Annotated in this window: 54 protein-coding genes, 5 tRNA genes and 1 pseudogene (1 of these 60 cut by a window edge); 38 read left to right on the forward strand and 22 right to left on the reverse strand. The window is 72.9% G+C overall.

Annotated features, from left to right (window positions below):
- Positions 1–440 precede the first annotated feature (440 nt).
- A complete protein-coding gene (locus tag ACWCP2_RS20825; RefSeq protein WP_450910077.1) occupies positions 441–1,778 on the forward strand; it encodes a transcriptional regulator in 1,338 nt (445 codons plus the stop codon).
- Positions 1,779–1,888: 110 nt separating this feature from the next.
- Positions 1,889–2,410, forward strand: coding sequence for an NUDIX hydrolase (locus tag ACWCP2_RS20830; RefSeq protein ID WP_450910078.1), 522 nt, complete (start codon positions 1,889–1,891; stop codon positions 2,408–2,410).
- A gap of 80 nt (positions 2,411–2,490) precedes the next feature.
- On the opposite strand, the gene ACWCP2_RS20835 is transcribed toward ACWCP2_RS20830, so the two are convergent.
- Positions 2,491–3,387, reverse strand: coding sequence for a 3-hydroxybutyryl-CoA dehydrogenase (locus tag ACWCP2_RS20835; RefSeq protein WP_383944898.1), 897 nt, complete (start codon positions 3,385–3,387; stop codon positions 2,491–2,493).
- 151 nt (positions 3,388–3,538) lie between these two features.
- On the opposite strand from ACWCP2_RS20835, the gene ACWCP2_RS20840 reads away from it, so the two are divergent.
- A complete protein-coding gene (locus ACWCP2_RS20840; protein ID WP_450910079.1) occupies positions 3,539–4,834 on the forward strand; it encodes a glycoside hydrolase family 10 protein in 1,296 nt (431 codons plus the stop codon).
- Positions 4,835–4,888: 54 nt separating this feature from the next.
- On the opposite strand, the gene ACWCP2_RS20845 is transcribed toward ACWCP2_RS20840, so the two are convergent.
- Both ACWCP2_RS20845 and ACWCP2_RS20850 read right to left on the reverse strand, forming a co-directional pair.
- Complete coding sequence (locus ACWCP2_RS20845) at positions 4,889–5,086, reverse strand: DUF1918 domain-containing protein (protein WP_250744647.1); 198 nt, start codon at positions 5,084–5,086, stop codon at positions 4,889–4,891.
- Between the two features lie 40 nt (positions 5,087–5,126).
- Positions 5,127–6,071, reverse strand: coding sequence for a DMT family transporter (locus tag ACWCP2_RS20850; protein WP_450910080.1), 945 nt, complete (start codon positions 6,069–6,071; stop codon positions 5,127–5,129).
- Between ACWCP2_RS20850 and ACWCP2_RS20855 the strand changes: the two genes are divergently transcribed.
- Both ACWCP2_RS20855 and ACWCP2_RS20860 read left to right on the forward strand, forming a co-directional pair.
- Positions 6,070–7,509 carry an aminotransferase-like domain-containing protein gene (locus ACWCP2_RS20855; RefSeq protein WP_450910081.1) on the forward strand — a complete coding sequence of 480 codons (1,440 nt, stop codon included), beginning with the start codon at positions 6,070–6,072 and terminating at the stop codon, positions 7,507–7,509. The genes ACWCP2_RS20850 and ACWCP2_RS20855 overlap by 2 nt on opposite strands.
- A gap of 61 nt (positions 7,510–7,570) precedes the next feature.
- Positions 7,571–8,380, forward strand: a complete 810-nt coding sequence (locus ACWCP2_RS20860) for an N-acetyltransferase (protein WP_450910082.1) — start codon at positions 7,571–7,573, stop codon at positions 8,378–8,380.
- Here the strand turns inward: ACWCP2_RS20860 and ACWCP2_RS20865 are convergent.
- Together ACWCP2_RS20865 and ACWCP2_RS20870 are read right to left on the reverse strand one after the other, a co-directional pair.
- Positions 8,377–8,952, reverse strand: a complete 576-nt coding sequence (locus tag ACWCP2_RS20865; protein WP_450910083.1) for a carbohydrate-binding module family 14 protein — start codon at positions 8,950–8,952, stop codon at positions 8,377–8,379. The genes ACWCP2_RS20860 and ACWCP2_RS20865 overlap by 4 nt on opposite strands.
- Positions 8,953–9,088: 136 nt before the next feature.
- Positions 9,089–9,868, reverse strand: coding sequence for a LysR family substrate-binding domain-containing protein (locus ACWCP2_RS20870; RefSeq protein ID WP_450910084.1), 780 nt, complete (start codon positions 9,866–9,868; stop codon positions 9,089–9,091).
- Positions 9,869–9,905: 37 nt separating this feature from the next.
- On the opposite strand from ACWCP2_RS20870, the gene ACWCP2_RS20875 reads away from it, so the two are divergent.
- The 3 genes from ACWCP2_RS20875 to ACWCP2_RS20885 are packed head-to-tail and all read left to right on the forward strand — an operon-like array spanning position 9,906 to position 11,261.
- Positions 9,906–10,349 (forward strand): DUF5997 family protein, encoded by a 444-nt coding sequence (locus tag ACWCP2_RS20875; protein ID WP_450910085.1) that lies wholly within the window; start codon positions 9,906–9,908, stop codon positions 10,347–10,349.
- Positions 10,350–10,403: 54 nt separating this feature from the next.
- Positions 10,404–10,835, forward strand: a complete 432-nt coding sequence (locus tag ACWCP2_RS20880; RefSeq protein ID WP_450910086.1) for a helix-turn-helix transcriptional regulator — start codon at positions 10,404–10,406, stop codon at positions 10,833–10,835.
- Between the two features lie 9 nt (positions 10,836–10,844).
- Positions 10,845–11,261: a VOC family protein gene (locus tag ACWCP2_RS20885; RefSeq protein WP_450910087.1), complete on the forward strand. Its 417-nt coding sequence runs from the start codon at positions 10,845–10,847 to the stop codon at positions 11,259–11,261.
- Between the two features lie 69 nt (positions 11,262–11,330).
- On the opposite strand, the gene ACWCP2_RS20890 is transcribed toward ACWCP2_RS20885, so the two are convergent.
- On the reverse strand, positions 11,331–12,041 hold the full coding sequence (locus ACWCP2_RS20890) for a DUF6215 domain-containing protein (protein WP_450910088.1): 711 nt from the start codon (positions 12,039–12,041) through the stop codon (positions 11,331–11,333).
- Between the two features lie 156 nt (positions 12,042–12,197).
- Between ACWCP2_RS20890 and argC the strand changes: the two genes are divergently transcribed.
- The 5 genes from argC (at position 12,198) to ACWCP2_RS20915 (ending at position 17,204) form a co-directional block, all read left to right on the forward strand.
- Positions 12,198–13,226 (forward strand): N-acetyl-gamma-glutamyl-phosphate reductase, encoded by a 1,029-nt coding sequence (gene argC, locus ACWCP2_RS20895; RefSeq protein WP_450910089.1) that lies wholly within the window; start codon positions 12,198–12,200, stop codon positions 13,224–13,226.
- A gap of 115 nt (positions 13,227–13,341) precedes the next feature.
- A complete protein-coding gene (argJ, locus tag ACWCP2_RS20900) occupies positions 13,342–14,514 on the forward strand; it encodes a bifunctional glutamate N-acetyltransferase/amino-acid acetyltransferase ArgJ (RefSeq protein WP_450910090.1) in 1,173 nt (390 codons plus the stop codon).
- Positions 14,511–15,434: an acetylglutamate kinase gene (argB, locus tag ACWCP2_RS20905; RefSeq protein WP_450910091.1), complete on the forward strand. Its 924-nt coding sequence runs from the start codon at positions 14,511–14,513 to the stop codon at positions 15,432–15,434. The genes argJ and argB overlap by 4 nt, the downstream gene beginning before the upstream one ends.
- Positions 15,431–16,645, forward strand: a complete 1,215-nt coding sequence (locus tag ACWCP2_RS20910; protein WP_450910092.1) for an acetylornithine transaminase — start codon at positions 15,431–15,433, stop codon at positions 16,643–16,645. Before argB ends, ACWCP2_RS20910 begins: the two co-directional genes overlap by 4 nt.
- A gap of 22 nt (positions 16,646–16,667) precedes the next feature.
- Entirely contained in the window at positions 16,668–17,204 is a 537-nt protein-coding gene (locus ACWCP2_RS20915) for an arginine repressor (protein WP_356880141.1), read from the forward strand.
- Positions 17,205–17,296: 92 nt separating this feature from the next.
- Here the strand turns inward: ACWCP2_RS20915 and ACWCP2_RS20920 are convergent, their stop codons facing one another.
- From ACWCP2_RS20920 to ACWCP2_RS20930, 3 genes are read right to left on the reverse strand one after another with little or no spacing between them, the layout of a single operon-like run.
- Positions 17,297–17,941, reverse strand: coding sequence for a L,D-transpeptidase family protein (locus tag ACWCP2_RS20920; protein WP_450910166.1), 645 nt, complete (start codon positions 17,939–17,941; stop codon positions 17,297–17,299).
- Between the two features lie 57 nt (positions 17,942–17,998).
- Positions 17,999–18,580 carry a pyridoxamine 5'-phosphate oxidase family protein gene (locus ACWCP2_RS20925; RefSeq protein ID WP_450910093.1) on the reverse strand — a complete coding sequence of 194 codons (582 nt, stop codon included), beginning with the start codon at positions 18,578–18,580 and terminating at the stop codon, positions 17,999–18,001.
- 43 nt (positions 18,581–18,623) lie between these two features.
- On the reverse strand, positions 18,624–20,123 hold the full coding sequence (locus ACWCP2_RS20930; protein ID WP_450910094.1) for a hypothetical protein: 1,500 nt from the start codon (positions 20,121–20,123) through the stop codon (positions 18,624–18,626).
- A 175-nt stretch (positions 20,124–20,298) separates the two neighbouring features.
- Between ACWCP2_RS20930 and ACWCP2_RS20935 the strand changes: the two genes are divergently transcribed.
- Positions 20,299–21,492 (forward strand): argininosuccinate synthase, encoded by a 1,194-nt coding sequence (locus tag ACWCP2_RS20935; RefSeq protein ID WP_450910095.1) that lies wholly within the window; start codon positions 20,299–20,301, stop codon positions 21,490–21,492.
- A gap of 121 nt (positions 21,493–21,613) precedes the next feature.
- On the forward strand, positions 21,614–23,044 hold the full coding sequence (gene argH / locus ACWCP2_RS20940; protein ID WP_450910096.1) for an argininosuccinate lyase: 1,431 nt from the start codon (positions 21,614–21,616) through the stop codon (positions 23,042–23,044).
- A 64-nt stretch (positions 23,045–23,108) separates the two neighbouring features.
- Here argH and ACWCP2_RS20945 read toward each other — a convergent pair.
- Positions 23,109–23,631: pseudogene (locus tag ACWCP2_RS20945) on the reverse strand (HAD domain-containing protein).
- Between the two features lie 98 nt (positions 23,632–23,729).
- On the opposite strand from ACWCP2_RS20945, the gene ACWCP2_RS20950 reads away from it, so the two are divergent.
- The 3 genes from ACWCP2_RS20950 (at position 23,730) to ACWCP2_RS20960 (ending at position 27,364) form a co-directional block, all read left to right on the forward strand.
- Positions 23,730–24,281, forward strand: a complete 552-nt coding sequence (locus tag ACWCP2_RS20950) for a TetR/AcrR family transcriptional regulator (protein WP_327251845.1) — start codon at positions 23,730–23,732, stop codon at positions 24,279–24,281.
- On the forward strand, positions 24,278–25,822 hold the full coding sequence (locus ACWCP2_RS20955) for an MFS transporter (protein ID WP_450910097.1): 1,545 nt from the start codon (positions 24,278–24,280) through the stop codon (positions 25,820–25,822). The genes ACWCP2_RS20950 and ACWCP2_RS20955 overlap by 4 nt, the downstream gene beginning before the upstream one ends.
- A 69-nt stretch (positions 25,823–25,891) precedes the next feature.
- Positions 25,892–27,364 (forward strand): membrane-associated oxidoreductase, encoded by a 1,473-nt coding sequence (locus ACWCP2_RS20960; protein ID WP_450910098.1) that lies wholly within the window; start codon positions 25,892–25,894, stop codon positions 27,362–27,364.
- A 6-nt stretch (positions 27,365–27,370) separates the two neighbouring features.
- On the opposite strand, the gene ACWCP2_RS20965 is transcribed toward ACWCP2_RS20960, so the two are convergent.
- Positions 27,371–27,991 carry a lysophospholipid acyltransferase family protein gene (locus tag ACWCP2_RS20965; RefSeq protein ID WP_267756847.1) on the reverse strand — a complete coding sequence of 207 codons (621 nt, stop codon included), beginning with the start codon at positions 27,989–27,991 and terminating at the stop codon, positions 27,371–27,373.
- A gap of 315 nt (positions 27,992–28,306) precedes the next feature.
- Between ACWCP2_RS20965 and ACWCP2_RS20970 the strand changes: the two genes are divergently transcribed.
- From ACWCP2_RS20970 to ACWCP2_RS20980, 3 genes are all read left to right on the forward strand, one after another.
- The gene (locus ACWCP2_RS20970; RefSeq protein ID WP_450910099.1) at positions 28,307–29,482 is read left to right on the forward strand and encodes a glycerophosphodiester phosphodiesterase; all 1,176 of its coding nucleotides are present in this window, start codon (positions 28,307–28,309) and stop codon (positions 29,480–29,482) included.
- 73 nt (positions 29,483–29,555) lie between these two features.
- Positions 29,556–30,209: an RNA polymerase sigma factor gene (locus ACWCP2_RS20975; RefSeq protein WP_450910167.1), complete on the forward strand. Its 654-nt coding sequence runs from the start codon at positions 29,556–29,558 to the stop codon at positions 30,207–30,209.
- Between the two features lie 37 nt (positions 30,210–30,246).
- A complete protein-coding gene (locus ACWCP2_RS20980; protein ID WP_450910100.1) occupies positions 30,247–30,753 on the forward strand; it encodes a GNAT family N-acetyltransferase in 507 nt (168 codons plus the stop codon).
- Positions 30,754–30,781: 28 nt separating this feature from the next.
- Here the strand turns inward: ACWCP2_RS20980 and ACWCP2_RS20985 are convergent, their stop codons facing one another.
- On the reverse strand, positions 30,782–31,225 hold the full coding sequence (locus ACWCP2_RS20985; protein WP_450910101.1) for a hypothetical protein: 444 nt from the start codon (positions 31,223–31,225) through the stop codon (positions 30,782–30,784).
- On the reverse strand, positions 31,218–31,586 hold the full coding sequence (locus ACWCP2_RS20990) for a hypothetical protein (RefSeq protein ID WP_450910102.1): 369 nt from the start codon (positions 31,584–31,586) through the stop codon (positions 31,218–31,220). The genes ACWCP2_RS20985 and ACWCP2_RS20990 overlap by 8 nt, the downstream gene beginning before the upstream one ends.
- A gap of 68 nt (positions 31,587–31,654) precedes the next feature.
- Between ACWCP2_RS20990 and ACWCP2_RS20995 the strand changes: the two genes are divergently transcribed.
- The 9 genes from ACWCP2_RS20995 to ACWCP2_RS21035 all read left to right on the forward strand — a co-directional run bounded on the left by ACWCP2_RS20995 (position 31,655) and on the right by ACWCP2_RS21035 (position 43,927).
- Entirely contained in the window at positions 31,655–32,329 is a 675-nt protein-coding gene (locus tag ACWCP2_RS20995; protein ID WP_450910103.1) for an HAD family hydrolase, read from the forward strand.
- 381 nt (positions 32,330–32,710) lie between these two features.
- Entirely contained in the window at positions 32,711–33,772 is a 1,062-nt protein-coding gene (locus tag ACWCP2_RS21000) for a methionine ABC transporter ATP-binding protein (protein ID WP_450910104.1), read from the forward strand.
- The gene (locus tag ACWCP2_RS21005; protein ID WP_382974455.1) at positions 33,769–34,437 is read left to right on the forward strand and encodes a methionine ABC transporter permease; all 669 of its coding nucleotides are present in this window, start codon (positions 33,769–33,771) and stop codon (positions 34,435–34,437) included. Before ACWCP2_RS21000 ends, ACWCP2_RS21005 begins: the two co-directional genes overlap by 4 nt.
- Positions 34,438–34,539: 102 nt before the next feature.
- Positions 34,540–35,403, forward strand: coding sequence for a MetQ/NlpA family ABC transporter substrate-binding protein (locus tag ACWCP2_RS21010; RefSeq protein ID WP_450910105.1), 864 nt, complete (start codon positions 34,540–34,542; stop codon positions 35,401–35,403).
- A 247-nt stretch (positions 35,404–35,650) separates the two neighbouring features.
- On the forward strand, positions 35,651–36,403 hold the full coding sequence (locus ACWCP2_RS21015) for a GNAT family N-acetyltransferase (RefSeq protein ID WP_450910106.1): 753 nt from the start codon (positions 35,651–35,653) through the stop codon (positions 36,401–36,403).
- Positions 36,404–36,509: 106 nt separating this feature from the next.
- On the forward strand, positions 36,510–37,727 hold the full coding sequence (gene cbiE, locus ACWCP2_RS21020) for a precorrin-6y C5,15-methyltransferase (decarboxylating) subunit CbiE (RefSeq protein ID WP_450910107.1): 1,218 nt from the start codon (positions 36,510–36,512) through the stop codon (positions 37,725–37,727).
- 228 nt (positions 37,728–37,955) lie between these two features.
- On the forward strand, positions 37,956–41,270 hold the full coding sequence (cobT, locus tag ACWCP2_RS21025) for a nicotinate-nucleotide--dimethylbenzimidazole phosphoribosyltransferase (protein ID WP_450910108.1): 3,315 nt from the start codon (positions 37,956–37,958) through the stop codon (positions 41,268–41,270).
- Between the two features lie 565 nt (positions 41,271–41,835).
- A complete protein-coding gene (cobA, locus tag ACWCP2_RS21030; protein ID WP_450910109.1) occupies positions 41,836–43,047 on the forward strand; it encodes a uroporphyrinogen-III C-methyltransferase in 1,212 nt (403 codons plus the stop codon).
- 67 nt (positions 43,048–43,114) lie between these two features.
- Positions 43,115–43,927 (forward strand): TrmH family RNA methyltransferase, encoded by an 813-nt coding sequence (locus ACWCP2_RS21035; protein ID WP_450910110.1) that lies wholly within the window; start codon positions 43,115–43,117, stop codon positions 43,925–43,927.
- Positions 43,928–43,993: 66 nt separating this feature from the next.
- On the opposite strand, the gene ACWCP2_RS21040 is transcribed toward ACWCP2_RS21035, so the two are convergent.
- On the reverse strand, positions 43,994–45,250 hold the full coding sequence (locus ACWCP2_RS21040) for a protein kinase domain-containing protein (RefSeq protein ID WP_450910111.1): 1,257 nt from the start codon (positions 45,248–45,250) through the stop codon (positions 43,994–43,996).
- A 547-nt stretch (positions 45,251–45,797) separates the two neighbouring features.
- Here ACWCP2_RS21040 and ACWCP2_RS21045 point away from each other — a divergent pair.
- The 3 genes from ACWCP2_RS21045 to ACWCP2_RS21055 all read left to right on the forward strand — a co-directional run bounded on the left by ACWCP2_RS21045 (position 45,798) and on the right by ACWCP2_RS21055 (position 47,822).
- Positions 45,798–45,983, forward strand: coding sequence for a hypothetical protein (locus ACWCP2_RS21045; RefSeq protein WP_266876567.1), 186 nt, complete (start codon positions 45,798–45,800; stop codon positions 45,981–45,983).
- 292 nt (positions 45,984–46,275) lie between these two features.
- Positions 46,276–47,436: a phosphotransferase family protein gene (locus tag ACWCP2_RS21050; RefSeq protein WP_450910112.1), complete on the forward strand. Its 1,161-nt coding sequence runs from the start codon at positions 46,276–46,278 to the stop codon at positions 47,434–47,436.
- 65 nt (positions 47,437–47,501) lie between these two features.
- On the forward strand, positions 47,502–47,822 hold the full coding sequence (locus ACWCP2_RS21055; RefSeq protein WP_450910113.1) for a TFIIB-type zinc ribbon-containing protein: 321 nt from the start codon (positions 47,502–47,504) through the stop codon (positions 47,820–47,822).
- A gap of 122 nt (positions 47,823–47,944) precedes the next feature.
- On the opposite strand, the gene ACWCP2_RS21060 is transcribed toward ACWCP2_RS21055, so the two are convergent.
- The 5 genes from ACWCP2_RS21060 to ACWCP2_RS21080 form a co-directional block, all read right to left on the reverse strand.
- A tRNA-Val gene (locus ACWCP2_RS21060) sits at positions 47,945–48,019 on the reverse strand.
- 54 nt (positions 48,020–48,073) lie between these two features.
- Positions 48,074–48,145 (reverse strand) — tRNA-Val (locus ACWCP2_RS21065).
- A gap of 19 nt (positions 48,146–48,164) precedes the next feature.
- A tRNA-Val gene (locus ACWCP2_RS21070) sits at positions 48,165–48,236 on the reverse strand.
- A gap of 1 nt (position 48,237) precedes the next feature.
- A tRNA-Cys gene (locus ACWCP2_RS21075) sits at positions 48,238–48,311 on the reverse strand.
- 46 nt (positions 48,312–48,357) lie between these two features.
- Positions 48,358–48,430, reverse strand: a tRNA-Gly gene (locus ACWCP2_RS21080).
- Positions 48,431–48,610: 180 nt separating this feature from the next.
- On the opposite strand from ACWCP2_RS21080, the gene ACWCP2_RS21085 reads away from it, so the two are divergent.
- The 3 genes from ACWCP2_RS21085 to ACWCP2_RS21095 all read left to right on the forward strand — a co-directional run bounded on the left by ACWCP2_RS21085 (position 48,611) and on the right by ACWCP2_RS21095 (position 51,491).
- The gene (locus tag ACWCP2_RS21085) at positions 48,611–49,684 is read left to right on the forward strand and encodes a chorismate-binding protein (protein WP_450910114.1); all 1,074 of its coding nucleotides are present in this window, start codon (positions 48,611–48,613) and stop codon (positions 49,682–49,684) included.
- A gap of 97 nt (positions 49,685–49,781) precedes the next feature.
- Positions 49,782–50,609: an aminotransferase class IV gene (locus ACWCP2_RS21090; RefSeq protein ID WP_450910115.1), complete on the forward strand. Its 828-nt coding sequence runs from the start codon at positions 49,782–49,784 to the stop codon at positions 50,607–50,609.
- 57 nt (positions 50,610–50,666) lie between these two features.
- Positions 50,667–51,491, forward strand: a complete 825-nt coding sequence (locus ACWCP2_RS21095) for a GNAT family N-acetyltransferase (RefSeq protein WP_450910116.1) — start codon at positions 50,667–50,669, stop codon at positions 51,489–51,491.
- Between the two features lie 13 nt (positions 51,492–51,504).
- Here ACWCP2_RS21095 and ACWCP2_RS21100 read toward each other — a convergent pair whose 3' ends face one another.
- Complete coding sequence (locus ACWCP2_RS21100; protein WP_450910117.1) at positions 51,505–52,005, reverse strand: DsbA family protein; 501 nt, start codon at positions 52,003–52,005, stop codon at positions 51,505–51,507.
- A gap of 210 nt (positions 52,006–52,215) precedes the next feature.
- Here ACWCP2_RS21100 and ACWCP2_RS21105 point away from each other — a divergent pair, with 210 nt between their 5' ends.
- Positions 52,216–52,665 carry a hypothetical protein gene (locus tag ACWCP2_RS21105; protein ID WP_450910118.1) on the forward strand — a complete coding sequence of 150 codons (450 nt, stop codon included), beginning with the start codon at positions 52,216–52,218 and terminating at the stop codon, positions 52,663–52,665.
- Positions 52,666–52,857: 192 nt separating this feature from the next.
- Here ACWCP2_RS21105 and ACWCP2_RS21110 read toward each other — a convergent pair whose 3' ends face one another.
- Together ACWCP2_RS21110 and ACWCP2_RS21115 are read right to left on the reverse strand one after the other, a co-directional pair.
- The gene (locus ACWCP2_RS21110; RefSeq protein ID WP_450910119.1) at positions 52,858–53,496 is read right to left on the reverse strand and encodes a CGNR zinc finger domain-containing protein; all 639 of its coding nucleotides are present in this window, start codon (positions 53,494–53,496) and stop codon (positions 52,858–52,860) included.
- 230 nt (positions 53,497–53,726) lie between these two features.
- Positions 53,727–54,140 (reverse strand): SsgA family sporulation/cell division regulator, encoded by a 414-nt coding sequence (locus ACWCP2_RS21115; RefSeq protein WP_030011909.1) that lies wholly within the window; start codon positions 54,138–54,140, stop codon positions 53,727–53,729.
- Between the two features lie 177 nt (positions 54,141–54,317).
- Here ACWCP2_RS21115 and ACWCP2_RS21120 point away from each other — a divergent pair, with 177 nt between their 5' ends.
- Positions 54,318–54,319, forward strand: a 2-nt sliver of a protein-coding gene (locus tag ACWCP2_RS21120) for a TIGR02611 family protein (RefSeq protein WP_450910120.1). It continues 445 nt past the right edge of the window; a 2-nt sliver of its 447-nt coding sequence is all that appears in the window; only part of the start codon is in view: it crosses the right edge, with 2 bases visible at positions 54,318–54,319; its stop codon lies beyond the right edge, outside the window.

Here is a 54,319-nt window from a genome sequence, read left to right on the forward strand (position 1 = left end):
GGGGGGGGGGGGGGGGGGGGGGGGGGGGGGGCGGGGGGGGGGGGGGGGGGGGGGGGCGGGGCGCGGGGGGGGGGGGCCCCCCCCCCCCCCCCCCCGGAGGGGGGACCACGCGGGCCGGGCCCGGTGGGTGGGCCCGGCGCGCGTTCGGTCCGGCCCGGCCGGGTCCCGGCGACCAACCAGGACCCGGCGGAGCCGAAGCGCGCCGCCCGCCTGCCGTGGAGTGTCGGGCAGACAACAGGACGGGCGGCGCGGGTTGCGGGTCGTCGCACTGTACGAGGGGGAGCCGACGACCCGGGCTACCTCTTGGCGAGGCCCTTAAGTGAAGCGCTCGGACGGACCCCCGCGGGAGGGTGCGTATCGCATTTATGCGCGTACTGCGTTCACACCCCGTGTGAACCGCGCACCCACTAGCCTGGATCCGACGAGCCCTTGGAGCGGCCATGCAGCCCAATGCACTGCTCGACGCCCTCCTCGCCGAGGCGGGCATGTCCCATGCCGGACTCGCCGCGTACGTGAACCAGGCGGGCCGCTCCCGCGGACTGGCCCTGCGCTACGAACACACCGCCGTGGCGCGGTGGTTGAAGGGGCAGCGCCCGCGCGGCCAGGTCCCGGACCTGATCTGCGAGGTCATCGGGGGCCGGCTGCGGCGGCCGCTCTCCCTCGACGACGCCGGGTTCGGCCTGCCCGGACAGCCCGCCGATCCGCAGGGGTCCCCCCTGAGCGGATTCGTCGACCGCGCGGCCGCCCTGTGGCGCTCCGACGGCCACGGCCGGCAGCCCCTCGACGCCGGGGCGCTGACCGGAACCCCCGCGGTGATGCCCGTGTGGGAGTGGGAGAACCCGCCGGAGGACTCCGACGTGTCCCGCGCGGGGCCGACCCGGGTGGGCCCCGAGCACGTGGAGATCCTCAAGGCCGCCCGTGCGCACTACGAGCTGATGTACCGCAGGGCCGGCGGCGTGGCCACCCGCGACCGGGTCGTCCGCTTCCTCGGCACCGAGACCGCCCCCATGCTGCGCGGCAGTTACTCCGACGGCCTCGGCCGCAGTCTGCACCGGGCCGGCGGTTCCCTGGTGGCCGTGGCGGGGATCTGCGCCTACGACTCCGACGCGCACGGGCTGGCCCAGCGCTACTTCCACCAGGCGCTGCGGCTGGCCAAGGCGAGCGGGGACCGGGGGCTCGGGGCCTATGTGATCGCGCTGATCGTCAACCAGAGCCTGCACCTGCGGGAGTTCCGCCAGGCCGTTGCCTTCGCCGAGGCCGCCCTGCGCGCGGCCGGCCGGCACACCACCCCGGCCCTGGCCGCGGACCTGTACGCCATGCAGGCCAAGGCCTACGCCCAACTCGGGGACCCGGTCGCCGCGTTGGCCTGCATCCGCAAGGCGGAGGCGGCGGCGGAGCGGATCCGGCCCGGCACGGAGCCGGACGAGACGGGGTACGTGCAGCCCGGGCTGGTCAACGTACAGGTGGCGGAGGCGCTGCTCGGGCTGGGTGATCTGCGGGCGGCCCGGGAGCAGGCTTCGGCCGCCGTGGGCACACCCGCGCACGACCGGGGCCGGGTGCACCGGCTCGCGATGCTGTGCGAGATCCAGCTGCGCCAGGGCGAGGCCGATCAGGCGGTGGCCTCGGCGGCCGAGATGGCCGAGCGGGCCAAGGGGATGGAGTCGCTGCGCCTGCGCGACCGGCTGCGCGCGGTCCGGGAGCAGTTGCTGACCAGCGGGTGTTCGGGGGCGCAGGACACGGCCGAGCTCATCGACGGGGCGCTGCGCGTTCCGCTGTGACATCCCCGGTGGCGTTCTCTGCGCCGCCCTGTGCGCGTTCCCCCGGGCCCGGGGGACCTGCTGCCATGTTGCCACCTACTCGATCGGAAGGTGGCAGAACCGTGCAGTGGATGAACCTGAGTGAGCAAACCGTGTACACGAACCGCTGGTTCGACGTGAATCTCGCCGACGTGGAACTCCCCGACGGCCGGCACCTGGACCACTTCGTCATCCGGCTGCGCCCGGTCGCCGTCGCCACGGCCGTCAACGCGGCCAACGAGGTGCTGCTGCTGTGGCGCCACCGCTTCATCACCGACAGCTGGGGCTGGGAACTGCCCGCCGGGGTGGTCGAGGACGGGGAGTCCGTGGAGCGGGCGGCCGCCCGCGAGATGGAGGAGGAGTCGGGCTGGCGGCCCGGCCCCCTGCACCACCTGATGACCGTGGAGCCGTCCAACGGGCTGACCGACGCCCGCCACCACCTCTACTGGGCGGACGGGGCCACGTACACGGGCCACCCCGAGGACGACTTCGAGTCCTCGCGCCGCGAGTGGGTCCCGCTCAAGCTGGTCCCCGACATGATCGCGCGCGGCGAGATCCCGGCCGCCAACATGGCGGCCGGGCTGTTGCTGCTGCACCACCTGCGGCTCGGCTGAGCCGCCCGGGGCCGCCCGCGGCCGGCTGTGCGGGCCGGCCGTGCGGGTCAGCCGTACGGGTCAGCCGTACGGGCCGGCCGTCAGCTGTACGGGTAGAAGCCCGAGCCGGTCTTGCGGCCGAGGCGGCCGGCGTCGACCATCCGCTGGAGCAGCGGGGGAGCCGCGTACAGGGGCTCCTTGAACTCCGCGTACATCGAGTCGGCCACCGAGGCCACCGTGTCCAGGCCGATGAGGTCCGCGAGCTTCAGCGGGCCCATCGGGTGGGCGCAGCCCAGCTCCATGCCGTTGTCGATGTCCTCGCGGCTCGCGATGCCCGACTCGAACATCCGGATCGCGGACAGCAGGTACGGGATGAGGAGCGCGTTCACGACGAAGCCGGAGCGGTCCTGGGCGCGGATCGCGTGCTTGCCCAGCGCCTGGCCGACCAGCGCCTCGGCGCGCTTGATGGTCTCGTCGCTCGTGGTCAGCGCCGGGATCAGCTCGACGAGCTGCTGCACCGGGGCCGGGTTGAAGAAGTGGATGCCGATGACCTGGTCGGGCCGCGAGGTCGCCACGGCCAGCTTGACCAGCGGGATCGAGGAGGTGTTGGAGGCGAGGATCGCGTCCGGGCGGGTGACCACCTGGTCGAGGACCTGGAAGATCTCCGTCTTGACCTGCTCGTTCTCGACGACCGCCTCGATGACGAGGTCGCGGTCGGCGAACTCGCCGAGATCGGTGGTGAACGACAGGCGGGCCAGGGTCGCGTCCCGCTCCTCCTCGCTGATCTTGCCGCGTTCGGCGGCCCGGGTCAGTGAGGTGTGCAGCCGGGTCCGCCCGAGTTCGAGTGCCTCGCCGGTGGTTTCGGCGACCATCACCTCGAGCCCGCTCCGGGCGAACACCTCCGCGATGCCCGCGCCCATCTGGCCACAGCCCACTACGCCGACGCGTGCGATGTCGTCTGGGAGGTCCGTCACATCGTGCCTTTCGCTGCTCTCCATCGCGGGTCCCCCGTACTCGTGCAGTGGTAACTGCGTTCCGGCGCCCGCCACGCCCCCCGACGTTACCCCCGTCCTTGCCCGGCGTGTCGGGCCGGGGCGGGCATGCTGGGCGGACACGAGCCAATGTCACGCAGCGGAACGGAGTCGTCACATGGAGTCCATCGGGAGGCGGACCATCGGCGGGCGGGCCATCGGGAGACGAGGGATGCTGGCCTGCGCCGCGGGAGTGCTCGCGGCGGTGGCGACGGCCCCCGCGGGAGCGTCCGTGCGGCCGGAGGAGGGGGCGGAGGCGAGGGGAGGGGCCCGGGGCGCCGCCAAGGCGCAGTTCCGCGGGATGTGGGTCGCCTCCGTGGAGAACGTGGACTGGCCCTCGCAGAGCGGACTTTCCGCGCGGGAGCAGCGCGCCGAACTGCTGGACCTCCTCGACACCGCCGTGGCCCGCCGCCTGAACGCCGTGATCCTCCAGGTCCGGCCCACCGCCGACGCGATGTGGCCCTCGGCGCGCGAGCCCTGGTCGCAGTGGCTCACCGGCGAGCAGGGCGTCGACCCCGGCTGGGACCCGCTCGGCACGGCGGTCGCCGAAGCCCACGCCCGGGGGCTGGAGCTGCACGCCTGGTTCAACCCGTACCGGGTGGCCAACCACACCGACCGGAGCCTGCTCGTCCCCTCGCACCCGGCCCGGCGCAACCCGGGCTGGACCGTGCCCTACGGCGGCAAGCTGTACTACAACCCGGGGCTGCCGGAGGTCCGCCGCTTCGTGCAGGACGCCATGCTCGACGCCGTCGCCCGCTACCCCCTCGACGGGGTGCACTGGGACGACTACTTCTACCCGTACCCCGTCGAGGGCCGCGATTTCGACGACGACGCCGCCTACGAGCAGTACGGCCGGGCCTTCGCGACCCGCGCGGCCTGGCGCCGCGACAACACCGACACCCTGGTCCGCGAGATGTCCGAGCGGCTGCGGGCACTGCGCCCCGCGACGCGCTTCGGCATCAGCCCCTTCGCCATCTGGCGCAACTCCGACCGCGATCCGCTCGGTTCGCCGACGCAGGCGGGCGTCGCCACGTACGACGATCTGTACGCGGACACCCGCAAGTGGGTGCGCGAGGGCTGGATCGACTACATCGTGCCGCAGGCGTACTGGCAGATCGGCCACCCGTCCGCCGACTACGCCGCCATCGTCCCCTGGTGGGCGCGGACCGTCGCCGGCACCCGCGTCCAGCTCTACGTGGGGGAGGCGCTGTACCGCTGCGACGCGCAGAGCTCCACCGCGGCCTGGCGCGATCCGCGCGAGCTGTCCCGGCACGTGCGGTTCGCCGCCGGATACCCGGAGGTCCGCGGCCACGTCTACTTCTCCGCGAAGCAGGTGGTCGCGGACCCCAACGGGGCGATGGCCCGGGTGGTCGCCGATCACTACCCGACGCCGGTGCCCGTACCGCCGCGCTGAACCCGGCCGTCCTCGCCGGCCCGGCCGTCTTCGGGAGCCCTCAGGGGCGGCCCGTCAGTGGTCGTGGTCGGCGGGGTGCTTCACCACGCAGTCGGGGCCGGGGGACATGACGGCCTCGTGCCCGTCCGTGAAGCGGACGCGGTAGGGAGGGGTGCCGTTCTCTCCCAGGACCTGGGTGATCTCACCGACCTTGTCGTGCTGGCCCACGATCCTGCCGTGCTGAACCAGCTGGTCGCCCTCGGTCGCGCGCATGCTGACCTCCTCGGTGGCGGTCCGATCCGGTGCTAGCAGTTTAGGTCGTTCCGCCCCTTTTTGACCCGTCGGGCCGCTGCGTCACGGCGATGCAGACGAGCACCGCGCAGGCGGCGACGGGCGCGGCCGGGGACAGGTGTTCGCCGAGCAGCAGCACCGACCACAGCAGGGTCAGCAGCGGCTGCGCGAGCTGGAGCTGGCTCGCGCGGGCCGCGCCGATCTCGGCCATGCCGCGGTACCAGACGAAGAGGCCGAGGAAGGAGGAGCCGACCGCCACCCAGACCAGCCCGGACACCCCGCGGCCGGTCAGCTCGACCGGTTCGTACGCGAGCCCGAGCGCGGAGCCGGCCAGGCCGATGGGCAGGCACAGCACCAGCGCCCAGGCGATCACCTGCCAGCCCGGCAGCAGCCGCGCCAGGCGCCCGCCCTCGGTGTACCCGGCCGCGCACACCAGCAGCGCGGCGAACAGGAAGGCGTCCCCGGCCGACAGGGCGCCGCCGCTCTGGGCCACGGTGAAGCCGAGGACGACGATCGCGCCGGCGACGGCGGCGGCCCAGAACCGCCGCGAGGGCCGGGCCCCGGTGCGCAGCGAGGAGACGACCGCGGTGGTGAGCGGGAGCAGGCCGACGACCACGGCGGCGTGCGAGGTGGTGGAGGTCTGCAGGGCGAGGGTGGTCAGCAGGGGGAATCCGACGACCACGCCGCCGGCGACGACCGCCAGCCCCGCCCAGTGGGCCCGGGCGGGCACGGGGACGCGCAGGGCCAGCAGGAAGGCGCCGGCCGTCAGGCCCGCGAGCAGACAGCGCAGGCCGAACAGGGACCACGGGCCGAAACTCTCCAGGCCCCATGCGGTGCCGGGGAAGGTCAGCGAGAAGGTGACGACTCCGGCCGCGGCGAGCGTGGTGCCGCCGAGGGCGGGCCGGCGGGCTTCGGTGCCTCCAACTGCTATCGCGTTGGGGAGAGTAGCGCTATTCTGTGCTGTCATGTACGAGCGTAGCAGTGTGGCGGAACTGGCGGAATCCCTTCGAGCGGAGCTGAACCGCTACTCGGTGGGTGGAAAGCTGCCATCGAGCAGGGCCCTGGTCGAGCAGTACCGGGTCAGTCCCGTCACCGTCTCCCGGGCCCTGTCCCAGCTCGCCGCCGAAGGCCTGGTGGTCACCCGGCCCGGAGCCGGGGTCTACCGCGCCCAGCCCCGTACGCAGGCACCCGCGCCCGGGGACACCTCCTGGCAGGCCGTCGCCCTGAGCGCCGAGGACGCCGGCGAGGTGGTGCCGCGCTCCGTGGACGCCTCGGGGGTGCTGGTCACCCTGGCCGCCCCGCCCGCCGGGGTCATCGAACTGCACAGCGGCTACCTGCACTCGGCGCTCCAGCCCGAGCGGGCCATGGCCGCGGCCCTCGCCCGGGCCGGCCGGCGGCCGGGGGTGTGGGGGCGGCCGCCCGTGGAGGGGCTGCCGGAGCTGCGGGACTGGTTCGCGCGGGAGATCGGCGGGGACGTCGCCGCCGGGGACGTGCTGGTGACCGCCGGCGGCCAGAGCGCGCTCGCCACCGCGCTGCGGGCACTCGCACCGCCCGGCGCGCCGATCCTCGTCGAATCCCCGACCTACCCCGGGCTGCTGGCCCTCGCCCGGGCCGCCGGATGCCGGCCGGTACCGGTCCCGGTGGACGCGGACGGGGTCCGGCCGGAGCTGCTGGCCGCCGCCTTCGAAGCGACGGGCGCGCGGGTGTTCGTATGCCAGCCGCTGTTCCAGAACCCGACCGGGGCCGTGCTGTCCGGCGAGCGGCGGGCGGAGCTGCTGCGGATCGCCCGCGCCGCCGGGGCGTTCGTGCTGGAGGACGACTACGCGCGGTACCTGGCCCACGAGGACTCCGGCCCGCTGCCGGCGACGCTGGCCTCCGACGATCCCGACGGGGTCGTCGTCCACGTGCGGTCCCTGACCAAGGTCACCTCGCCCAGTCTGCGGGTGGGCGCGCTGGCGGCCCGCGGCCCGGTCTTCGACCGGCTGCGCGCCATCCAGGTCGTGGACACCTTCTTCGTGCCCCGGCCGCTCCAGGAGACCGCCCTGGAGCTGGTGGGCGCACCGGCCTGGCCGCGCCACCTCAAGTCCGTGGCCGCCGAACTGCGCCACCGCCGCGACGTCCTGACGGGAGCGCTGCGCAGGGAGCTGCCCGAGCTGGAGGTGCCCCATCCGCCGCGCGGCGGCTACCAGGTGTGGGCCGGGCTCGGCGGGGGCGACGACGAGGCGGCCTTCGTGGCGGCCGCCCTGCGGGCCGGGGTGGCGGTGGCCCCGGGGCGGGCGTACTTCTGCGCGGAGCCGCCCGGCCCGTTCGTCCGGCTGAGCATCGCCGGGGTGTCCGGCCCCGGAGAACTGACCGAGGCCGTACGGCGGCTGCGGGCCGTGCGGGATCCGCGAGAGGCACCCTGAAGATCCGAGGAGGCGCCCTAAATCGGTTGAGGCGCAGGTGGGGCGTGCCTAGCCTGCGGGCATGGACGAGATCACCGAGACCGACGGCGCGGGCATACGGATCACCACGATCGCGGAACGGCCCGAACTGGCCGCCCGGCTCTGGGACATGAAGGACTCGTGGCCCGAGTTCGCGCAGCACGACGCGCTGGCCTGGCTGCTGTACCCGCGGATGGTCGCCGAGTTCCCGGAGTACGTCCTGATCGCCACGGACGGGGACACGGTGATCGCCCGCGGCTTCAGCGTGCCCTTCGCGCAGCACGCGCCGGGCCGCGACGGGGCGCTGCCCGCGCAGGGCTGGGACCGGATCCTGATGTGGGCCTTCTCCGACCTGCGGCGCGGGGTCGAGGCCGACACCGTGAGCGCGATCGAGATCAGCGTCGCCGCCGGCCGGCAGGGCGAGGGGCTCTCCGGCCGGATGCTCGCCGCGATGCGCGAGAACGCCCGCGCGCGGGGCTTCACCGAGGTGGTCGCCCCGGTCCGGCCCAGCGGGAAGCCGGCCGAGCCGGACACCTCGATCCATGAGTACGCGTACCGCACCCGCGAGGACGGCCTCCCGTACGACCCGTGGCTGCGGGTCCACGTGCGGGCGGGCGGCGTCATCGACTCGGTGGCCCCGCTGTCGATGACGATCACCGGTTCCGTCGCCGAGTGGCGGGAGTGGACCGGCCTGCCCTTCGACACCGCCGGCCCGGTCCGCGTTCCGGGGGCCCTGTCCCCGGTCCACTGCGCACCGGAGCAGGGCTTCGCGGTCTATGTGGAGCCGAACGTCTGGGTCCGGCACGCGCTGGCCCAGCCGGTCCAGCCGGTCCAGCCGGTCGCGCCGGTCTAGAGGAGCGCGATGGGGGCGGTGGCGGAGGAGGAGAGGTAGATCCCGCCGATGCCCGCGTAGGTGGCCCGGTAGCCGCGCAGGAGTTCGTCCAGCGGGATCGTCAGCCGGGCCGGGGTGTCGCAGCGGGCGGCCCCGAACTGGTCGGTGACGGCGGTGCACAGGGTCCGGCCGCCGACGGTGGTGAAGGTGACCGGTACGCCGTCCAGCCCGGCCGGGGCATCCGCGATCCGTACGGTCGTGCTGAGGTTCCTGACCCCGAAGAGCAGCCCGTTCAGCTTCGCCGGCCCGGCCGTGGTGACCGTGGCCGCGGCGGGCCGGACCAGCTCGGGCGCCTCGCAGAGCTGGGCGCCGGGAGCGAAGACCTGGCCGGTGGGGCAGGCCACGACGGTGGCGATCCCGCCCGCGCACTGGACGTAGAACCGCTGGTCCTGCGGTCGCGGCAGCCGTCCGGTGGCGCCTCCGGCGCACGAGCCCTCGGCGGCGCCGGCGGGCGCCGCCGCCCCGCCCAGGGCGAGGACCGCCCCGACGGTCAGTGCGGCGAGTCCGGCCCATGCCTTGGCGATGCGTAACACCCTTGCCCCCAGATCACTCGGATCACTCGCTGTGACGAAATGAATACGAAGTGACTATAGGGACGGGCGTGTTGCGGGCACAACGCTCCCGGGCCATCGCCAGGACGTGCGAATAGCCCCCATGTCCACCGTCGGCCTAGCGGCCCCGGGGCTTGCCGCGCTTGCCGGTGGACTTCGCCGTGGCCTTGCCGCCCTTGGGGGCGCCGGAGCGCGGGTTCTTCGCGGCGGGCTTGCCTCCCGAGCGGGGGGCCGGCTTGCGTGCCGGCTTCGCCTTCTTCGGCTCCGGCTCGGGCTGCGTGCGGCCGCGTCCGCGCGAGCTGTTGACCGTCCGCCCGCGCACGATCCCGATGAACTCCTCGACCAGCTCGGGCGTCTCGTCCGCCTCGGGCCACGACAGCGCCACGCGCGACTCGGGGGCGTCCAGCAGGGTCCGGTACGTGAGGTCCTTGCGGTGGTGCAGCCGCGCGAGCGACTGGGGCACGATCAGCAGCCCGATGCCCGCGGCCACCAGCTCGATCGCGTCGGCCGTGGTCTCCGGGCGCTGGAACGCGGCCTGGCCCGGCAGCTGCTCCCACTCCAGGGTGTCGTCCAGCGGGTGGAGCACGATGTCGTCGGCCAGCTCCGCGATCGACACCTCCTCGGCCGCGGCCAGGAGGTGGTCCTTCGGGATCACCACGACCGTGGTCTCGGTGTAGAGCGGGATCGCGCTGAGGTCCGTACGGTCGATCGGCAGCCGGACAAACCCCGCGTCGGCGCCGCCGCCGCGCAGCAGGGCGGGTGCTTCGGCCGGCCCGACCTGGACGAGGGTCAGCGGAACGTCGGGCAGCCGCTCCTTCCAGATCCGGACCCACTTCGTGGGAGTCACCCCGGGGACGTATGCGAGCTGGAACGTGGGGGGTGTCCGGGAGTCTGTCACCCGGCCAGATTACCGGCCGTGGTCGGAGGGGGCGCACATGCTCGATACCCTGGACCCCATGACGTCGCACCAGACCACCCAGACCATGAAGCCCGCCACTGCGGCGAAGAAGCTGGGTGTGTACCTCGAGGCCACCCCCGCAGAGTTCCAGGAGGGTGTCGTCTCGCGCACCGAGCTCACCGCCCTCCAGGCCGAGCCGCCCCAGTGGCTGCTTGACCTCCGGGCCAACGGCCCGCACCCCCGTCCGGTGGTCGCGTCGAAGCTCGGCATCTCCATCTCCGGTCTGGCGCGCGGCGGTGTCACCGAGGCGCTCACCACGGAGCAGATCGAGGCCCTGAAGCAGGAGATGCCGGAGTGGCTCGCGAAGGAGCGCGCCACCCAGGCCGACGTCCGCAAGGAGGCCGTCCGCATCAAGCAGATGCAGGCGGAGAAGGCCGACAAGGCCGGCAAGACGGAGAAGACCGAGAAGGCCGAGAAGTAACGACCCTCCACCGGTCCTCCACCGGCCCGCACCCGCCGTGAGATGCTGGTGCGCGTGACGATCGAGGACCTGGTGCGGCTGCGGCGGGCCCGGGACCGGATGGACCGCGACTACGCCGAGCCGCTGGACGTACCGGCGCTGGCCTCCGTCGCCCTCATGTCGCCCGGGCACTTCTCCCGCAGCTTCCGGGCGGCCTTCGGGGAGAGCCCGTACAGCTATCTGATGACCCGCCGCGTCGAGCGGGCGAAGGCGCTGCTGCGCCGGGGCGACCTGAGCGTGACCGAGGTCTGCTTCGCGGTCGGGTGCACCTCGCTGGGATCCTTCAGCTCCCGGTTCACCGAGCTGGTCGGCGAGACCCCCAGCGCCTACCGGGCCCGGCGGCACGAGGACGGCGCCGCGATCCCGGCGTGCGTCGCCAAGGTCTTCACCCGGCCCGTCCGCAGGCCCGCGGGCAGCGGGGGAGCGGGATCCCCGGCCGCGTCGTAGCGTCGGGGCATGACCATCAAGCTCGCGCAGTGCTTCATCGCCGTCGACGACCACGACAAGGCGCTGGCCTTCTACCGCGACGCCCTCGGCATGGAAGTGCGCAACGACGTCGCGTTCGAGGGGATGCGCTGGGTGACCGTCGGCTCGCCCGAGCAGCCCGACGTGGAGATCGTCCTCGAACCGCCGCTCGCCGACCCCGGCGCCTCCCCGGCCGACCGGCGGGCCATGGCCGAACTGCTGGCCAAGGGCGTGCTCCGCGGGGTGATCTTCGCGACCGACGACGTGGACGCCACCTTCGAGCGGATCCGGGCCACGGGTGCGGAGGTGCTCCAGGAGCCCGTCGACCAGCCGTACGGGGTCCGCGACTGCGCCTTCCGCGATCCGGCCGGCAACATGCTCCGCTTCAACCAGCCCCGGAGCCGCTGATCCCGGAGCCGATGACCCCGGAGCCGCTGACCCCGGAGCCGCTGACCCCGGTGCGCGGTCCTTGCGCGTCTACCCGGCGGCCCATCCCGGGATCGTCGGCAGCACCTGTTCGGCCACGCGCAGCACGACCGCGTCGTCGGGCATCAAGCCGTCGGAGCGCCACAGGGTCAGCTCGTAGAAGCCGCCGCCGTCCTTGGGGTCCAGGGCCACCACGAGGGCGCGGGCCGGGACGCCGGGGCCGCTGCTCGAATTGCTGCCGTCCAGACGGAAGCTGATGCTGATGGTGCGGTCCGAGTAGAAGGCGGCCGGGCGGCCCAGGACCGTCCGCGGCGGTGCGCCGTTCCCGAGGAGCTCCGCCACGGTGGCGACCGTCATCTCGCCGGAGGAGGCCCTCAGGTGGACCGTGTAGGTCTCGAACTCGATCTCGGCCGTGGGGGTGTGGATCTCCTTGTCGCCGCCGACGGGCTTGGAGGTGCCGTCACCGCCGTTCGCGTTCTTCACGGCCTCCGCCGGAGTGCCCAGCAGGCCGGCGAGATCGGGACGGTGCAGCGCCTCGCACAGCTGGGCCCCGGTGACCTGCCCCGCCTCCCCGGCGGAGGAGTTCGCCGGTGTCTTCGTGGGATGCCCGTGCGAGCAGGTGACGGGTTTCGGCTCGGCGCTCGAATTCGACGACTGCCCCACCGCCCAGAGGCCGATTCCCATGCCCCCGATCAAGATCACGGCCGTGATGCCCTGGCCTATCGCCGCGCGCGCTGTGATCGTGTCGATGCCTTCGCCCATGTCCCCCACCTGCTGCTTTCCCCCGATACGTGCCGAGGGAAGGTAACCCGTGATCATTGGGCGCACAAGCGAGTAACACGGGGGAGCGGGCCGGATGACCGCTTTGCATAAACGTGCGGTCTTACGTATAGTCATGCCATCGAGGAGGAGGGTCCGATGGTGGTACGTGTAGCGGTGGCCGGTGCGAGCGGATACGCGGGCGGGGAAGTGCTGCGCCTGCTGCTGGCGCACCCCGAGGTGGAGATCGGTGCGCTGACCGCGAACTCCAACGCCGGGCAGCCGCTCGGCGCGCTCCAGCCGCACCTGGTGCCGCTGGCCGGACGCGTGCTGGAGGCGACCACGCCCGAGGTGCTCTCCGGTCATGATGTCGTCTTCCTGGCGCTGCCGCACGGCCAGTCCGCCGCCGTGGCCGCCCAGCTCGGCGAGGAGGTCCTCGTCGTCGACATGGGCGCGGACCACCGGCTCCAGTCCTCCGCCGACTGGGACAGGTTCTACGGCGCCCCGCACGCCGGGACCTGGCCCTACGGCCTCCCCGAGCTGCCCGGAGCCCGCGCCGCGCTGGCCGGCTCCAAGCGCATCGCCGTCCCCGGCTGCTACCCGACCGCCGTCTCGCTCGCGCTGTTCCCGGCCTACGCCGCGCAGCTCGCCGAGCCCGAGGCCGTGATCGTCGCCGCCTCCGGCACCTCCGGCGCCGGCAAGGCGCTCAAGCCGAACCTGCTGGGCTCCGAGGTCATGGGCTCCATGAGCCCGTACGGGGTCGGCGGCGGCCACCGCCACACGCCCGAGATGGTGCAGAACCTCAGCCCCCTCGCCGGGCAGCGGATCTCCGTCTCCTTCACGCCCACGCTGGCGCCGATGCCCCGCGGCATCCTGGCCACCTGCTCCGCCAAGGCGCTGCCGGGCACCACGGCCGACGCGGTCCGCGCCGCGTACGAGAAGGCGTACGCGGACGAGCCCTTCGTGCACCTGCTGCCCGAGGGCCAGTGGCCGGCGACGGCATCCGTCTACGGTTCCAACGCCGTTCAGATCCAGGTCGCGTACGACGAGGCCGCGCAGCGGATCATCGCGATCAGCGCCATCGACAACCTGACCAAGGGAACCGCCGGCGGCGCGGTCCAGAGCATGAACATCGCCCTCGGGCTTCCCGAGGAGCTGGGTCTTTCCACGATCGGAGTCGCACCGTGAGCAGGGGCCACCTCCCAGCGGTAGCCGGGGGAGCACGAGCAGCCACCGGGCTGCGGGCGACGACGATGGCCGCAGGGGCGCGCTGCTCGGGCGGAGAAGCGAACGAGGAGATGCAGTGAGCGTCACGGCAGCACAGGGGTTCACGGCGGCCGGCATCGCCGCCGGGATCAAGGCGAACGGCAATCCCGACCTGGCCCTCGTGGTCAACAACGGGCCGCGCCTGGCCGCGGCGGGTGTCTTCACCTCCAACCGGGTCAAGGCCGCGCCGGTCCACTGGTCCGAGCAGGTCCTGCGCGGGGCCACCGTCAGCGCGGTGGTCCTCAACTCCGGCGGCGCCAACGCGTGCACCGGCCCCAAGGGCTTCCAGGACACCCACGCCACCGCCGAGAAGGTCGCGGAGGTCCTGAACCAGCAGGGTGTGGGGAACGGCGTCAACGCCGGCGAGGTCGCCGTCGCGTCCACCGGCCTCATCGGGGTCCTGCTCCCGATGGACAAGCTCCTCCCGGGCGTCGAGACCGCGGCCGCCGCGCTCTCCGCCGACGGCGGCGAGGCCGCCGCCATCGCCATCAAGACCACCGACACGGTGCACAAGACGGCCACGGCCGGCCAGGACGGCTGGACCGTCGGAGGCATGGCCAAGGGCGCCGGCATGCTGGCCCCGGGCCTGGCCACCATGCTCGTCGTCCTCACCACCGACGCCGACCTGGACAGCGCCACCCTCGACAAGGCGCTGCGCGCCGCGACGCGCACCACCTTCGACCGGGTCGACTCCGACGGCTGCATGTCCACCAACGACACGGTGCTGCTGCTCGCCTCCGGCGCGTCCGGCCAGGTGCCGGCGTACGAGGCGTTCGCGGAGGCCGTGCGCACGGTCTGCGACGACCTGGCCCGCCAGCTGATCGGCGACGCCGAGGGCGCCAGCAAGTCCATCCGCATCGAGGTCGTCGGCGCGGCCACCGAGGAGGACGCGGTCGAGGTCGGCCGGTCCATCGCCCGGAACAACCTGCTCAAGTGCGCCATCCACGGCGAGGACCCGAACTGGGGCCGCGTCCTGTCCGCGATCGGCACCACGAAGGCCGCCTTCGACCCGGACCGGCTGAACGTCGCCATCAACGACGTCTGGGTCTGCAAGAACGGCTCGGTCGGCGAGGACCGCGACCTGGTGAGCATGAAGGGCCGCGAGGTTCGCATCACCGCCGACCTGTCCACCGGCGCGCAGTCCGCGGTCATCTGGGCCAACGACCTGACCGCCGAGTACGTCTACGAGAACAGCGCGTACTCCTCATGAGCACTGCACGCAGGCACACCGCACTGCCCAAGGCCGAGATCCTCATCGAGGCCCTGCCCTGGCTGACCCGCCACAACGGCAAGGTCGTCGTCATCAAGTTCGGCGGCAACGCCATGATCGACGAGGACCTGAAGGCCGCCTTCGCCCAGGACGTCGTCTTCCTGCGCCAGGCCGGCCTCAAGCCGGTCGTCGTGCACGGCGGCGGCCCGCAGATCAACGCCCAGCTGGACAAGCAGGGCCTGGTCAGCGAGTTCAAGGCGGGTCTGCGCGTCACCACGCCCGAGGCGATGGACGTCGTACGGATGGTCCTGGCCGGGCAGGTCCAGCGCGAGCTGGTCGGGCTGCTCAACCAGCACGGGCCGCTGGCCGTCGGCATGACCGGCGAGGACGCGCACACCATCACCGCCACCAAGCACCAGCCCGAGATCGACGGCGAGAGCGTCGACATCGGACGGGTCGGCGAGATCACCGCCATCGACACCGGCGCGATCGAGGCGCTGCTGGCGGACGGCCGGATCCCGGTGATCTCCTCCATCGCGCGCAGCGCCGACGACCACCACGTGTACAACGTGAACGCCGACACGGCCGCCGCGGCGCTCGCCGCCGCGCTCGGCGCCGAGACGCTGATGGTCCTCACCGACGTGGAGGGGCTGTACGCGGACTGGCCCAACAGCGACGAGGTCATCAGCCGGCTCACCGTGAGCCAGCTGGAGAAGCTGCTGCCCGAGCTGTCCAGCGGCATGGTCCCCAAGATGGAGGGCTGCCTGCACGCCGTCCGCAACGGGGTGACCACCGCCCGGGTGATCGACGGGCGGGTCCAGCACTCGATCCTGCTGGAGATCTTCACGGACGAGGGAATCGGCACGATGGTCGTGCTCGACGACCAGGGACTCACTACTCAGGGAGCGGACCCCGCATGACCGGCGACCAGGCCACCGGCAACCAGCACTTCGCCGCCCGCTGGCAGGGCGCGCTGACCAACAATTACGGCACCCCCGCGCTGGCCCTCGTACGCGGCGAGGGCGCGCAGGTCTGGGACGCGGACGGCAAGCAGTACACCGACTTCGTCGGCGGGATCGCGGTCAACGCGCTCGGCCACGCGCACCCGGCCATCGTCGCCGCGGTGACCGGGCAGATCTCCACGCTGGGCCACGTCTCCAACCTCTACGCCTCCGAGCCGGTCCTCGCGCTCGGCGAGCGGCTGCTCCAGCTCTTCGGCCGCCCCGGCAAGGTCTTCTTCTGCAACTCCGGCGCCGAGGCCGTCGAGGGCGCCTTCAAGATCGGCCGGCTGACCGGGCGGACCCACATGGTCGCCACCGGCGGCGGCTTCCACGGCCGCACCATGGGCGCCCTGGCGCTCACCGGCCAGCCCGCGAAGCAGGGCCCGTTCCTGCCGCTGCCCGGAGACGTCACGCACGTCCCGTACGGTGACGCGGAGGCCCTGCGGGCCGCCGTCACCGAAGAGACCGCGTTCGTGATCATCGAGCCGATCCAGGGCGAGAACGGCGTGGTCGTTCCCCCGGCCGGGTATCTGACCGCAGCCCGCGAGATCACCCGCGCCACCGGCACCCTGCTCGTCCTCGACGAGGTGCAGACCGGCATCGGGCGCTGCGGCCAGTGGTTCGAGCACCTGGCGCACGAGGGCGTGGAGCCCGACATCGTCACCCTCGCGAAGGGCCTCGGCGGCGGTCTGCCGATCGGCGCCGTCGTCGCCTTCGGACCCGTGGCCGACCTGCTCCAGCCCGGTCAGCACGGCACCACCTTCGGCGGCAACCCGATCGCGTGCGCCGCCGGCCTCGCCGTGATCGACACCATCGCCGCCGACGGACTCCTCGACCAGGTCAAGGAGCGCGGCGAGGCTCTGCGGGGCGGAATCGAGGGATTCGCACACCCGCTCGTCTCGCACGTCCGCGGTGCGGGCCTCCTGCTGGGTATCGTGCTGACCGAGCCGCTCGCACCACAGGTGCAGCGCGCGGCTCAGGACGCCGGCTTCCTGGTCAACGCGCCCGCCCCCGACGTCGTACGGCTCATGCCCCCGTACGTGCTGTCCGAGGCCGAGGCGGACGCGTTCCTCCAGGCCCTGCCCGGCGTGCTGGACGCAGCGAAGTCCGCCGCGGACGTGGACGGATGATCAATCGGGGAATGGGACGACGATGAGCCAGGCGCAGGAACACGAGCAGAACGGCCAGTCCGTTCCGCAGACCCGCACCGCCCGCCACCGCCGGATCGTGGACATCCTCAACCGGCAGCCGGTCCGCTCGCAGAGCCAGCTGGCCAAGCTCCTCGCCGACGACGGGCTGAGCGTCACCCAGGCGACGCTCAGCCGCGACCTCGACGAGCTCGGCGCGGTGAAGATCCGCAACACCGGCGGCGAGCTGATCTACGCGGTCCCCAGCGAGGGCGGTTTCCGCACCCCGCAGGCGCCGCTCGGCGAGTCGGCGAAGGAGGAGCGCATGCGGCGCCTCTCCGGGGAACTGCTGATCTCCGCGGAAGCCTCCGCGAACCTCGTGGTCCTGCGCACCCCGCCGGGTGCGGCCCAGTTCCTCGCCTCCGCGATCGACCAGGCCGAACTCCAGGCCATCCTCGGCACGATCGCGGGCGATGACACCCTGATGCTGATCAGCCGCGACCCGGCGGGCGGCCAGGCCCTCGCCGACCACCTGCTGAGGCTGGCCCAGAAGGAGGGCTGAGCCCCCGCCGAGCCCCCGGGCCGAGCCCACGCCGCCTCCGGCGAGGACCACGGGCGGTGGGGCGAGGCGCGGTGGGGCGAGGCCCGGTGGGGCTAGTAGCGGGTGACGGCGAGCGGGCCCGACTCCGTGCCGATCGCGATGTGCGGCCGCCTGCGCGGGTCCGCCCAGCGCAGCACCGCGCGCATCGCACGCTCGGGGACCGAGACGCACCCGGCCGTCGCGCCCTTGCCGTTCACGTGCAGGAAGATGCCCGCGCCCCGGCCCCGTACGGGCTGCTCGTAGTTGAAGGCGATGACCAGGGCGTGCGCGTACTGCTGCGTGTACGCGGTCAGGTGCTCGGCCTCGCCGGGCGCGCAGTCCGCGGGCAGCGGCTCCACCCAGCGGTTGTAGCTCGCCGAGGCGTTGTCCTGGCACCACCAGGAGTCTGGGGTCACCCGCCGGTAGCGGGTGGCCGTACCGGCCGGGGCGTGCGCGATGCCGAAGGCGTAGGGCAGCGCGTACAGGCCGGCCGGGGTGGTATTCGTGCCCTGGGTGCGGGTCGCGCCCTCGGTCAGCCCGTTCACGCCGAAGCGGGCCGGCGCGCTCCCCGCCCGGTACCAGTGCCCCGCCCGCCGGTCCCACCAGGTCAGGCGCCCCGTGGTGGAGCCGGAGGCCGGAGCCACGGCGGTGATCAGCTGGCTGCCGCCGCCGGTGTCTGCGAGCAGCGCGGGCAGCGGCGGGCCGCCCCGATGGTCCATGGGCAGCAGGCTGGTGACGACCAGTGAGGCGGCGAGGAGCGCGGTACGCAGCACATGTCAGACGGTACGGGGCGGAAGGGGCAGCGGCAGCGCAGGCAGGCCGTCGACGCTCACCCCGATGAACTCCTTCTTCTCGCAGTACGCGTTGAACTCCTCGTCCGTCTTGCGGCCGAAGTACTCCGCGTGGAGCGTGCGCTCGCCCTGGTACTCCATGAAGGGGATGGCGTACCCGCACACGTCCGCGATCCGGCGGGCCTTGACCAGGATGACCGCGCGCGCCGCGGGCCCGTCCGCGTCACCGAACAGTTCGACGAGCCCGTCCCAGCGCGGGTCGTCGCGGAAGACGGCCTCGCCGTCGCCGTGGATGCGCACGATGTTCGGCGGCCCGCTGAACGCGCACCACATCAGCGTGATGCGGCCGTTCTCACGGACGTGCGCGATGGTTTCGGCGCCGCTGCCGCCGAAGTCCAGGTAGGCGAGGGTCTGCTCGTCGATGACGACGAGCGTCCCGGCGCGGCCCTTGGGGGAGAGGTTGATGTGGCCGTCGCCGGACAGCGGGGCGGTGGCGGTGAAGAAGATCGGCTGTTCTTCGATGAAGGTGCGGAGCCTGCCGTCAATACGATCGTAAAGCTTTCCCATGGCCGGATTATCTCCCACGGGTCCGGCCCCGGAGCAGGGGATTTCAGCCGGTGAGACCGAGCCGGGAGCGGCGCAGCCCCAGTGCGTGGGCGTCGAAGAGGTGCGCGGACCGCTCCAGGAGCAGGGCCAGTTCGGGCCGCTCCGCCTGCGCGAAATGCAGGGTCACCTGCCAGTTCCAGCCGCGTACGATCCCCCGCGCCGACCCCCGCAGCCCTGGGTCGGGGTCGTCCGTCAGGGCCACCGCGGCCCGCAGCGCGTGGATCCCGCCCCGCGCGCGGAGCAGCCGGAAGGCGGCCCTGCGGACGTGCGCGGGCCGTTCGGGCCCGAGCCGCTCGGTGAGGTGGCGGTGGTCCAGCCGGTGGGCCACCGGGAGCAGGCTGAGCGCGGCCTCCCGGGCGGCGCCCGGCCAGGGGTCGTCGAGCAGCGGGATCAGGGCCGCGTCCTCGGTGGGGGCGTCCAGCCGGCGCAGCCCCGCCACGGCGGCGGCGCGCACCGCCCCGGCGGGGTGGTCGAGCAGGCTCCGCAGCAGCGGTGCGTCCGCCCGCTGCGCGCACTCGGAGAAGCCGGCCACCGCGTACGGGGAGGGCCGCTCGGAGTCCGTGACCAGCGCGAGGTACGACGCGTAGGGGTCGCCGCCGCCCTGCGCGAGGAGCCAGCGCGCGCAGGCCCGTACGATCCCGGAGCGGTCGGCGAGGTGCCGCACGGCCTCGTCCGCCCGGCCGGCCCCGCGCAGGGCGGTGACCCCGGAGGCGCGGACCATCGGGAGGCGCCCGCCCAGCAGGGTGTCGACCGCCGTGTCGTCCGGCCCGTCGGCGGCCATGGTCCGCAGCGCCGCGTCGGTCCACAGCCGGGCCGTGGCCGGGTCGAGCTCGCGGGCGGCTCGCAGGGCGAGGTCCCGTACGCCGCTCTCCCCGGCGGCGACGGTCAGCCGGGCGGCGAACCGCCGGGTCGGCAGGTCGGCCCGCTCGCCCAGGCGGGCGAGGGCGTCGGCGCACTGGTCCCCGGTCAGCGCCTTCCAGCTCCACACGGGCGAGGGCCGCCCGGGGCGCCATCCCGCGGTGAGCGGGGAGGGGCGGCCGCTCAGGGCGGCCTCCAGCTGCTCCACCGCCCAGGCGCCGTGCTCGCGCCGGCCCAGCCGCACGATGAGCGGGCCGAGCCCGACGAGGGCGGCCACCGGGTCCCGGGCCACGATCGCGGCGAGCACCCGCCGGGCGCGCCCGCGCACCTGCGGGACCCAGTCGGCGCACCGGATCAGCACGAGCTGCGGCGGGAGCTCCCGCTCCTGGGACAGCGCGGCCTCGCGGACCCGCCCGTCGCGGTCGCAGAGCCGGAGCTCGGCCCGGCCGCTGCGGGGCGGCGGCCAGGAGGAGAAGGCCAGGGCGCGCACCTCCTCGTCGAAGGCGGTCCAGGCCTCGGGCCCGGTCAGGGCGAGCCCGCCGTCGCGTCGGGCCCCGTCCGTTGCGGCGGCCCCGTCCTCGCCCAGCAGCAGGGCGGCCGCGGCGGCCCGACCCCGCTCGGCGTCCTGCCGTGCGCCGGCTCCCATGGGTGCTCCCCTCGTCGTCCACCGATGGTAGGCGGGGCTCGGCCGGCGGGCCTTCTCTATATCCGCAGGTCAGCGGGGCGCTCCCGGGCTCAATTGACGAAACATGCAGAGCAGTGCATAGTTATGCCTACCGCAGTTGGACGTGACCGCGGATGCACCGTGTAAGGAGAACCCCGTGGCCGAGCGCGTCGTACTCGCCTATTCAGGCGGTCTGGACACCTCCGTCGCCATCGGCTGGATCGCCGAGGAGACGGGCGCCGAGGTCATCGCCGTCGCGGTGGACGTCGGCCAGGGCGGCGAGGACCTGGACGTCATCCGCAAGCGGGCGCTCGCCTGCGGTGCGGTCGAGGCCGAGGTCGCCGACGCCCGGGACGAGTTCGCCGACGAGTACTGCCTCCCGGCGATCAAGGCGAACGCCCTCTACATGGACCGCTACCCGCTGGTCTCGGCCCTCTCGCGGCCGGCCATCGTCAAGCACCTCGTCGCCGCCGCCCGCAAGCACGGCGCCACCACCGTCGCCCACGGCTGCACCGGCAAGGGCAACGACCAGGTCCGCTTCGAGGCCGGCATAGCCGCCCTCGGCCCCGACCTGAAGTGCATAGCCCCGGTCCGCGACTACGCGATGACCCGGGACAAGGCCATCGCCTTCGCCGAGAAGGCGGACCTGCCGATCGCGACCACCAAGAAGTCCCCGTACTCCATCGACCAGAACGTCTTCGGACGCGCCGTCGAGACGGGCTTCCTGGAGGACATCTGGAACGCGCCGATCGAGGACATCTACGAGTACACCGCGGACCCGGCCCTGACGCGCGAGGCCGACGAGGTCGTCATCTCCTTCAAGGCGGGCGTCCCGGTCGCCCTCGACGGCAAGCCCGTCACCGTCCTCCAGGCCATCCAGCAGCTCAACGCGCGCGCCGGCGCCCAGGGCATCGGCCGGATCGACATCGTCGAGGACCGGCTCGTGGGCATCAAGTCCCGCGAGGTGTACGAGGCGCCGGGCGCGATCGCGCTGATCACCGCCCACCAGGAGCTGGAGAACGTCACCGTCGAGCGCGAACTGGCCCGCTACAAGCGGCAGGTCGAGCAGCGCTGGGGCGAGATGGTCTACGACGGCCTGTGGTTCTCCCCGCTGAAGCGGGCCCTGGACGGTTTCGTCAACGAGGCCAACCAGCACGTCAGCGGCGACATCCGGATGACCCTGCACGGCGGCCGCGCCGTCGTCACCGGCCGGAAGTCGGACGAGTCGCTGTACGACTTCAACCTCGCGACCTACGACTCGGGCGACACCTTCGACCAGTCGAAGGCCCAGGGCTTCATCGAGATCTTCGGCCTGTCCTCGAAGATCGCGGCCCGTCGCGACCTCGCCTGATCCACGCCCTTCGTACCCTCGGTACCTGGGTACCCGCAGTACGTGCCGCCTCCCCGTTACCTCCGCGGCGGGGAGGCGGTTGCACATCCGAAGCCATGCACGTTCTTGAGGAGCAGTAGCTGTGAGCAGCAACAACGGTGGTGACGTCCGGCTCTGGGGCGCCCGGTTCGCCGACGGTCCCGCCGAGGCCCTCGCGAAGCTGTCCGCGTCGGTCCACTTCGACTGGCGCCTGGCCCCGTACGACATCGCGGGCTCCAAGGCCCACGCCCGCGTGCTCGCCAAGGCCGGCCTGCTCACGGACGAGGAGCTCGGCCGCATGCTCGCCGGCCTGGACCAGCTCGCCGTCGACGTGGAGAGCGGCTCCTTCACCGGCACCATCGCCGACGAGGACGTCCACACCGCACTGGAGCGGGGCCTGCTGGAGCGGCTCGGCGCCGATCTCGGCGGCAAGCTGCGCGCCGGCCGGTCGCGCAACGACCAGATCGCCACCCTCTTCCGCATGTACCTGCGCGACCACGCCCGGATCATCGGCGGCCTCGTCGCCGACCTCCAGGACGCGCTGGTCGGCCTCGCCGAGGCGCACGCGGAGGTGGCCATGCCGGGCCGGACCCACCTGCAGCACGCGCAGCCGGTGCTCTTCGCCCACCACGTACTGGCCCACGTGCAGGCCCTGTCCCGGGACGCGGAGCGGCTGCGCCAGTGGGACACCCGGACCGCGGTGTCCCCGTACGGCTCGGGCGCCCTGGCGGGCTCCTCGCTCGGTCTGGACCCGGAGGCGGTCGCCGCCGAACTGGGCTTCGAGCGCGGCTCGGTCGGCAACTCCATCGACGGCACGGCCTCGCGCGACTTCGTCGCCGAGTTCGCCTTCGTCACCGCGATGATCGGCATCAACCTGTCGCGGATCGCGGAGGAGATCATCATCTGGAACACGAAGGAGTTCTCCTTCGTGACCCTGCACGACGCCTTCTCCACCGGTTCGTCGATCATGCCGCAGAAGAAGAACCCGGACATCGCGGAGCTGGCGCGCGGCAAGTCGGGCCGCCTCATCGGCAACCTGACGGGCCTGCTCGCCACCCTGAAGGCCCTTCCCCTGGCATACAACCGGGACCTCCAGGAGGACAAGGAGCCGGTCTTCGACTCCTGCGACACCCTCGAAGTCCTGCTGCCCGCCTTCACCGGCATGATGGCCACCCTCACGGTCAACCGCGAGCGGATGGAGGAGCTGGCCCCGGCCGGCTTCTCGCTCGCCACCGACATCGCGGAGTGGCTGGTCAAGCAGGGCGTGCCGTTCCGGGTGGCGCACGAGGTGGCCGGCGCGTGCGTCAAGGAGTGCGAGGGGCTCGGCATCGAGCTCGACGAGCTGACGGACGAGCAGTTCGCGAAGATCTCGGAGCACCTGACGCCGGAGGTCCGTACGGTCCTCAACGTCAAGGGCGCCCTGGCCTCCCGCAACGGCCGCGGCGGCACCGCCCCGTCGGCCGTCGCGATCCAGCTCACGGAGCTGAAGGCCGATCTGGTCATCCAGCACGCCTGGGCCACGCACAAGAACTGACCGCCGCACGCCGAGGGGCGGCCGGAGCCTTCGGGCCCCGGCCGCCCCTTCGGCGCGTCCGGGGTCAGACGCGGACGGCCCAGTCCGCCAGCGCGTCGAAGTCCGCCCGGAGCAGCCCGATCCGCTCGTCGATCCGCAGCAGCAGCGCGTGCGCGGGATGGTGCTGCCCGACGTACTCCCGGTCCATGTCCGTGATGTCGTCGTCGATCCAGGCGAAGGGCCCGCCCGCCCGCGTACTCCAGGATGTACTGGGTCTTCCAGAACGTTCCGCGCGGTGCGCGCCCGTGCATCTGCGGCCAGTCGATCCAGGGAAGCTCCGGCAGACCCAGGTGCGGGCCTATCCACTCGTTCGCCTCGCCCTTCCACGTGGTCGCCCAGACGAGCTCGTACGCCCGCGCGAGCGCGAGCAGCTCCGTCCCGTGGTCCGGATTCAGCCAGACCCGCAGCGGCTTCGCACTCTCGGCACCGGTCCAGCCGGACGGGCGCATCCGGTGGGTGCGGTAGCCCTCGGGGCGGCGCTGGGGCTTGGCCGCGTAGGGGTTCAGCGGGCCGTCCACGTCGATCAGCAGCAGGGGCTTCGGATTCATCTCGGCATGCTTCCTTCCGGCGCCCGGGCGGGCATCCCATTTATTCGATGAGCAGTTTTAATGAGACGGCGACGTCTCATTCGGGTTATGCTTGTCTCATGGCCATGGATCGTGATCAGGTGCTCCGCGCCGCCGCCGCGCTGCTCTCCCGCAAGTCGACCGCCACGATGGACGAGGTCGCGAGGGCCGCCGGCATCGGCCGTGCGACCCTCCACCGGCACTTCGCCGGGCGCGACGCCCTCGTACGGGCCCTCGAAGAGCTCGGCATCCGGGAATTCGAGGTGGCCTTCGACAACGCCCGCCTCGGCGAGGGCACGGCGATCGACGCGCTCCGCAGACTCGTCGCCGAAGCGGAGCCCAACGCCGAGCTGCTGGCCTTCCTCGTCACCGAGAACCAGCTCTTCGAGGGGGACCAGGTCAACGAGGGCTGGGCCCGCCTCGACGCCCGCGTCGGCGACCTCTTCCGGCGCGGCCAGCACGAGGGCGACATCCGGATCGACCTGAGCCCGGCCTGGCTCACCGAGGCCCTCTACGGGCTCATCGGCACCTGCGCCTGGGCCGTCATGGACGGCCGGGTCGCGGCCAAGGACTTTCAGTACATGATCATCGAGTTGCTGCTCGGTGGCGCACGACGGAGTGTGGAGAAATGAGCCGTACCGAACAGCTGACCCCGGCCAAGGGGGCGGAGGGCCGGAGCCCCGGGCGCTGGCTCGCGCTCTGCGTGCTCGTGCTGGCCGTCCTGCTGGTCGCCGTCGACGCCACCGTACTCGGTCTCGCCACGCCCGCCCTCAGCGAGGACCTGAAGCCCTCGGGCACCCAGCTCCTGTGGATCGGCGACATCTACTCCTTCGTCATCGCCGGCCTGCTCGTCTCCATGGGCTCCCTCGGTGACCGGATAGGCCGCAAGAAGCTCCTCCTCGTCGGCGCGACCGCCTTCGGGGCCGTCTCGGTCCTCAACGCCTACGCCACCAGCCCCGAGATGATGATCATCGCCCGGGCCCTGCTCGGCGTGGCCGGCGCGACCCTGATGCCCTCCACCCTCGCGCTGATCCGCAACATCTTCCACGACCCCAAGGAACGCAGCCTCGCCATCGGCATCTGGGGCGCCACCGCCTCGGCCGGCGCGGCCGTCGGCCCGGTGGTCGGCGGAGCCCTGCTCCAGCACTTCTGGTGGGGCTCGGTCTTCCTCATCAACGTCCCCGTGATGATCGTCCTGGTCATCGTCGGCATCAAGCTGCTGCCCGAGTCCAAGAACCCCGTCGCCGGCCCCTGGGACCTCTTCAGCGTCGGCCTCTCCCTCGTCGGCATCATCGGCGTGGTCTACGCCGTCAAGCAGGTCGCCACCCACGGCATGGGCTGGGAGGTGTGGGCGGCCGCCGTCGTCGGAGCGGGCGCGCTCCACACCTTCGTACGCCGCCAGTTCACGCTGCCGGCCCCGCTCCTCGACATGCGGCTCTTCAAGCACCGCGGGTTCTCCGGCGCGGTCCTCGCCGACCTGCTCACCGTCTTCGGCCTGTCCGGACTGGTCTTCTTCCTCTCCCAGTTCCTCCAGCTCGTGCAGGGCCGCGACCCGCTCGAAGCGGGGCTCGCCGAGCTGCCGGCCGCCATCGGCGCCGTCGTCACCGGCCTGGTCGCCGGTACGTACGCCCGCAAGTACGGGGTCCGGGTCATCGTGACCGGAGGCCTCGCCGCCATCGGCATCGCGCTGGCCGCGCTGACCGTGATCCACAAGGAGACCGGCTACCCGCTGCTCGGCGCGGCCCTGCTCGTCGTCGGCCTCGGCGCCGGCTTCTCCTTCACCGTCACCGCCGACGTGATCCTCTCCAGCGTCCCCAAGGAGCAGGCCGGTTCCGCCTCGGCCGTCTCCGAGACCGCCTACGAACTGGGCGCCGCCCTCGGCATCGCCCTGCTCGGCTCGGTCGTCACCGGCGTCTACCAGGACTTCACCGCCCCGGCCTCCGTCAGCGGCCCCGTCGCCGACGCCGCCCACGAATCCCTCGGCGGCGCCGTCGAAGCGGCCAAGTCACTGGACCCGCAGACCGCCCAGCAGATGGTCGGCGCCGCCCAGGAGGCCTTCGTGGACGGCCTGCGGCTGGCCTCCGGCGTGGGCGCGGCCGTCCTGCTGGCCACCGCCGCGGCCGCCTGGTTCCTCCTCAAGGGGCAGGAGCTCCAGGACGGCATCGAGCACTGACGCCACGCCAGAGTGTGCTGTCCCGCGCGCAGTTGACAGTACATCGGCGCGCGGGACACCATCCCGGCGATGGAGATCACCGATCTGACCCCGGCCGAACGCCGCGTATGGGACGCCTTCCCGAGCGGTGAGCGCGTCGACTTCTGCGAGGGCCCCGACGAGGACGCCTCCGAGGGCATCGGCTGGGGCCCGGAGCGGACCGTGCGCGCCGAGGTGCTCACGGCCCTGCTGCTGAACGGGAGTTCCGCCAGCGGCCAGGTCGCGGGCCTCAACGTCCGGGGCGTGCGGATCACCGGCAAGCTCAACCTCAAGTACGCCGTCGTCGACCACGCGATCCGGCTGCGCGGCTGCTGGTTCGAGCGCAAGCCCCTGATCTACGGGGCCAGGCTCCGGGCCCTGGTGCTGTCCGACTCCGCACTGCCGGGACTGACCGGAGCCACCGTCGCCGTCGACGTGGTGCTGCGGCTCTCCTGCTGCCGCATCACCGGGCCGGTGCGGCTCGCCGGAGCCCGGATATCCGGCGGGCTCTTCCTCACCCGGGCCGTCATCGGCACGCCCGGCGCGGAGGAGTCCGAGGAACCCCCGCTCCAGTTCAACCACGCGGACATCGGCACCGACGTCATCGCCCCCGGACTCACCGTCCACGGCCAGACCCGCATCAACGGAGCCACCGTCGGCGGCCAGATCAACCTGGACGACGCCCGGCTCCTCGCCCCGGGCGGCACCGCCCTGCACGCCGAAACCCTGACCGTCGGTACGGACCTGCGCGCCATGCGGCTGGAAGCCCGCGGCCGGGTCAACCTCAGCGGCTCCCGGATACCGGGCCAGCTCAACCTCGCCTACGCCCGCCTCGCCAACCCCGGCGGGGTCGCCCTGCGCGTCTCCAGCTGCGTCGTCGGCGAGATGTGGCTGCGCTCCTGCCCGACCATCCAGGGCGGCGTGAACCTGCGCCGCTCCACCTTCGACCTGCTGCACGTCCCGCCCGGCACCTGGCCCGCCCAGATCCGGATCGACGGGCTGACCTACCGCACCCTGGCCCCGCACCTGCCCGCCGAACAGCGGCTGCCCGCCCTGGAGCGCGAGGAGTCCGGCTACCTCCCGTACGCCTACGAGCAGCTCGCCGCGGCCTACCGTACGGTCGGCGACGAGGCCGCCGCCCGGACCGTGGCGCTCGCCAAACTGCGCCGGCACCGCCGCACCCTGCCCCGGCACGCACGCGTGTGGGGGCTGCTCCAGGACGTCACCGTGGGATACGGGTTCCGGCCGCTGCGCGCCGCGGGCTGGCTGCTGGCGCTGGTGATCACGGGAACGGTCGCGTACGGACTCCACCCGCCCCGGGAGCTGAAGCAGGGGGAGGCACCGGAGTTCAACCCGGTCTTCTACACGCTCGACCTGATGCTGCCGATCATCGGCTTCGGGCAGGAGGCGCCGTTCGCACCGGACGGTCTGTACCAGTGGCTGTCGTACCTGCTGATCGTGACCGGCTGGATCCTCGCCACGACGACCGCGGCGGGCGTCAGCCGGTCACTGCAACGGCAGTAGCGGAGGTCAGGCCGCCTTGGCCTTGGTCGCGTACATGTCCACGTACTCCTGGCCGGAGAGCCGCATGACCTCGGCCATCACCGAGTCGGTGACGGCGCGCAGCACGTAGCGGTCGCGGTCCATGCCCTCGTACCGGGAGAACTCCATCGGCTCGCCGAACCGGACGGTGACCCGGCCCGGGCGCGGCATGCCGGCGCCGCCGGGCTGGAGCTTGTCGGTGCCGATCATCGCGAAGGGGACGACGGGCGCGCCGGTCATCAGGGTCAGCCGGGCGATGCCCGTGCGGCCCCGGTAGAGACGGCCGTCGGGGGAGCGGGTGCCCTCGGGGTAGATGCCGAAGATCTTGCCCTCTTCGAGGATCCGGCGGCCCGTCATCAGCGCGGCGACGCCGCCGTTGGCCCCGTCGCGGTCCACCGGGATCATGCCGGCGCCGGTGAAGAACCAGGCCATGGCCCGGCCCTTGATGCCCTTGCCGGTCACGTACTCGTCCTTGCCGATGAAGTGGACCGTGCGGTCGCACACCAGCGGCAGGATCATCGAGTCGATGAAGGTCAGGTGGTTGCCCGCGAGGATCACCGGCCCGGTGCCCGGAATGTTCTCGATGCCCTCGACGCGAGTGCGGAACATCAGGCGCATGACGGGTCCGACAGTGGCTTTGATCAGGCGCGTACGGAACAACGTGGGCCCTCCGGCATCGAAAAGCTAAGGTTCTCGCACCCACCACGCGGCGGTAGTGCAGGTGAGGACGATACTCGTGGCTCCACTCTGATCGCACATCGGGTTCACGAGGTGGATACGCAGTGTTGACGCGTGTTTCCGCCGTGTTCCGCCCGCGCACCCCCGCCCGCCACCGGAGCTTGCCTACCATCGGCACGCGGATTCGGGCCGCAGGCCCCGGAGATCCCGGGACGCCCGGCCCTTGTCCGAGGGGGAGTGGCACGCATGACACAGGGTGGGGCAGCACGGCGCACGGTACTGGGCGCGGCGGTCGTCGCGGCGGGCGGATCCTTCGGCGCACTCGCGGCGGGCGGCGGCCGGGCCGCGGCGGCCCAGAGCGGCCACGGGGGAGGCCAGGGCGGCGGCTACCGCGACCTGCCGGTGCCGACGGTCATCGGACACCGCGGAGCCAGCGGCTACCGGCCCGAGCACACGCTCGGGTCCTACCAGCTCGCCCTCGACCTCGGCGCCGACGTCGTCGAACAGGACCTCGTGCCCACCAAGGACGGCCACCTGGTGTGCCGCCACGAGAACGAGATCGGCGGCACGACGGACGTCGCCGACCACCTCGAGTTCGCGTCCCGCAGGACCACCAAGACCGTCGACGGAGTCGCGGTCACGGGCTGGTTCACCGAGGACTTCACCCTCGCCGAGCTGAAGACCCTGCGCGCGAAGGAACGCATCCCCGCCCTGCGCCAGCGCAACACGCTCTACGACGGCCGCTGGGACGTCCCCACCTTCGAAGAGGTGCTCCGCTGGGCCGACCGCGAGGGCCGCCGGCGCGGCAAGCGCGTGTGGCTGCACGTGGAGACCAAGCACCCCAGCTACTTCCGGGGCCTGGGCCTCGGCCTGGAGGAACCCCTCGCCAGGCTGCTGCGCCGCTACGGGCGCGACGGCCGCGGCGCCCCGCTCTTCCTGCAGTCCTTCGAACCCTCCAGCATCCAGCGGCTCTCCCGGCTGGTCTCCGCCCCGCGCGTGGTGCTCCTGTCCGCGGCGGGTACCCGCCCGTGGGACTTCGAGCTGGCCAAGGACCCGCGGACGGTCGCCGATCTGGTCACGCCCGCGGGGCTGCGCTGGATCGCCGGCTTCGCCCAGGGCATCGGGCCGACCATGGACCTGATCATGCCGCGCGACGCGGCCGGCAAGCTCGGCGCCCCGACCACCCTGGTCGCCGACGCCCACGCCCAGGGGCTGATCCTGCACCCCTACACCGCGCGGAACGAGAACAACTTCCTGCCGGCCGACTACCGCAAGGGCACCGACCCGACGGCCTACGGGGACGCCTTCGGCGCCTTCAAGGCCTACTTCGAACAGGGCATCGACGGCATCTTCACCGACCAGCCCGACACCGGACTCCTCGCGGCGGAGGCCTTCCGCCCGGGCCGCGGCGTCAACGCCTGACCGGAGCTTCTCGTACGAGTGGGCCGTGCCCGGCGGGGAAACCGCCCGGCACGGCCTTCGCGTCCCGCCCGGCATGGACCTGCTGAAGGCTGATCTCCCCGAACACCCCGACCTCCCCGACCTCCCCGACCTCCCCGACCTCCCCGACCTCCCCGACCTCCCCGACCTTCCCGACCTGTTCGAGAAGCTCCGCCCGCTGCTCTCCGCCGAAGCGGCCGCCGAGACCGCGGGCACCGGGGTGGACGCCGCCGACGTGGAACAAGCCGTATGGGTCAGGCTGCTGGAGCACCGGCGCATCCCCGCCGAACCCGCCGACTGGCTGCGCCGGGCGGTGCGCGACGAGGCCCGCCGGGCGCGGCGCCGGGCCCGGCGCGAAGTCCCGTACGACCACCGTCAGCGCTCGGCGGACGGCCACCGCCGGCAGGCGGTGCACGGCGGGCCCGGCGCGGGGACCCGTACCAGCACCGGCGCGGAACCGGAAGACGCCCTCCTGCACGGCGAGACGAACCGGGCCCTCCGATCGGCGGTCGCCCGATTGCCCGGAAGGTGTCCGGAGCTCATGAGGGCACTTCTATCGCCCAGGGACCTCACCTACCGTGAAATCGCAGGAGAGTTGGGTATCTCACAAGGAAGTTTGGGGCCCGTCCGTTCCCGATGCCTGGGATGTCTGCGCAGAATGCTGGCCGTAGAGGTTGCGGCTCCCGCCCTGCGGGGAATGGAGCGGTAGACCAAAAGGCCACCAGGTGAGCGGGAGGCATGCGCACATGGGCATGAGCGTGACCATTTCGGCGGCAGCTGCCGAGGATGCCGAGCAGATCATCAAACTGCAGTATCTGGCGTTCCAGAGCGAGGCCGAGCTGTACGGCAACTACCGCATCCAGCCGCTCACCCAGTCCCTGGACTCCCTCAAGGCCGAGCTGGCCTCCGACACCGTGCTGGTCGCACGGCTCGGCGAGGAGATCGTCGGAGCCGTGCGCGGCACCGTCGACGAGGAGGGCACCGCCAAGATCGCCAAGCTCTGCGTGCACCCCCGGCTCCAGGGCCACGGCCTCGGCGCCCGGCTGCTGAACGCGGTCGAGGCGGTCCTGTCGGGCAACGACGCGACCACCCGCTTCCGGCTGTTCACCGGCCACAAGAGCGAGTCGAACCTGCGGCTCTACCGCAAGGCCGGCTACACCCAGGTCGGCGGGCGCACCGCGTCCGACGGCGTCCGTCTGGTGATCCTGGAGAAGGAGGCCAAGGAGGCCACCGACTTCGCGGTCAGCGCCTGATGCCCGACGCCCGCCCCGCGGTCGCCGTCTAGCGCTTCGCCCTGAGCCAGAGCATCCCGGTGATCGGAAGGATCACCGGGATGAACAGGTATCCCATCCCGAAGTCCGACCACACGGTCGCGTCGGGGAAGGCCTCGGGCCGCGCCAGGGTCCAGGTGCCCACGACGAGGACGCCGGCCAGCTCGGCGGCGCAGCAGATCCGCGCCGCCTTGCGGGCCGTCTCCCCGCCGCGCACCAGCGAGTACGTGATGAAGGCGTAGACGAGCGCGGCCACCGCCGACAGCGCGTACGCGAGCGGGGCCCGGTCGAACTCGGTGGAGATCTGGTAGATCGAGCGCGAGACCGCGCCGACGGTGATCACCCCGTAGAACCAGACCAGCAGCACCCCGGGCCCGGTCACCAGGCGCTTGCGGCCGCCCGGCGGGGTGGCGGCGGCCGTGGAGTCGGTGGCGTCCGTGTCGGTATCAGGCACCGGTGTTTCCCCAGATGTCGTAGAGCCGTACTTCGAGCACGGCGAGGACGACCGCTCCCGCGGCCACCGTCACCGAACCCCATTTGGTCCGCTCGCTCAGCGAGAGCAGCCCCGCCGCCGGGACGCAGGCGAAGGCGCCCACCAGGTAGGCGAGGAAGAGCACCGTGCCCTGGCCGGGCTTCTCGCCGCGGGCGAGCTGGACCAGGCCGATCACCAGCTGCGCCAGGACCAGGACGGTCACCACGGCCATGCCGATGAAGTGCCAGTCCTTGGTCGGCTGGTCCCGCCAGGCGGCGAAACCGCACCAGGCGGCGAGGGCGAGTGCGGCCACGCCGATGGCGACCGTCAGGGCGTCGAGCATGCAGCGAGGGTATTACGGGCCGAAAGACCCGATGCGCTCACCCCTGCCCCGGGGCTTTCCTGGAAGGTATGAACCTGCTGCACGGGAAGCTCGGCCCGCAATTCGACGCGCTGCTGTTCGACAACGACGGCACGCTCGTCTCCTCGATGGAATCGGTGCACCGCTGCTGGACCCGCTGGGCCCGGGAGTACGGGATCACCGAGGAGGCCTTCGCCGCGGTGGAGCTCCACGGCCGCCCGGCCGCGGAGATCGTCGCCGACCTCCTGCCCGAGGACGTACGGGCCGGGGCGCTCGCCCGCATCGAGGCGCTGGAGACCGAGGACGTGGCGGGCGGCGTGGTCCTGCTTCCCGGTACCAAGGAGCTGCTCTCCGCCCTGCCCGCCGGCCGGTGGGCCGTGGTCACCTCCGCGACCCGCCCGCTGGCCGAGGCCCGGCTGCGGGAGGCCGGCATCGACTTCCCGGAGCTGGTGGCCGCCGACGACATCACCCGCGGCAAGCCCGACCCGGAGCCCTTCCTGCTGGCGGCCGCCCGGCTCGGCGTGGACCCGGCCCGCTGCGTGGTCTTCGAGGACGCCCCCGCCGGTCTGTCCGCGGGCCGCGCCGCGGGAATGACCACCGTGGCCTTGGCCACAACGCACCCGGCCGCCGAACTCGACGCGGACGTGGTCGTGAGGGACCTCTCGGCCGTGTCCGTGCTGGTCGGACCCGATGGCATGACCCTTGAGACGGACGATCACCGCTGACCGCTGTTGTCCGGTATGCGGCCGAAATCCGTCCGCTATACGGACACCTTTGATCGGTGACGGGGAACGTCTGGTTTACTTGGGCCCATGACCACGACGAGCAGCCGCACCCTTGCGACCGAGGCGACGATGACGCCCGGTGCTCGTTGTATGTGTCGAATGCGCGCCTTCTGAGGGCCCCTGCCCCAGGTCTCACGCCCCGAAGAGACCGGCCGAGCTGCTCCCGGCACCCCCGTGTGAACCCGGAACGCTCCTGCCCCGCGCATGCGCCGAAGCCGTCGATCTACGCTTTTTCGGCGGGTTGACCGTCATCGCGTCCCCAGATGTTTGCCCCGTGCCCGGCACCCGCTGCGCCGCGCACTCGACAGCGACGGAAATCCTGTGATCACCACATCGGGCCTCACGAAGGTCTACTCATCCCGTGGCCGCGAGGTCACCGCCCTGGACGGCGTCGACCTGCACGTCCGCCAGGGCGAGGTCTACGGAGTCATCGGCCAGAGCGGCGCCGGAAAGTCCTCCCTGATCCGCTGCGTGAACCTGCTGGAGCGCCCCACCACCGGCACGGTGTCCGTCGACGGCGTCGACCTCACGGCCCTCGCCGGCCGCGGGCGGCGCGCCGGCAAGGAACTCCGCGAGGCCCGCAGCCGCATCGGCATGGTCTTCCAGCACTTCAACCTGCTGTCCTCGCGCACCGTCCAGGGCAACATCGAACTTCCCCTGGAGATCCTCGGGGTCTCCGGCCGCGAGCGCTCCCGCAAGGCCGCCGAACTGCTCGACCTCGTCGGCCTCGCCGACAAGGCCAAGTCCTACCCCGGCCAGCTCTCCGGCGGCCAGAAGCAGCGCGTCGGCATCGCCCGCGCCCTGGCCGGCGACCCCAAGGTGCTGCTCTCCGACGAGGCCACCAGCGCCCTGGACCCCGAGACCACCCGCCAGATCCTCCAGCTGCTGCGCGACCTCAACCGCCAGCTGGGCCTGACGGTCCTGCTCATCACGCACGAGATGGACGTGGTCAAGTCCGTCTGCGACTCGGCCGCCCTCATGCGGCAGGGCCGGATCGTCGAGGCCGGCACGGTCAGCGAGCTGCTCGCCACCCCCGGCTCCGAGCTCGCCCACGAACTCTTCCCGCTGACCGGGTCCGCGACCACCGCGGAGCACACGGTCATCGACGTCACCTTCCACGGCGAGACCGCGACCCAGCCGGTCATCTCCCAGCTGGCACGTACCTACAACATCGACATATCGATCCTCGGGGCCGCGATGGACACCGTCGCCGGCCGGCAGATCGGCCGCATGCGCATCGAGCTGCCCGGCCGCTACGAGGACAACGTCGTACCCGTCGGCTTCCTGCGCGAGCAGGGCCTGCAGGTGGACGTGGTGGAAGCCGACGCGGCGCCGAACGTGGACGGCGAACTCGCCGAGCTGGTCAAGGATGGTGCGAAGTGACCTGGTCCGAAATGCAGCCGCTGCTCACGCAGGGCACCTTCGACACCCTCTACATGGTGCTGTGGTCCGCCCTCGTGACCATCCTGGGCGGACTGCCCATCGGCATCCTGCTCGTCCTCACCGACAAGGGCGGCCTGCTCCAGAACCGCGCGGTCAACAAGATCCTCGGCGTGATCGTGAACATGGGCCGCTCGCTGCCCTTCATCATCCTGCTGATCTTCCTGATCCCGGTCACCACGGCGATCGTCGGCACCTTCATCGGCCCCACCGCCATGATCGTCCCGCTCGCCATCGGCGCCATCCCCTTCTTCGCCCGGCTCGTCGAGACCGCCGTCCGCGAGGTGGACCACGGCCTGATCGAAGCCGTCGAGTCCATGGGCGGCGGCATCCCGACCCTGGTCGGCAAGGTGCTCCTCCCGCAGGCGCTGCCCTCGCTGATCGCCGCCGTCACCACCACGGTGATCACCCTGATCGGCTACTCGGCCATGGCCGGCGCGGTCGGCGGCGAAGGCCTCGGTTCCAAGGCCATCACGTACGGCTTCCAGCGCTTCGAGACCGGCTTCATGATCGCCACCGTCGTGGTGCTGATCGTGCTCGTCACGGTGATCCAGCTCATCGGCGACGGCGTGGTACGCCTCCTCGCCCGGCGCGGTCGGACAGCCTGAACCGGGCCCGAGCCGGACATCCCCCAACTTTTCCCCAGAAAGCCCGCACTTGTCGTGCTTGGGCCGTCATCCGTACAGCAAGACGCAAGAAAGGCACTCTTCGTGCGCAAGAACATCAAGCTCACCGCCCTCGCCGCCACGGTCTCCGCGCTCGCCCTCGGACTCACCGCCTGCGGCAGCTCCTCGGACCCGTCCTCCACCAAGGCCGACGGCGGCAAGACCGACGAGAGCAAGCCCCTGGTCGTCGCGGCCTCCCCCTCCCCGCACGCCGACATCCTGAAGTTCGTACAGGACAAGCTGGCGGCCAAGGAGGGCCTCAAGCTGGAGGTGAAGGAGTTCACGGACTACGTCCTGCCGAACACCGCCACCCAGCAGGGCCAGGTCGACGCCAACTACTTCCAGCACGTGCCCTACCTCGACGACTTCAACAAGAAGAACGGCACCGACATCGTGCCCGTCGTGAACGTGCACCTGGAGCCCCTGGGCCTGTACTCCAAGAAGGACAAGGCCCTCACCGACATCAAGGCCGGCCAGACCATCGCCGTCCCCAACGACCCCACCAACGAGGGCCGCGCGCTCCAGCTGCTCGCCGCGAACAACCTCATCACCCTCAAGGAGGGTGTCGGCACCGCCGCCAAGCTGTCCGACATCACCGACAAGAAGGGCCTGGAGTTCAAGGAGCTGGAGGCCGCCACGGTCCCGCGCGCCCTGAACGACGTGGACGCCGCCGTCATCAACGGCAACTACGCCATCGAGGCCAAGCTCGTCCCGGCCAAGGACGCGCTCGTCCTGGAGAAGGCCGAGGGCAACCCGTACGCCAACATCCTCGCGGTCAAGAAGGGCAACGAGAACGACCCCCGGGTCCAGAAGCTCGCCAAGCTCCTGAACTCCCCCGAGGTCAAGAAGTTCATCGACGAGAAGTACCAGGGCTCGGTCATCCCGGCCTTCGGCAAGCCGGCCGCCTGATCCGGCCCGCGGCACCCCGGCCGGCCCCCACCGGCCGGACCCGGCAACCGGCCCCGTACGCCCCACCGGTGTACGGGGCCGGGCGCTGCCCGCTTCCGGGCAGCCCGGCCCTGCACATCACCAGGCCGATGCTGCATGCTGTGGCCTACGACCCGCGGCTGCGGACCGGCCACCCCCGGGTGAACGGACCCGCACCACGGTCGCCTCGCACCACGGTCGCACCACGGTCTCAGGCTTGGAGCTGCGCATGACTACCACCTTCCCGGACGTCACCATCAGCACGGACCGGCTGGTGCTGCGCCCCTTCGAGGAAGAGGACGTCACCGCGCTCGCCGAGATGATGAACGACGAACACATCACCGCCTGGACCTCCGTCCCGCACCCCTACACCTACGCCGACGCGGTCACCTGGGCCACCAAGACCGCCCACGCCGAACGCACCCAGGGCCGCGGCATCGTCTTCGCCGTCACCGAGTTCCTCACCCAGCGGCTGGTCGGCATCGTCCACCTCCAGGACACCGACTGGCGGACCCGCGCCACCGAGGTCGGCTACGTCACCGCCCCCTGGGCCCGCGGCGAGGGCTACGCCAGCGAGTCCGTCCGCGCCGTGGCCCGCTGGCTCTTCACCGACCAGGGCTTCGAACGCCTCGAACTGCGCACCGCGGCCGACAACACGGCCTCCCAGCAAGTGGCCCAGAAGACCGGTTGCATCAGTGAAGGCGTCCTGCGCAACGCCTGCATAGTGCGCACCCAGAACGCCGACGGCTCCTGGTCCGACACCCGCAGCGACCTCATCGTCTGGGGCCTGGTCCCCGAGGATCTCGACGAGGACGCCGACGGTTACGCCGACGAGTACGGGGACGGCTACGGGGACGGATACTCCGACGGCTACTCCGTGGGCTACGCGGACCCCCGGGACGAGACCCGGGGCGGCCACCGGGTCCCGCACGCACGGGCGAACGACGCGAACGGCTACGCCCTGTTCTCGGACCGGAACTGACCGGACGACCGGGTAGTCTCACCAAGCCCGACCCCCTCGACGAAGCTTCGCCCCGCACCGGCCACCGCCGGGCGGGGCCCGCTCCCACACCAGGAGACTGACGACGATGGCCGACCGGGTCACGGTGATCGGCTGGGACGGTTCCCCCCTGACCGCGGCAGCCCGGTCCGCGCTCTCCGCCGCCACCCTGGTGGCCGGCGCCGCCCACCACCTCGCACTCCCCGAAATCCCGCCCACCGCCGAACAGGTGCGCCTGGGCAGCCTGTCCCTCGCCGCCCGCCGGATCGCCGGCCACCGCGGCACCGCCGTCGTCCTCGCCGACGGGGACCCCGGCTTCTTCGGCGTCGTACGGGCCCTGCGCGCCCCCGAACACGGCCTGGAGGTGGAGGTCGTACCGGCCGTCTCCGCCGTCGCCGCCGCCTTCGCCCGCGCCGGGATGCCCTGGGACGACGCCCAGGTCGTCGTCGCCCACAGCCGCACCCTGCGCCGCGCCGTCAACGTCTGCCGCGCCCACCCCAAGGTCGCCGTCATCACCTCGCCCGGCGCCGGCCCCGCCGAACTCGCCCTGCTGCTCGAAGGCGTCCACCGCACCTTCGTCATCTGCGAGGAACTCGGCACCGACAAGGAACAGGTCACGGTCCTCACCTCCGACAAGGCCGCCGACCACAGCTGGCGCGACCCCAACGTCGTCATCGTCATCGGCGGCACGGGACCGGCCGCGACCGCCGCCGAACCGGCCTGGCTGCTGGGCCGCAGCGCACCCCCGGCCGCCGGACGGGGCTGGGCCCGCCCGCAGATCGACGTGGGGGAGGGCGAGTCCACGCACCTGCGCGCCGCCCAGCTCGCCCGGCTCGGCCCGCGCACCGGCGACCTCGTCTGGGACATCGGTTCCGGCTCCGGAGCCCTCGCCGTGGACGCGGCCGCCCTCGGCGCCGCCGTCATCGCCGTCGACGCCGACCGGCACGCTTGCGAACGCACAAATGCCGCCGCCCGCGCCCGCGGTGTGCAGCTCCAGGTCGTCAACGGCCGCGCCCCGCACGTACTCGAAACCCTGCCCGAACCCGACGTCGTCCGGGTCGGCGGCGGCGGAGCCCAGGTCGTCGCCGCCGTCGCCGACCGGCGCCCCGAACGGATCGTCAGCCACGCCTCCACGCGCGACGAGGCCGAGGCCATCGGCCGGGTCCTGACCGAGGGCGGGTACACCGTCGAGTGCGCGCTGCTCCAGTCCGTGGCCCTGGACACCCGGACCTGGACCGAACAACGCCGCTCCGTGGTGTTCCTGCTGGCCGCCGAACGCCCCGTTCACCGCCCCGACCGACCCTAGCCACGAGGCCGGGGTAGGCTGGCCGATCGTCACACCGCCCGGACGATTCGGGCACACGGCTCCGACCGGACGCGCGACGTGGCGCAGTCCACAGAGGACCGTGCCGGTTATGGCCGCCGCGGTGGCGAACGGGCAGGACAATACTTACTGGTTGTCGTGCGGTCGTACGTGAGGCCTCGTGGGCGACCGGGCAGTCGAAGAGGCAACACCGATGGGCGAGGGGTACGCATGACTGACACCGGCCAGGTTCCGGGCGAGGGTCTCCCGGACAGCACGGGCATGGTGGATCAGCAGGGCGTCCCCGCCCCGGTTCCCCTGTCTTCCCCGGCGACCGGGAGCTACGCCTTCCAGGACCTCGTGGACAACCCGGCCGAGCCGGAGGACGAGGAACTGCTGCTGATGCCGAGCAGCCAGGGCGCGTGGAGCGACCCCCAGGTCGTCCCGCCGGTGCCCGCCTTCCCCGAGTTCCCCGAGCCCTCCGCGTACGCGGACGCCCCGTACGCGGACGGCCCCTACGCCGATTTCGCGGGCACCCCGGAGTACCAGCAGCCCCACCCGGCCCAGCAGCCCGTTCCCGGGGCGCCCCTCGGCTACGAGAACGCCGGCTACCCGCAGCAGTCCTTCGACGGGCAGCCCTTCGACGGGCAGTCCTTCGCGGAGCAGCCGTCCTTCACCGACGCCTCCTACGCGGACGCCTCCTACGGAGCCGGCGCGCACGAGGCCGGCGGCCGGGACTCCGGTGCGCTGGACCTCGGCGGCCTCGTGGCCCCGCAGCCGCAGCCGCTGTCCGCCTCCCAGCCCCCGTCCCAGCCCCTGGCCGCCCCCGTCGCGGCGGCCCCGGTGCGCCGGCCGCTGCACATGGGCCCGCCCGTGCCCGAGGCCACCGGCGGAGTCGTACGGTCCCTCGCGGACCGGGGTCCGGCCGCGGCGCCGGCGCCCGCGCAGGCTCCGGCTCCGGCTCCGGCTCAGTCGGCGGCGGTCGAGCCCGACGCCGTCCCGGTCGCCGCCGCGCCCTCCCCGGTCTCCGAGCCCGTGGCCCCTGCCCCCGCCCCGGACCTGAGCACCCCGGCGATGCCCGTACCCGTGCGGCAGTCCGGCCCGCCGACCACGGGACCCGAGTACCTGGACTTCACGCAGGCCGGGGCCGCCGCCGAGGCGGAGCACGTGCCGGGCCCGGCGCAGCAGCCGGTCGAGATCCCGGTGCAGGCCGGGACTCCGTGGACCGTGGAGCCGGCCGCCGAGGCCGCGCCCGCCCCGGAGGCCGCCTCCGAGCCGGTGGCGGAGCCGGTCGCGGAGCCCGCCGCCGCGCCCGTCGCGGAGCCCGTCGCCTTCGCCGAGCCCCAGCCCGTCTTCGTACAGGAGCCCGAGCTGCAATCCGTGCCGGTCGCGGAGCCGGTGCCCGCCGCCGCTCCCGTGGCCGCCGCCGAGCCCGTGCTCGTGGAGCCGGCGCCGGAGGCCGTCGCCGAGCCCGCCGCCTTCGCGGAGCCCGAGGCCGCCGTCGTACCGGAACCCGAGCCCCTTGCCGCTCCCGCGGCCGAGACCGAGCCCGCGGCCCCCGTCGCCGCCGAGGTGGAGCCCGAGCCGGCCGTGGTGGCCGAGCCCGAGCCGCAGCCCGCAGAAACGGTGGTCCAGGCCGAGGAGCCGGAGCCCCTGCCCGAGCCCGCCGCCGCGGATGCCGTGGCCGCCGTGCCCGCCGAGCCCGAGCCGGCCGCCGCCGTGCTGACCGACGTACCGCTGGAAGCCGGACAGGCCCCCGAGGCCGGCACCGGGCCGGAGACCGAGCCCGAGGACGAGCCCGAGGCCCCGGTCACCGAGGCGGCCCCCGGATACGCCGACGCCGAGCGCGAGGCCGTCCTGCGCGTCATGCGCGAGCGCCGCGACATCCGCAAGGGCTTCCGCCGCGACCCCATCCCGCACGAGGTGCTGCTGCGCGTCCTGGAGGCGGCCCACACCGCGCCCAGCGTCGGGCACTCGCAGCCGTGGGACTTCGTCGTCATCAAGTCCGCCGAGACCCGCCGGACCATGCACGAGCTCGCCGAGCGCCAGCGCGAGGCCTACGCGAAGTCGCTGCCCAAGGGCCGCGCCAAGCAGTTCAAGGAACTCAAGATCGAGGCCATCCTCGACACCCCGGTGAACATCGTGGTCACCGCCGACCCCACCCGTGGCGGCCGCCACACCCTGGGCCGGCACACCCAGCCGCAGATGGCCCCGTACTCCTCGGCCCTCGCCGTGGAGAACCTGTGGCTCGCGGCGCGCGCCGAGGGCCTCGGGGTCGGCTGGGTCAGCTTCTTCGACGAGCGCGAGATGGTCCGCGCGCTCGGTCTCCCGGAGCACCTGGAGGTCGTCGCGTACCTGTGCGTCGGGTACGTGGACGAGTTCCCCGACGAGCCCGAGCTCGCGCAGGCCGGCTGGTCGCAGCGCCGGCCCCTCTCCTGGGTCGTGCACGAGGAGACGTACGGGCGCCGCGCGCTGCCCGGCGAGGAGCCGCACGACCTGCTCTCCGAGACGGTCGCCAGCATCCGCCCGCTCGACGCGAAGGCGCTCGGCGAGGCGTGGGAGCGGCAGAAGCGCATGACCAAGCCCGCCGGGGCCCTGGGCATGCTCGAAATCATCTCCGCCCAGCTGTCGGGCCTGTCGCGGGTCTGCCCGCCGCCGATCCCGGAGCCCGCCGCCGTCGCGATCTTCGCGGGCGACCACGGCGTGCACGCGCAGGGGGTCACCCCGTGGCCCCAGGAGGTCACCCTGCAGATGGTGGCCAACTTCCTGGGCGGCGGCGCGGTGTGCAACGCCTTCGCCAACCAGGTGGGCGCCGAGGTCTGCGTGATCGACGTCGGCGTCGCCGGCGAGCTCCCGGCCACGCCGGGTCTGCTCCCGCGCAAGGTCCGCGCGGGCACGGCCGACCTGTCGGTCGGCCCGGCGATGACCCGCGAGGAGGCCGTCGCGGCCATCGAGGTGGGCATCGAGACGGCCCGCGACCTGGTCGCGGCGGGCAACAAGGCGCTCCTCACGGGAGAGATGGGCATCGCCAACACCACGGTGTCGGCGGCGCTGATCTCGGTCTTCACCGGGGTGGACCCGGGTGAGGTCACCGGTCGGGGCACGGGCATCAACGACGAGACGCACGCCCGCAAGGTCGAGGTCGTGCGGCGCGCGCTGGAGCTCCACCAGCCCGACCCGGCGGACCCGATCGGCGTCCTGGCGGCGATCGGCGGCCTGGAGCACGCGGCGATCGTGGGCCTCCTCCTCGGCGGAGCCTCCCTGCGGACCCCGGTGATCCTGGACGGCGTCAGCGCCGGCGCGGCCGCCCTGGTGGCCCGCGCGATCGCTCCGGAGTCGCTGTCCGCGTGCATCGCGGGCCACCGCAGCGCGGAGCCGGGCCACGTGGCGGCCCTGAACAAGCTGGGCCTGCGCCCGCTGGTCGACCTGGACCTGCGCCTCGGCGAGGGCACGGGGGCGCTGCTGGCACTGCCGCTGGTGCAGAGCGCTGCGCGGGCCATGCACGAGGTGGCTACGTTCGACTCGGCGGGTGTCACGGAGAAGTAGCTCGCCGGCTGCGGGGGGCCGGCGCCGGGGCCGGGGTTGAGTGTCGTCCGGGACTCATGATTTATGGCGCCCTGTGCCGCGCTGCGTCCCGGACGGCCTTGTTTTCGCGCCAACACATCACGTTTTACGTCCCGGACGACACCCCACCCCGGCCCCGACACCGGCCTTGCTGCCGGACCAATTCAGCCTCGCCGGCGTTTGAGGCGCGGGGGTCCGGGGGCGGAGCCCCCGAAGGGGTCCGGGGCGGAGCCCCGGTTTCGGGAAGGGGCGGGGTGGGGAAAGCCCCGCAGGGCCCCCGCTGAGCCCGTCGGCCCGTCAGCCTCATTCCCGCCTCAAGAGCGAGCCCCGTACGGTCCGGGGATCATGGGGCATGCCCCGTGGCCAGGGGCGGAGCCCAGAGGTGGGTCGGGTCACCGCCCGGCCAGGGCAACGGCCCCCGAGGCGACCACCGCGCAGGTGGGTCGTATCGTGGACCCCGGACGGGCCACCGCACGTCACCGCCCGATCAGCCGCTCCAGCGACGCAGCGGCCCGCCGTCACCGCCGCATCAGGAGCCGCAACCGCCATGGGACACCCCGCCTACCCCGTCGGACTCCGTCTCACGGGCCGCCGCGTCGTCGTGATCGGCGGTGGCCAGGTCGCCCAGCGCCGGCTGCCCTCGCTCATCGCGGCCGGCGCCGACATCGTCCTGATCTCCCCCTCCGCGACCCCCTCCGTGGACGCCATGGCGGAGACGGGCGAGATCCGCTGGGAGCGCCGCCGCTACGAGGACGGCGACCTGGCCGGTGCCTGGTACGCCCTGGTCGCCACCCGGGACCGGGCCGCCAACGACACCGCCTCCGCCGAAGCCGAGCGCGAGCGCGTCTGGTGCGTCCGTGCCGACGACGCCGAGGCCGCGAGCGCCTGGACCCCGGCCACCGGACGGGTGGAGGGCGTCACCGTCGCCGTGCTGAGCGGCAACGACCCCCGCCGCTCCGCCGCCGTCCGCGACGCGGTCGTCGAGGGGCTGAGGGACGGCTCGCTGACCGCCGCCCGCCCGCACACCCCGGGCGTGGCCCTGGTCGGCGGAGGACCCGGCGATCCGGACCTGATCACGGTCCGCGGCCGGCGGCTGCTCGCCGAGGCCGACGTGGTCATCGCCGACCGGCTCGGCCCCCGCGGCCTCCTCGACGAGCTCCCTCCGCACGTCGAGGTCATCGACGCGGCGAAGATCCCGTACGGCCGTTTCATGGCCCAGGAGGCCATCAACGACGCGCTCATCACGCACGCCAAGGCCGGCAAGGCCGTGGTCCGGCTCAAGGGCGGGGACCCGTACGTCTTCGGCCGCGGCATGGAGGAGCTCCAGGCGCTCGCCGAGGCGGGGATCCCCTGCACCGTCGTGCCCGGCATCTCCAGCTCGATCTCGGTGCCCGGCGCGGCCGGCATCCCGGTCACCCACCGGGGCGTGGCCCACGAGTTCACCGTGGTCAGCGGGCACGTCGGTCCCGACGACCCGCGCTCGCTGGTGGACTGGGCCTCGCTGGCCAAGCTCACCGGCACCCTGGTCATCCTGATGGGCGTCGACAAGATCGGCCTGATCGCCGAGGCGCTGGTGCGCCACGGCCGCCCCGCCGACACCGCCGTCGCCGTCATCCAGGAGGGCACCACCGCCTCCCAGCGCCGGGTGGACGCCACCCTGGCGACGGTCGGCGAGACCGTCAAGGCGCAGGAGGTCCGGCCGCCCGCCGTCATCGTGATCGGCGACGTGGTGAAGGTCCACCGGCCCGAGGCCGGCTGACACCCCGGCAATCCCGCAACCCCGCAGAGCCGTTGGCACCGCACCCAGGACAAGGCAGTATCACCCTGTGGCTGATCTCATCACCGTCGAGGACCCCGACGACCCGCGCCTGCGCGACTACACGGGCCTGACCGACGTAGAACTCCGGCGCCGGCGCGAGCCCGCGGAAGGTCTCTTCATCGCCGAGGGCGAGAAGGTGATCAGACGCGCCAAGGACGCCGGGTACGAGATGCGCTCGATGCTGCTCTCCGCGAAGTGGGTCGACGTCATGCGTGACGTCATCGACGAGCTCCCGGCCCCGGTCTACGCCGTCAGCCCCGAGCTCGCCGAACGCGTCACCGGCTACCACGTGCACCGCGGCGCCCTCGCCTCCATGCAGCGCAAGCCGCTGCCCACGGCCGAGGACCTGCTCGCCACCACCCGGCGCGTGGTCATCATGGAAGCGGTGAACGACCACACCAACATCGGCGCCATCTTCCGCAGCGCGGCCGCCCTCGGCATGGACGCGGTCCTGCTCTCGCCCGACTGCGCGGACCCGCTGTACCGGCGCTCCGTCAAGGTCTCGATGGGCGCCGTGTTCTCCGTCCCGTACGCCCGGCTGGAGGCCTGGCCCAAGGGCCTGGACTCGGTCCGCGAGGCGGGCTTCAAGCTGCTCGCCCTCACCCCGCACCAGAAGGCCTCGCCGATCGACGTGGCCGCCCCGCAGTCGCTGGAGCGGGTCGCGCTGATGCTGGGGGCGGAGGGGGACGGGCTGTCGACCCAGGCGCTGGTCGCCGCCGACGAGTGGGTGCGGATCCCCATGGCGGCCGGGGTGGACTCGCTGAACGTGGGCGCGGCCGCGGCCGTCGCCTTCTACGCGGTGGCGAGCGGCCGCCCGTAGTACCCCCGGAAAGCACGGGGGAGTCAAAACACCGGAGCCCCGCCTGGCGGCGGGGCTCCGGTGTTTCTAGAGCTTCTGGGCGAGTGCGATGCCCAGGGCCACGAGCAGCGTCACGACGACGAAGACGATCAGGCGCTGGCGCATCAGCCGGGGATCCGGCCGTGACGGCCGGCGCCCCGTGCCCGTCGTACGGGGAGCGGGACGGCCGCCCGTACGCCCGGCCGTGGAGCCGGGTCCCCGCGAGCCGGTGCCCCGGGGCGAGGAGGGCCGCGAGTCCGGCCCGCCGCGCGGCCCCTGACCCTTGGTCTGCGGCTTCACCTGGCCCGCGCCGGTTCCGTTGCCCGGACGTCCCGGGACGGGAGTGCCGGCGCCACGGCGCTCCGTGCGCTGCTCGGCGTACCCCGCGGCGTCCTCGACGTAGCCCTCCGGCAGACGCCCCGTCGGCCGCTCGGCCACCCGCGCCCGCTGGGCCGGCGGGCGGCTGTCGCCCATTCCGTGCGCCTCGCGGGCCGCGATCTCCTTGAGCCGCATCGACAGCTGGAGGGTGGTCGGCCGCTCGTCGGGGTCCTTCGCCAGGCAGGCCCGTACGAGGGGTGCGAGCGCGTCCGGAACACCCTGCAGGTGCGCCTCCTCGTGCACCACCCGGTACAGCATGACCTCGGAACTGCCGTGCCCGAAGGGCGAGTCGGCGGTGGCCGCGTAGGCGAGGGTGGCGCCGAGGGAGAAGACGTCGGTGGCGGGGGTGACGGCGGCGCCGCGCACCTGCTCGGGTGCCAGGAAGCCGGGGGAGCCGACGGCCGTGCCCACATGGGTGAGGGTGCTGGCGCCGGTGGCCCAGGCGATCCCGAAGTCGATGATGCGCGGGCCCTTGGGCGACAGCAGGATGTTCGAGGGCTTGAGGTCGCGGTGGACCACCCCGGCCTCGTGCACGGCGACGAGTCCCTCGGAGAGCGCGGCGCCGATCGCGGCGATGGCCGCGGCCGTCAGGGGGCCTTCCTCGGCCACCTTGTCGTGCAGGGACGGGCCGGGCACGTACTGCGTGGCGAACCAGGGGCGCTCCGCCTCCAGGTCCGCGGCGACCAGGCGCGCGGTGCACCCGCCGCGGATCCGCCGGGCGGCGGAGACCTCGCGCGCGAAGCGCGAGCGGAACTCCTGGTCCTCGGCCAGGTCCGGCCGGATCACCTTGAGCGCGACGCGCTGTCCGCGCCGGTCGGAGCCCAGATAGACGACGCCCATGCCGCCGGCGCCGAGGCGCCGGTGCAGCCTGAACGAGCCGACGACACGCGGGTCCTCGCGCCGGAGCCGCATCATCGCCATGTCCACCCCGCTGACCGGTCGTCCTGTTGACGTGGCACAGCTTACGGACCATCCGGCATGCGCGCTCAGAGGCCGCGCCCTCGCCGGGGGATTCGATTGTCAGTACGGGGCAGTCCACTTGGGGATGCGCCGGACCACCGGTAGGACGCATGTGCGGAGCGGGGCGTCCCGGCCAAGCAGAGCCGGAACCAAGGGAATTGGGCTCAGGGACGGGGCATCGGGGGAGCGGTGGCCGGCGGGACGCCCGGGCCCGTCCGGTTGATCTTGGGACTGCCTGGTCGGCGGCCGGGCGTGTGCGCTGAGTGACGGAAGTGAGAGAAGTCACCACGCTCCGGTCATCCCCTCCGGGAAGACCCTCAGAGCGGGCGGCGGGTCTCCACCCAGGGGAGTACGCGCGAGGTGCACTCCTCATCCTCCTGGAGGCCAGGCAATGGGTACGAAGGCATGAGGCCAGGAGCCTTCGCCGCGCCTAGTGTTGAAGCAAGCGGCGGGTGGAGAACACTCGTCCCCCGAGGTCACAAACCCGCCGCTGCCAAACGACAGGGAGAGGACCATGGCGGACATCGCACGGCAGGGACGCAAGGCATTCGCGTTCAACAGCCATGAGTCCGGCCGTCGCCACCCACTGGTGGCCGCGGCCATGGTGCTCCCCCTGGCCGCCCTCCTGCTCTTCCTCTTCGGAGGCTTCGACCAGGTGGTGGCACAGGCGTCGTCCGTAAGCGTGATGCTGGGGCGCTGAGCGGCGCCCCGGGCCCAGGAGAGCGGCCTGGGCCGGGACTGTCACCGGCCGAACCCCGTGGGGACGGGGGAGCGGTCGACGGACGGCAGGTGAAGGGTGCTGCGCGTACGGCTGGGGAGCCGGACGCGCAGCACCCTTTTTCATGCCCGCACCACCCCTCCGGGCGCAGGCCCGCACCGTCCGGCGGTACCCCCACTGCCGCCCGGCCCCGTGCTGCGTACCCTCGTCCCGAGGAGCACCCGCCGGGGGTGCGGAGCGCGGGGAGAGCCGGGGCGTGGTTCCGCTGGAGCGAGTGAGCGCGGCCGAGCTCGCCGCGTACGCCGGTGCGGCGCAGTACGTACTCCTCGCGGACCGGGACGACGGCACCGTGGTCCGCTGCGGGGACGTCGTGGCCAAAGCGCACGCGGGCGACAGCGATCCCGAGGCCCTGGCCGTACGGATCCGCGTGGCCGGGGACCCGGCGCTGGCCGGGGTGCTGCTGCCCCCGCTGCGCACCGGGCTCGGCCTGGTCGGCTCCCGGCCCGTGTCCCTGTGGCCCTACGGTGCTCCGGTCGCTCCGGACCGCCCCGAGGAGGCCCCCTGGGAGCCGGCCGCCGAGCTGCTGGCCGCCCTCCACCGGACCCCGCTCCACCACCTCCCGTACCCGCTGCCCCCGATGCGCGGCCCCGCGAAACTCGCCCGCGCCCTCCAGCGCCTCGACGCGGCGCACCCGCCCGCGGCCCCGGTCGCCGCGGAGCGCGCCGCGCCGGGTCGCCCCGCGCCCGCGCCCGTGCTCGCGGGCACGGAAGCCGGGGGCCCGAGCGGCGCGCCGCGAAGCCACCCGGCCGGGGACGCGGCCCAGGGCCATGCCCACGCCCCCGGGCCGGACCCGGCCGGGGCGGCCTCCGGCCGCTCCCGCCGCGCCGTCGTGACCATCCCCGCCGGGCAGACGCTCCCGGGCGGGCCGTCGGGCGTGGACGCGGACGCCGCGGAGCTGGCAGGGCTGGTGCGGGCCGCCGCGGCCACGCTGCCCGCCTGGGTACGGGGCGAGGGGCCGCCGCCGTCCGGCGGGGCGCTCTGCCACGGCGACCTGCACCTGGGCCAGCTGGTCCGGAGCCCCGCCGGAGGCTGGCGGCTGATCGACGTGGACGATCTGGGACTGGGCACGCCCGCCTGGGACCTCGCCCGCCCGGCCGCCTGGTACGCGGCCGGGCTGCTGGACACCGGGACCTGGCTGCGCTTCCTCGACGCCTACCGCGCCGCCGGCGGCCCCGCGGCCGGCGAGCCCGGCAGCGACCCCTGGCCGGAACTCGATCTCGCGGCCCGCGCGCTCACCGTGCAGACGGCCGCGCTGGCGCTCGCCAAGGCCGCCCGCGAGCGGCGCCGACTCGACGACGTGGAGCGGCTGATGGTGGAGGCCTGTGCCCGAATTGCCTCCCTCCCGCCCGACTTGGAGCCGAACGCTCCGTCGTAGGGTGAGCCCCACGCCACCGGGTACGCATCCGGTGTCGACGCGAACGGCGAGGAGTTGATCCGGTCATGCAGTGTCCGAAGTGTCACGCGATGATGCACACGTACAACCGCAACGGTGTCCAGATAGAGCAGTGCAGCGGCTGCCGCGGCATCTTCCTCGACTACGGCGAGCTGGAGGCGCTGACCCGCCTGGAGTCCCAGTACACCTCCCAGTACGGCCAGGTCCCGCCCCCGGCGGCCCCGCCCGCCCCGGCCCCTGCCGGGTACCCGCAGCAGCACGCCGCCCCCGCGCCCGCCTGGGGCGCCCCGCAGCACGGCGGCTACGGCCACGGCCACGGGCACGGCCACCGCAAGGGCGGCTTCGGCCGGATGCTCTTCTCCTCCTGAGCCCGGGGGTGGGGCGGGCCCGGAACCGACCGGCGCCCGCCCGCCTTTCCCCGTATACGGCCGCGGGGGACCGCACACGCGAAAGCCCCGGCCGTGGGAACGGCCGGGGCTTTTCGTACGTCTGGTGCGCGATACTGGGATTGAACCAGTGACCTCTTCCGTGTCAGGGAAGCGCTCTCCCGCTGAGCTAATCGCGCGGGACCACATGCGCGGTGCGAGCACCGCAGGTGGCAGGTATGAAGCTTACTGCGTGCGCGATACTGGGATTGAACCAGTGACCTCTTCCGTGTCAGGGAAGCGCTCTCCCGCTGAGCTAATCGCGCGGGGATCCTTGCGGACCAGTGGACGATACTGGGATTGAACCAGTGACCTCTTCCGTGTCAGGGAAGCGCTCTCCCGCTGAGCTAATCGTCCTTGGAGGTGGAGACGGGATTTGAACCCGTGTAGACGGCTTTGCAGGCCGTTGCCTCGCCTCTCGGCCACTCCACCATGGAGCAAGAAGGGGGGTTCTCGGGAAGATGATCCCCCACCTCAGAGCGGACGACGAGACTCGAACTCGCGACATCCACCTTGGCAAGGTGGTGCTCTACCAACTGAGCTACGTCCGCAGGTCACCGTGTTCGCTCCGGGGTTTTGCCCCTTCGCTCCCTGGCGACGTGTTGAACTCTAGCGGATTCCCGGGCCAGCTCAAAAACGCGTTTCCGCAGCGTGCTGCCGCCCGATCACCGCCGGTCACCCGGCAGACGCCTCACCGGCGCCCGGGCGTCACCGGTCATAGACTCGCAGCCGTGCACGACCTGCCTCCCCTCGCCCGCTTCGGCGGCCTCCTCGCGACCGACCTCCGAGATGTCACCAGTGATCCTGCTGCCCTCGACTCCGCCGGCTTCTGGGCGGTGACGGCCGATTTCGAAGGCCGTCTCGTCTGCGCGCGCTTCGGGGACATACGCCCCGACCCGGTGCCGGCCCCCGTTCCCGGGGCCTGGCGCGGCCCCGACGCCGACGCGTGGAGCTCCTCCCTCGGCCGCGCCGCGTACACCGCGGGCGTCCGCCGCATCCGCGAGCACATCGAGGCGGGGGAGGTCTACCAGGCCAACCTCTGCCGCGTGATGTCCGCGCCGCTTCCCGATCCGGCGGGAGCCGATGTGGACGCCCTGACCGCACTGCTCGCGCGCGGCAATCCGGCCCCGTACGCAGGAACGATTCGGCTTCCGGCCCACGGCGTCGAGATCGCCACCGCGTCCCCCGAGCTCTATCTGCGCCGCTCCGGACGCCACGTCGAGTCCGGCCCGATCAAGGGCACCGGCCGCACCGCCGCCGATCTGCTGCCCAAGGACCACGCCGAGAACGTGATGATCGTGGACCTCGTGCGCAACGACCTCGGACGGGTCTGCGCCACCGGCTCGGTGACCGTCCCCGAGCTGTGCGCGCTCGAAGAGCACCCGGGCCTGGTCCACCTCGTCTCCACCGTCGCCGGGGACCTCGCCGACGGCGCCGGCTGGCCCGAGCTGCTCGCCGCGACCTTCCCGCCCGGCTCCGTCACCGGAGCCCCCAAATCCTCGGCCCTGCGGATCATCGAGGCCCTGGAGACCGCCCCGCGCGGCCCCTACTGCGGGGGCATCGGGTGGGTCGATGCCGACCGGGGCACGGCCGAGCTCGCCGTCGGCATCCGTACCTTCTGGATCGACCGCACGGCCGCCGGCGGACCCCGGCTGCTCTTCGGCACCGGCGCCGGGATCACCTGGGGGTCCGACCCCGACCGCGAGTGGGCGGAGACCGAGCTGAAGGCCGCGCGGCTGCTGCGGGTAGCGTCGGGAGCCGTCGAGGCGAACGCGACCGGCGCGAAGGGTGCGACCGGCGGATGAGCTCGGCCGGCAGGACTAGCTCGACTAGCTCGGCGGGCACGACGGGCTCGAGGGGCTCGACGGACATGCAGACGAACGAAAGCGGGAGGACCGTACGGTGAGGATCTGGCTCGACGGAGCACTGCGGGACGCCGACGAAGCGAAGGTGTCCGTGTTCGACCACGGCCTCACCGTCGGCGACGGGGTCTTCGAGACGCTCAAGGCGGAACGCGGGACGACCTTCGCGCTCACCCGGCACCTGGAGCGGCTGACCCGCTCCGCCCGGGGGCTCGGCCTGCCGGACCCGGACCTGGACGAGGTGCGCCGCGCCTGCGCCGCCGTACTGGAGGCCAACCCGCTGCCGCTCGGCCGGCTGCGCGTCACCTACACCGGGGGCGTCTCCCCGCTGGGCTCCGACCGGGGCGAGGCCGGCCCGACGCTGATCGTCGCGCTGGCCGGGGCCACCCGCCGCCCCGACACCACCGCCGTGGTCACCGTGCCGTGGGTCCGCAACGAACGCTCCGCCGTGGCCGGCCTGAAGACCACCTCGTACGCCGAGAACGTGGTCGCGCTCGCCGCCGCCCACCGGGCCGGCGCCTCCGAGGCGCTGTTCGCCAACACCGTCGGCCGGCTCTGCGAGGGCACCGGCTCCAACGTGTTCGTGGTCCTCGACGGACAGCTGCACACCCCGCCCGTGGCCTCCGGCTGCCTCGGCGGCATCACCCGGGCCCTCGTCGCCGACTGGTGCGGGGCCAAGGAGACGGATCTGCCGTTCGAGGCGCTGGAGCAGGCGGAGGAGGTCTTCCTGACCTCCTCCCTGCGCGACGTCCAGGCCGTCGTACGGATCGACGGGCGCGAGCTCGCCCCGGCCCCCGGCCCCGTCACCGCCGAGGCCATGCGGATCTTCGACGCCCGCTCCGCCGAGGACGCCGACCCCCGCTCCTGACCGGGGCCGGCGCATATCCCCTGTGCTTCGGGCCGCGGGGCGGGTAGAACTCGACTGATGACCACCACCCTGCGGCCGAGCGGGCCGCTTCAGCAGAGCACCGGCGGGGCGCGCTCGCGCCCGTACGAGATCCGCGTCAACAGCAGGCGCGTCGGCGCCCTGCTGCTCGCCGCCGACACTCCCTTCGGGCCGACGGTCGCCGAGATCCGCGAACTCGCCGTCGAGGAGCCCGACCGCCGGCGCGGCCGCGCCACGGTCGCCGCGCTCGCCGCCGAGGAGGTGCTGCGGGGCTGGGGCTGCCGCCGGATCCGGGTCTCGGTCCCGGCCGGCTCGGCGGGCGGCCTGCGGCTCGCGGCCGCCCTCGGGTACGCCGAGTACAGCCGCAACATGGCCAAGGACCTCCCGGCCGAGCCGCCCGCCCTGTCCGAGGGGGTGGCGGGCCGTCCGATGACGGAGCCCGAGTTCGCAGCCTGGCTCGCGGAGGCGCTGGAGAGCTACGCGCAGGACTGGGTCAGCCGCGGCATGCCGGCCGAGGCCGCGCGGGCGAAGTCGGTGAGCGACCACACGTCCATGCTGCCGCTGGGCCTGGCCACCCCGGGCGTCAGCTTCTCCGTGCTGGAGGCGGCGGGCGTCCCCGTGGGCACCGTATGGGTCGCACCGAACGGCGGGGACTCGTACGTCTACGACGTCGCGGTCGCCGAGGAACACCGCGGCCGCGGCCACGGCCGGGACCTGATGCTCCTGGCGGAGCGCACCGCGCTGGCCGCCGGCCACCGGGTGCTCGCGCTGCACGTCTTCACCGACAACGTCCCGGCCCTGAGGCTCTACGAGTCCCTCGGCTACCGGACGACCGACTTCAACTACGCCAAGGACCTGATCTAGGCCGTCTCGCCGTTTAGGCGGTCTCGGCGAGCAGCCGGTCGGCGATCTCCTCGATGCGCTCGCGCAGGCCGTCCTGGCTCTTGCCGCCGTCGAGGCGCAGGCCGTCGATCACGTAGGTCGGGGTGCCGGTCACGCCGATCGCCTTGCCCTCGGCCTGGTCGGCGTCCACGATCAGGATGTGCCGGCCGTCGATGAGAGCGGTGTCGAACTCCTCGGCGTCCAGGCCCAGTTCACGCGCGACCTCGACGAGCACCGGTTCGCCGGCCTTGCCGAGTTCCGCGGTGCGGGCGAGGACGGCCTCCACGTAGGGCCAGCCCTGCCCCTGCTCGGCGGCCTCCTCCGCGGCCTGCGCGGCGGCGAAGGAGTGCTTGTGCTTCTCCAGCGGGAAGTGGCGCAGCCGGATGTCCAGCCGGTCGCCGTAGCGGGCCCGCAGGGCGCGCACGTCGTCCAGAGCGCTGTGGCAGTCCGGGCACTGAAGTTCGCACCAGACGTCGAGGATCACGGAATCGGTCATGCGGACAGTCTCCCAGCCCGCCGGGACGGGCGCGGACCGGGACCTCGGGAGGAGACGGAACCCCGAGATGTCCCCGATATCCGCCCGTGGGGGGCTCCGGCCGTGGCCAGGGCGAGGGTCACCGGTGCAGGATGGATGGGGACAGAACGCCCGGCCCGCCGGCCGGGTCCGCTGCGGCCGCTGTGGCCGTCCCGCCCCTGGAGGCCCCGCATGCTCGCCGAGACCATCTGCTCCGCGGTGTCCGCGGCGGGCCTGGGCATCGCCGCGCTGACCGCCTACCGCAAGCGTTTCCTCGCGGCCACGCGGATCGCGGCGTACTCGCTGGTGCCCGTCGGCCTGGTGATGACGGGCGTCGTGGCGTGGGCCACCGGGATCGTCTTCAAGCCGACCGTCTGGGCCGGGTTCGCCGTGCTGGGGCTGGCCTGGCTGCTCTTCGTGACCACCCGCGCGATAGAGCGGCGCTCCGTGGGCGCGGGGGAGGGAGAGGGGAAGCAGAAGCGCCCGAAGGCCGCCAAGGGACGCCCGGCCCAGGATGCCGTCGCCCCGGCCGCCTCCGCACCCTCCCTGGGTGACGGTGGCCGTCCGCGGCCGAACCAGGCCGCCGCCCCCGCCGAGGACTTCTCCGACATCGAGGCGATCCTCAAGAAGCACGGCATTTGACGGGATCCGGTGAACTCGCGGTTCCGTCTGGCGTGTTGAGCGGCGCGTGCGGGCCCGCTGGGCCATCATCGCCCCGACATGCTCGACACATCACCGGGTGAGCCCGCCGTTCCCGCGCCGGCCACCGTCCCCGTCGCCGAGGAGCCGAGAGGCTGCCTCTTCGCGCTCTCCCAGCCGCCCCTGATGATCTTCCTAGCCGTGATCGGCTGTCTGCTGCTGCTCGCCGCCGTGCATGATCTCTTCCTGCTCTGAGCCGGGCTCCGTGCCCAGGTCGCTCCCCAGCTCCGATTTGCGCCGGGCCCGGTACGCCGCCACGTGCAGCCGGTTCCCGCAGGTACGGCTGTCGCAGTAGCGCCGGGAGCGGTTGCGGGACAGGTCGACGAAGGCCCGCCGGCAGTCCGGGGCCTCGCAGCGGCGCAGCCGCTCCTGCTCGCCGGAGACCACGATGAAGGCCAGCGCCATGCCGCCGTCGGCCGCCAGGTGGTCGCCCACCGAGGCGCCCGGGGCGAAGTAGTGCACGTGCCAGTCGTAACCGTCGTGGTTCGTCAGCTGCGGGGTGGTCCCGGCCGTCGCGACCAGCTCGTTGATCAGTACCGAGGCCGCGCGCGACGTGGGCGCCGCGAAGATCTGGGCGAACTTGCCGCGCACCGTGCGGACGCCGGCGAGGTCGCGGGCGCTGAGCTCGCCGACGTCGCTGATCGCGTAGTCGTGGACGAAGCCGCGCAGGGCGTTCACGTCCGCCAGCCCGTCGGGTTGCTCCGTCTCGGCCGAGGTGTTCACCAGCGCGACGACGACGTCGAGCGCGCGACGGGTGTCGTGGGGGATCTGCACGGGGTCTCCCTGAAGGGCGGGCCTGCGGTGACGGTCTGCTGCCGCCGCTGGTGGCCGACTCTAGCGGGTCGCCCCCACAGCGCACCGGCGCCGTCCGCGCGGGTGGCTCCCGCGTGAACAGCGCCGGCACTTCGGTATGTGGTTGTCCGCCGTGCACCGTCGCCCCGAGTCGGACGGTGTCGTACGGCCCCCGGACTCAGCCGGGGGAGGGTTCCCTCTGTAGGCCTGGCTCAGGACTCGGCCAGGATGTGGGAGAGCTCCTTGTCGAGGTCGAAGTGCCGGTGTTCGGTCCCGGGTGGGACCGCGGCGTCCGTCCGCTTGAGGAACGACTCCAGTGCTCGGGCGGGTGCTTCGAGCAGTGCTTCTCCCTCCGGTGAGCTCAGGGCGATGCAGACGACCCCCTGACCGTGACTGCGGGACGGCCAGACACGGACGTCGCCGGTACCGGTGGGCCGGTGAAGGCCCTCGGCGAGGAGGTCGCGGGCGAATACCCATTCGACCGTCTCCTCGGCGCCGGTGTGGAAGGTGGCGTGCACGGCGTAGGGATCGGCCGTGTCATACCGCAGGCCCGCGGGAACAGGCAGTGAGGACTCGCTCGACACAACGAGGCGCAGGTGCAGCTCGCAGCTGACCGTGGTGTTCATAAGCGCCAGGGCCTTTCGCTCAGTGTGCGCTCGGGGATTCGCACGTCGGCGAAATCGACATGCCACCTACGGTGCCGTTGTAAACCCCTCTGACCGTTTTGCGGACCTCTGGGTCCCTCGGACGGCGGATCCAAACGACCATTCACGTGTGCTGGGACCTCCGGTAGATTCGACCCCAT

This window comes from Streptomyces sp. NPDC002104 (assembly GCF_053593795.1).

Excerpts from the sequence above, each read along its gene's own strand:
- ACWCP2_RS20825 (WP_450910077.1), top strand. The coding sequence starts at position 441 with ATGCAGCCCAATGCACTGCTCGACGCCCTCCTCGCCGAGGCGGGCATG.
- ACWCP2_RS20830 (WP_450910078.1), top strand. The coding sequence starts at position 1,889 with ATGAACCTGAGTGAGCAAACCGTGTACACGAACCGCTGGTTCGACGTG.
- ACWCP2_RS20835 (WP_383944898.1), bottom strand. The coding sequence starts at position 3,387 with ATGGAGAGCAGCGAAAGGCACGATGTGACGGACCTCCCAGACGACATC.
- ACWCP2_RS20840 (WP_450910079.1), top strand. The coding sequence starts at position 3,539 with ATGGAGTCCATCGGGAGGCGGACCATCGGCGGGCGGGCCATCGGGAGA.
- ACWCP2_RS20845 (WP_250744647.1), bottom strand. The coding sequence starts at position 5,086 with ATGCGCGCGACCGAGGGCGACCAGCTGGTTCAGCACGGCAGGATCGTG.
- ACWCP2_RS20855 (WP_450910081.1), top strand. The coding sequence starts at position 6,070 with ATGTACGAGCGTAGCAGTGTGGCGGAACTGGCGGAATCCCTTCGAGCG.
- ACWCP2_RS20850 (WP_450910080.1), bottom strand. The coding sequence starts at position 6,071 with ATGACAGCACAGAATAGCGCTACTCTCCCCAACGCGATAGCAGTTGGA.
- ACWCP2_RS20860 (WP_450910082.1), top strand. The coding sequence starts at position 7,571 with ATGGACGAGATCACCGAGACCGACGGCGCGGGCATACGGATCACCACG.
- ACWCP2_RS20875 (WP_450910085.1), top strand. The coding sequence starts at position 9,906 with ATGCTCGATACCCTGGACCCCATGACGTCGCACCAGACCACCCAGACC.
- ACWCP2_RS20885 (WP_450910087.1), top strand. The coding sequence starts at position 10,845 with ATGACCATCAAGCTCGCGCAGTGCTTCATCGCCGTCGACGACCACGAC.
- ACWCP2_RS20890 (WP_450910088.1), bottom strand. The coding sequence starts at position 12,041 with ATGGGCGAAGGCATCGACACGATCACAGCGCGCGCGGCGATAGGCCAG.
- argC (WP_450910089.1), top strand. The coding sequence starts at position 12,198 with ATGGTGGTACGTGTAGCGGTGGCCGGTGCGAGCGGATACGCGGGCGGG.
- argB (WP_450910091.1), top strand. The coding sequence starts at position 14,511 with ATGAGCACTGCACGCAGGCACACCGCACTGCCCAAGGCCGAGATCCTC.
- ACWCP2_RS20910 (WP_450910092.1), top strand. The coding sequence starts at position 15,431 with ATGACCGGCGACCAGGCCACCGGCAACCAGCACTTCGCCGCCCGCTGG.
- ACWCP2_RS20915 (WP_356880141.1), top strand. The coding sequence starts at position 16,668 with ATGAGCCAGGCGCAGGAACACGAGCAGAACGGCCAGTCCGTTCCGCAG.
- ACWCP2_RS20920 (WP_450910166.1), bottom strand. The coding sequence starts at position 17,941 with ATGGACCATCGGGGCGGCCCGCCGCTGCCCGCGCTGCTCGCAGACACC.
- ACWCP2_RS20925 (WP_450910093.1), bottom strand. The coding sequence starts at position 18,580 with ATGGGAAAGCTTTACGATCGTATTGACGGCAGGCTCCGCACCTTCATC.
- ACWCP2_RS20930 (WP_450910094.1), bottom strand. The coding sequence starts at position 20,123 with ATGGGAGCCGGCGCACGGCAGGACGCCGAGCGGGGTCGGGCCGCCGCG.
- ACWCP2_RS20950 (WP_327251845.1), top strand. The coding sequence starts at position 23,730 with ATGGCCATGGATCGTGATCAGGTGCTCCGCGCCGCCGCCGCGCTGCTC.
- ACWCP2_RS20955 (WP_450910097.1), top strand. The coding sequence starts at position 24,278 with ATGAGCCGTACCGAACAGCTGACCCCGGCCAAGGGGGCGGAGGGCCGG.
- ACWCP2_RS20960 (WP_450910098.1), top strand. The coding sequence starts at position 25,892 with ATGGAGATCACCGATCTGACCCCGGCCGAACGCCGCGTATGGGACGCC.
- ACWCP2_RS20965 (WP_267756847.1), bottom strand. The coding sequence starts at position 27,991 with ATGTTCCGCACTCGCGTCGAGGGCATCGAGAACATTCCGGGCACCGGG.
- ACWCP2_RS20970 (WP_450910099.1), top strand. The coding sequence starts at position 28,307 with ATGACACAGGGTGGGGCAGCACGGCGCACGGTACTGGGCGCGGCGGTC.
- ACWCP2_RS20975 (WP_450910167.1), top strand. The coding sequence starts at position 29,556 with ATGGACCTGCTGAAGGCTGATCTCCCCGAACACCCCGACCTCCCCGAC.
- ACWCP2_RS20980 (WP_450910100.1), top strand. The coding sequence starts at position 30,247 with ATGGGCATGAGCGTGACCATTTCGGCGGCAGCTGCCGAGGATGCCGAG.
- ACWCP2_RS20990 (WP_450910102.1), bottom strand. The coding sequence starts at position 31,586 with ATGCTCGACGCCCTGACGGTCGCCATCGGCGTGGCCGCACTCGCCCTC.
- ACWCP2_RS20995 (WP_450910103.1), top strand. The coding sequence starts at position 31,655 with ATGAACCTGCTGCACGGGAAGCTCGGCCCGCAATTCGACGCGCTGCTG.
- ACWCP2_RS21015 (WP_450910106.1), top strand. The coding sequence starts at position 35,651 with ATGACTACCACCTTCCCGGACGTCACCATCAGCACGGACCGGCTGGTG.
- cbiE (WP_450910107.1), top strand. The coding sequence starts at position 36,510 with ATGGCCGACCGGGTCACGGTGATCGGCTGGGACGGTTCCCCCCTGACC.
- cobT (WP_450910108.1), top strand. The coding sequence starts at position 37,956 with ATGACTGACACCGGCCAGGTTCCGGGCGAGGGTCTCCCGGACAGCACG.
- cobA (WP_450910109.1), top strand. The coding sequence starts at position 41,836 with ATGGGACACCCCGCCTACCCCGTCGGACTCCGTCTCACGGGCCGCCGC.
- ACWCP2_RS21045 (WP_266876567.1), top strand. The coding sequence starts at position 45,798 with ATGGCGGACATCGCACGGCAGGGACGCAAGGCATTCGCGTTCAACAGC.
- ACWCP2_RS21055 (WP_450910113.1), top strand. The coding sequence starts at position 47,502 with ATGCAGTGTCCGAAGTGTCACGCGATGATGCACACGTACAACCGCAAC.
- ACWCP2_RS21095 (WP_450910116.1), top strand. The coding sequence starts at position 50,667 with ATGACCACCACCCTGCGGCCGAGCGGGCCGCTTCAGCAGAGCACCGGC.
- ACWCP2_RS21100 (WP_450910117.1), bottom strand. The coding sequence starts at position 52,005 with ATGACCGATTCCGTGATCCTCGACGTCTGGTGCGAACTTCAGTGCCCG.
- ACWCP2_RS21105 (WP_450910118.1), top strand. The coding sequence starts at position 52,216 with ATGCTCGCCGAGACCATCTGCTCCGCGGTGTCCGCGGCGGGCCTGGGC.
- ACWCP2_RS21115 (WP_030011909.1), bottom strand. The coding sequence starts at position 54,140 with ATGAACACCACGGTCAGCTGCGAGCTGCACCTGCGCCTCGTTGTGTCG.